Origin of the sequence: Actinoallomurus purpureus, from assembly GCF_024055795.1 — a bacterium.
GTDB lineage: Bacteria > Actinomycetota > Actinomycetes > Streptosporangiales > Streptosporangiaceae > Actinoallomurus > Actinoallomurus purpureus.
Map to the genome: position 1 here is coordinate 1 of NZ_JAMXMY010000023.1, position 56,949 is coordinate 56,949.

The following is a 56,949-nucleotide window of genomic DNA, read 5'->3' on the forward strand; positions in this document are numbered from 1 at the left end:
CCTACGGGTGACACGGCTCTGACCTCAGGCGTACGAAGCGATCATCCTCGGGGATGACGCTTCGTTAACCCATGGTTTGAGATGATCTGTTGCATGGGTGAGACGGGGGCTGATCAGCACGGAAGGCGCGCGATACTGCGCGCCGTGACGCTGGGCGGTGCCGGCGCCGCGGCGGGACTGGCCGCGGGGGCCGCCATCGATTCGGCCGAGGCGGCGCCGCCCTCGACGCCCCGCTCGGCGCTCGCCGCTCCGTCGGCGGGCCCATGGCGGCCGGTCGGCGGCCACGTCGACGTGACGTGGGCGGTCAACACCTCGCAAAAGCTGGTGGCGCTCACCTTCGACGACGGCCCGATGCCGAACTGGACGCCGATGGTCCACGACATCCTCGACGAGGAGAAGGTCAAGGCGACGTTCTTCCTCGTCGGCCAGCGTCTCGTGCGCAACGCCCGCCTCGTGCACGGCCGCATGGACCGGCACGAGGCCGGCAACCACACGTGGGCGCACCGGGACCTGTCCCACCTGGACCACCAGGAGGCCCTGGCGCAGGTCCAACGGGCCCATGCCGCCATCAAGACGATCACCGGCAAGGAGGCGCGCCACCTGCGCCCGCCGTTCGGGAACATCGGCGGCACGACGCTGAGCGCCGCCGGCAGCCTGGACTACAACCTCGTCCTCTGGTCGATCAAGATGCTGGAGAAGACGTTCGAGAAGGACCCGCCCAAGCTCATCGACTACGTCGTCACCAACACCGTGCCGGGCACGATCCTGCTGGCCCATGACACGGGCAACCCGGACCGCCTCGTCGCGCTGCGGAACCTCCCCACGATGATCCGCGGGTTGCGCTCCAAGGGCTTCGAGTTCGTCACCGTCTCCGAACTCATCGAGGCGGGAGCAGCCGTACCGGGAACGCGGTCGGCATCATGACGGCCGAGACGGACTCCGAAAGACCACCCCGCTCGATCCTCAAGGCCCTGATAACGGGAGTGACCACCCGGCAGCGGGGCCGAGGGGACGACGCTCCGGTGGACGACCAGGCTCAGCCGACGTCGCGGCGCTCTCTGCTCCGGGCGGGCGGCGCCGGAGTGGCGGTGGGCGTCGTCGGCGGCGTGGCCGGCATCGTGGCCGGTGACGGCCTCAGCGCGGCCGAGGCTCTTCCCGAGACCCCCGTCTCGGCGGCGGGGGTGCCCTCCCTGGGGCCCTGGCGTCCCCGTCCGGCGCACGTCGACGTTTCGTGGGCGGTCGACACGACGCAGAAGCTCGTCGCGCTGACGTTCGACGACGGCCCGATGCCGAACTGGACCCCCATGGTCCACGACATCCTCGACGACGCACGGATCCCGGCGACGTTCTTCCTCATCGGCCGGCGGGTGGTACGGCACGCCCGGCTGATCCACGGGCGGATGGACCGGCATGCGGTCGGCAACCACACGTGGGCACACGCCGACATGTCCCGGATGTCGCACGCCGAGGCGTACCGTGCACTGAGCCGTGCCCATGCCGCCATCACCGAGGTCACCGGCAAGGAGCCGGCGATCCTGCGGCCGCCGCTCGGCAACATCGGCGGCACGACGCTGAGCGCGGCGGGCAAGATGGGCTACCACGTCGTGCTGTGGTCGCTGAAGATGCGGGAGGCCGCCCTCAGGCATCCCGCCGGCCGGCTCGTCGACTACATCGTCGACTCCTGCGAGCCGGGCACCATCCTCCTCGCCCATGACACGGGCCACCGCGACCGTCTCGTGTCCATCCGCGGCCTGCCCGCAATGATCCGCGGGCTGCGCGCCAAAGGATTCGAGTTCGTCACCGTTCCAGAGCTGCTGGAGGCGACGGGCTCGGCGCCTCCGGACGCCTGAACCTACGACGGGCCGAGCAGTTCTCGATCGAGGTAAGGGGCGGCAGAGGGAGGATCACCCGGCGGTGGCAATGCCGCGTCGGACAGTGGTCGAGATCTCAAGTCGCAGGTAACCCGACGAATCGCGGTTGCGGAAACTGCCGTTTCGTTTCGGGCCCGATCGGCTCTGCACGCCGCTTTCTAGGGTTCTATTTAGCGGCCCGCGACCCAACCAAGAAAGTCTCTTAGCGCAACCAGTCATGCACTTATAGTAAGGAAGCTCAGGGTCCCGCCGGTGTTCGGAGGCCGGAATGGTGCTACCGGGTTGACAATTGCAGTCCGGAGATTCGATCATGGTGTCAACATCCGGCTGATGTCTTCTGCCGGGCGACGGGGAACTGAGGTAAATGTCAATGTGGCGAGCAGTTACGGTCGCACTAACCGCGACGGCGCTTGGGATCTCGCTCGGCGGCGCCGCGAATGCCGACGAGAAGGCGATGAGAAAGGCTCCCGGGTGCGCCGCCAACCGCTGGTGCATCTACACGAATGCGAATTGGGGCGGCGCATGGTACTTCGCCCGAGACTCGGACAGGAGTCTGAAGAACAACAACGCAAGCGACGGCCACTCGATCAATGACCGCGGAAGTTCGGTGTGGAACAATCGCGACAACCGAGTGGTCCGATTCTACACCGATAACTGGAACTGGAACGGACGTAAGGTCTGTGTACGACCGTACACCGGAATCCGGAATCTGGCCCGATACAAAAAGATGAACGACGCGATCAGCGCGGTTTTGGTCAATCAAACGCTATGTGGATAACACGCGCCTACCGTCGATCGGGACACATGGCCGGAAGGCTTCCAAAATAGGTCGACGCCGCGGTGGCCGCTACATGGCCACCGCGGCACCAGTCCACTCAGGAATGAAAACCGCGGTGCGCGCTTCCTCATCCTTCCTCCTGCGCGACAGGAATTTCGGATTTTATTCCCACCCAGCGATACGTATAGGCGATCTGGCACGATGTACGATCATCGCCGCGCTGGCATTGCTGATGACGGCATGTGGTCCATTCTCTGGATCTGCAGGTCATCCACGCGATGAAGCGATCGACTGGAAGGTTCCCTCCACGCCGGATCCTGGGGCTCGCCAGGAGTTCGTCGGCCTGTACCGCGGCCAGGATGTTACGGCGCGAGCGGAACAGGAGTTGATCAGTCGCTGCATGACGACGAGGGGATACCATTATATCCCATTCGTGAATGCCGCCCATACGGTCGAGTGGCCTGGGTTCAACCCAATCTCACCGTCCCGGGCGCGATCCGATGGCTATAATATCCGGCGACTGGTCGACACGGCCCCCGATTTGAACGAAAAACTCCTACAAACCATGTCGAGCGGCGAGCAGAAAAAATGGAATACCGCTCTAGGCGGCGACGAGAACGGACTCAAGATAGAGGTTCCGGTTCCGGAGGTAGGGGTCGCCATGATGGCCGCCGACGGCTGTGTGACAACAGGCAGAAAACAATTGTACGGCAATCTCCGGCGATGGCTCAAGAATTCCTATTTCGCCGACAATTTTCCCGACCTGGTTACACGACGAATGGCGAGTGACCCTCTCGTTCGAACGCTGGATGCGCCCTGGTCGAACTGCATGAAGTCACTGGGCTTCTCTAACGTCTCCAGTCCGATCCAAGCACGAGAGGCAGCAGAAGCCTTTTATGGGAAACTCGACAGCCGCAAGGCATTCGGAGAGGAGAAACGGCTCGCGAGCGCCGACGCCACATGTGAGGAGAGAGGAGGATACGCGACTCGGCGTCAGATACTGGAAGATAGATATCTGACTGCAGGGTTGCACGCCTATGCCACGCTGCTGGGCGATATCAGGAGAATGAACGATACGGCTCTCACATCAGCGAGGCGTGTGCTTTCCGGAGGCAGATAACACCTGCGCGCCGCGTCCACCTGCATCAGCGGCCGGGTCAGCGGGCGCTGGGGCGCTCGGCCGCGGGCAGCGCGCAGGCCGGGGTGCCGCCCGGCAGCCGGTGCCGGTTGTTGGCGATGAGGCGATACATCCCGTGCGCGATCCAGCGGAACGGCGGGACGCGCGTGATCAGGCCGAGCGGCCGCCAGAACCCGCCGGCGTGGATCAGCAGCCCGGCCACCGCCTGCGCCCCGCCGTGGACCCGGCCGTCCTCGATCCACAGCAGCTCGTACTCGGCGCGCTCGGCAGTCGTGCCCAGCGCCGCCAGGTCCGCGTGCTGGAAGGCGACGACGTCGGCGTCCGTCGGGACCCGCAGGCGCCGGCCCTCGGATCTCGCGGTGTCCCCGATGAGCCGCGCGGCCTTCGTGCAGATGCCGCAGTCCCCGTCGTACACGAGAGTCGGTCGCTCCATGATCCCCATCCTTTCCCATGGGGACAACCGCGACGGCGCCGGTGCCCTTCCCCGCCGGCCCTCCGCGGGCTCTGTGCCGGGAATCCGGGACGACGGTGGAGCGTCGTCCCGGCCGGACGCCGCGCGCCGGTCACCAGGCGAGATCGTAGGCCTCATCGTCCTCATCGGAAACGGGGATCGCGCGGAAACGGCCGTCGTCGATGCGGCCGTATCCGCCGAAACCCGGTGCCGTGTCGGCGATGCTCGGGTCGTAGTAGAGCAGGTGACGCCCTGACGCGTCACTACTCAGGGCGACGCCGGCCCCCACACCAGGCAGCGCGGAGACGGCCTCGCTCTCGGAACCCTCACGGTGCAGCATCCGGAGCACCCGCCCGTCGGCGATCGAGACCTGGCAGACCGACAGCGCGCCGTCCGACCGGGAGTACTCCGCGACCACGGTGACCCGCGTACCGTCACCGTTGATCACGGCCGCCCAGATGTTCCTGAGCTCCCGGGACTGGCGGAGCAGGACCGTGCCGGCACGCAGATCCGTGCTCTTCGACGCGGTGTCCAACATCCTGACGACACCGTTCCTGGACGGCAGGGCGAAGCCGTCGTCCCGCGCGTGGGTGGGCTCCCGCCGCAGGAACACGATCTGGCGGGCGTCGGACGTCCACGAGAGGCTGGAGACGACACTCTCCTGCGGGTCCGTCCACTCCCGCTGCGCACCGGTCCGCAGGTCGACGACACCGATCTTGTAGTAGAGGCGGTCCGACGGGACGCCGCAGGGAAGCACCGCGTAGGCGAGCCGCCTGCCGTCCGGCGAGGCGGCGAGGCCGCCCGGCATCGCCTCCCTGCGCATGGTCCCGCCCTGAACCCGCGCTCCGAGCGGCGTGAACGCGGTGATCTTCCCGGTGGCGGCCACCTTCATGCGGTAGAGGCGAATCACGTTGCACGCGGTCTGCCGGATCGGCACCTCCATGACGAAGAACGTCCGGTCGTCCGGCGCCGCGGCGACGTACTGGAACGTCAGGCCGTGCGACGCCGATCTCTGGTCGTACACCCGCCCCTGGGCGTCCCGGACCTCCACCCGCGACGTCCCCTTCGGGAGCTCGCCGAAGCCGACCGTCGCCACGAGGAACGCCGGGCCCCCTCCGGCCGTCACCGGGTCCGTCGGAGCCCGCCCGCCCACCAGCACGGACAGGACGACCGAGAGGGCCACCGCGGCCGCGCTGATCGCCGGCACCGGCCACGACAGGCGCCGCCGGCGCCTCGGGAGGGACAGCGACCGCACCGTCTCGGGCCGCACCGTGCGTGCCCCCTCGGCGAAGGCCTCGCGGAGGCGCTGTTCGGTCCTGGTCATGATGCCTCCCCGAGCTTGGCGGCGAGCGCGGCGAGCGCCCGCGAGGTGGTCGACTTGACGGTGCCACGGCTGACGCCCATGGCTTCGGCGATCTCGGCCTCAGACAGGTCGAGGTAGTACCGCAGCACCAGGGCCTCCCGTTGTCTGCGCGGCAGCGCGCGGAGGGCGAGGAAGACCTCACGGCGGTCCTCGCCGAGCAGCGCCGCCGACTCGGCGGACCAGATGGGCGGCTCGTAGTGGCCGCCGAAGCGCCGGGCGATCGCCCGTCTGCGCAGCACGCCACGGCAGCCGTTGATCACGGAGGCGCGGATGTACGGCAGGGCGTTGCGGGGATCGCGCAGCCGGTCGATCCTGCGGTGCACGGCCGCGAAGGCGTCCTGGACGACGTCCTCGGCGGTCGGCTGGTCGCCGACGATGAACAACGCCAGCCGGACGAGTCCGAGCTGGTGGTCGCGGAAGATCGTCGTCAGGATCACGGCTGCGCCGTGATCCAGGTCCGACGCGGCGCCCTCCGGTTCCGCCGTGGACGTGGCGTCCTCGGCTTCCGCCATGGGTGTGGCCTCCTCCGGCACTGCCATGCCGCCGGTACGGCCGGGCGGTCCGTGCAAGGCTAGAGGGGCGCCCCACTCCCCCGCGATCTTTGATCCCATACCTCTTACATGTCGGGGATGCCGGATCGGTTGCCCCCGCGCGGAAACTTCTGCCGCGCCGAGGACGCCGGCCCCGTAGGGTGGGCCACCGGCCGAGGCAACCGATCGGCCGCTCGCGCATTTAAAGAGCGTGGAAAACGACATCGTGAGCGTCCTGACCGGCCGGTCGGCCGACCCACCCGACCCCGCCGATCCGCCCGGGGATCTCACCGCGCTCTTCCGGGAACACCACGCCGGGCTCGTGCGCCTCGCCCTGCTGATGGTCGGCGACCAGGCCACCGCCGAGGACGTCGTCCAGGACGCCTTCACCGCCCTGCACCGCCGGCTGCCGCGGCTCGGCGCGGACGTCCGCCTCCTGGCCTACGTCCGCGCGTCCGTGCTGAACGGCTGCCGCATGGTGCTCCGCCGGCGAAGACTCGCGGGCCGGTTCCGCCCTGAGCCGGACCTCGCGGTCTGGTCCGCGGAGGCCTCCGTGCTGCTCAGCGAGGACCGGCGTGAGGTCTTCGACGCGTTGCGCACGCTGCCGCGACGCCAGCGGGAGGCGCTCGCGCTGCGCTACTACCTCGACCTGTCCGAGGCCGAGACCGCCGAGGTGATGCGCGTGAGCCGCGGCACCGTCAAGTCGACCACCTCCCGGGCGCTCGCCGCGCTCGCCAGGAAACTCGGAGGCACCCCATGACGGACATCGAGAACCGGCTGCGCGACGCGTACGGTGCCGCGACGAGCACCGTACGGCCCGAGGCCATGCGGCCATTGGCCGCTCGCCCGGCCCGGCGCGCGAGGTCGCCCTGGCTCACGCCCGTGGCCGTGGCCGCCACCGTGGCGCTCATCGTCACCGGGACGGTCCTCCTGACCACGCGTGAGGAACGCACCGGCCTATCGGCCCCCGCCCCCGCCTACGCGGTCGCCCTCATCGATGAGGGCAACGGGCACCCGTCCCACGCGGTGGTGCTGGACACTCGGAGCGGCCGCGAGGTCGCCGCAGTTCCCGGGACGTACGCGGATGGATCCGTGGCCGCAGCGGGCGACACGGGCACCTTCTTCCTGACCAGGCGTGAAGGCGACTGCGCGACAAGGGTCTACCGAATCCGGGTTCGCGGTGACGGCTCGGTGAGCCGGCCCGAGGCACTTCCCGGGGCGCCACTCACCGGAGCCGCGCCCAGTGGAGACCTTGGGGACTGGACCCAGCTCGCCGCAACCCCGGACGGGCGCCGTCTGGCGTTCGGAGGCGTCTGCGGGGCCAGCGGCCGTCTCGTCGTCATCGACGTCGACACGGGCCGGCAGCGCGTGTGGACCGTAGGGACCGGGGCCCCTGACGGCCGGGACCCTCGGCAGCCGGTGTGGGCGCCGGACGGCCGCACGATCGGTTTCCGGTACGAGCAGGCACCGAACCGCGACATCCGGTCGATCGACGCCGACCAGGCAGGCACCGGGCGGCTCCTGACGGACTCCCGCCTTCTGCGCCCGCAGAACATGAGTAAGGAGCTCAAGGACCGCCGGTTCAACCACGGCGCGATCGACGCGTTCGCCTTCAATCCCGACGGAACGCTGACCGCGCTCGTCCAGCGGTCGAGCGACAGATCCTTCGAAGGCCAGTCCGGGCTGCTCCGGCTCACGGCGGCCGGAGCGCCCATCGGTCGTGCGACGTGGTTGCCTGACCTGGCCATCAGTGGACTGCTGCGAATCGATCCGTCCGGCGAGCACTTCCTCACCATCGAGAACGGCCGAATCTCGCGGATGGAGCGCGGCCGGTTCTCCTGGCTGAGCGGAAAGAGGTCTTACTACGACGTCGCCTGGTGACGTGCGTTGCCTCGTGTGGGTCGGCGGTCCGCACGAGATCGATGGCTCAGTCGTGGGGCCAGGCGTCGGCGATGATCTGGCGGGTCTCGCGCAGGAGCTGGGGCAGCACCTTCGTCTGGCCGATGACCGGCATGAAGTTGGTGTCCCCGCCCCAGCGCGGGACGACGTGCTGGTGGAGGTGGGCGGCGATGCCCGCGCCGGCGACCGTACCGAGGTTCATGCCGACGTTGAACCCGTGGGCGCCGCTCGCCTTGCGCAGCGCGGTGATGGCGCACTTCGTGAGCCGGGTCAGTTCGGCGGTCTCGGCCTCGTCCAGCTCGGTGTAGTCCGCGACGTGCCGGTAGGGGCACACCATGAGATGACCGGAGTTGTACGGGTAGAGGTTGAGGACGGCGAAGGTGCTCTCCCCGCGCTGGACGATCAGCCCGTCCTCGTCGTTCATCTTCGGGATCTCGCAGAAGGGGCAGCCGTCGTCCGCTCCCTCGCCGGTGGGCTTGCTCTCACCCTTGATGTAGGCCATCCGGTGAGGCGTCCACAGGCGCTGGAACTGGTCGGGCTCCCCCACTCCGTACTGTTCCTCACGGTCGGACTCCGTCATGCCAGCAGCATAGGGCCGAGCCCTCGCGGGACCGCATGCGGGCTTCAAACGAGCGCTCGGTTGCCTGCGGTCGGCACTAGGCTGGCGTGGTGGATTTCGCCGAGGGAGAACGGCTCTGGGACCCAGAGCCGGGATGGCTGAACACCGCAAGCTACGGCATACCTCCGGGCCTGGCATTCGATGCGTTGCAGAGCGCACTCGCCGAATGGCGTCGCGGAGCCAACGGCTGGGACAAGTGGGACCGGTCCACTGATCGCGCGCGCGGCGCGTTCGCGCGTCTGGTCGGCGTCGCGCCCGACGACGTGGCCGTGGGTGCCTCCGCCTCGCAGGTGCTGGCCCCGGTGGCGGCCTCCCTGCCGCCCGGGTCGCGCGTCGTCGTCCCTGACATCTAGCACACGTCGAACCTGTTCCCCTGGCTCGTGCACGACCTCGACGTGCGCACCGTGCCGACCGCCGAGCTGCCCGGCGCGATCGACGAGCGTACGGACGCGGTCGCCTTCAGCGTCTCTAATCAGCTTAGGGATCCGTAGTCGTATTGGGTATTTGTGACTGGGGGATCTGCCCACCGGGGTGGGGTGGCGTGGGCGTGCAGGTGGAAGCCTGCGCCCAGTGCCGCTCCCCTGGGCCGGTGTGGTGGCCGGTCCGGTCGGGTGGTGGGGGTGGTTGAGCTGATCGTGTGCACGGGTGTGCGCACGCCCTGGTACCGGCAGGCCGCACGGGGCGGTCTGTGGTCCGTGTGAGCGTGTCCCTCCGGACGCTGACCCGCCGGCCTTTGGGGGCCGGGGGTGGAGGGTGCCCCGCGTCGCCTGGGCGCGGGGCGTGGGGATCTGGGCGGGGTGGGTCCGGTCTTGGACCGGTCACCCCCGCCGGCTGGGGCAGGTGCGGTCGGGGTGATGACCGCACTGGTTTCGAGGCTGTCGACGATGCGGCCGATGGCCATTTGGCCGGTGGCGCGGTCGAGGGTGGTGTTGGCCTGATGGGTCAGCCCGCGGGCGGCGATACGCCGCCACGCGCCGTGGTCGCGGTCACCCTGCCAGCCACACTGCGGGTCCGGGCAGTACGCCCATTTCCACCCGGAGGTGGTGGGCCGGTCGGGGGCCTTGCAGTGCCGCAACGGCAGTAGACACTGCGGGCAGTGCTTGGAGGTGTTGCGGGCCGGGACGGTGACCACGGCGATACCGACCTCGGCGGCCAGGTGCCGCATATTGCCGACAATCTGCCCGCGCACGGCCTGAGACAGGCGCGTGTTCATCGTGCGGCCCATGCCCTTGGCCTCCAGCGACCGCAGATCCTCCACATAGATCACGCTCGTACCCGCGGCGACCGCCTGATCCACCGCCCACCGCGCCGCCGACCAGGCCAGCGCGTCGTTCAGGCCCGACCGGCGATCGGCCACATACTGCCGTTCGGCCTTCACTACAGCGTGTTTCGCGGCCAGGGCGTGGTGCTCGTCGGCGCCGATGAGGCGGGTGTAGGTGTCGGTCTTGGCGTGCAGGTATTCGCCGTGGCGGCGCAGCCGGTGCTGGCGGGCCATCACCCCACCGGCCCTAAACATCGCCCCGGCCCCCAGCGCAGTGATGGCGCCGTCGCCGTGACGGTGCACCGCGCCCGCCGACAGCAGAGTGTTCAGGCCCCAATCGACCCCCAGCGCCGTCGTGTGGCCGGTCCGCTCGGTTTTGGGGACGGCGTGGGAGAACACCAGGTCCGCGTGCACTTTCCTGCCGTGTGGGCGCAGCGTGGGCAGGTGCAGCACCGCATCCGGCGGGACGGTGGACGGCAGCGTGAGCGGGCCGGCCACCCAGGTCCAGTCGGCATACGACGCCGGATCGGGCCGGGTGGGCAGTTGCACGCGCAGCAGCGCCCTGGCCGGGTCATCCTCGGCGCGTTCCAGGGTGGCCTGCTGCCGGTCCACCGCGGCCAGCACCAGCATCCGCGCCGCCCGCGGCGCAGCCTCCAGCTCAAACACATCGACCGGAAGCCGCCCACGCTCAGCACAGAACGCGGCGATCTGCCGTGTGCGCGCCTTGATCACACTGCCGGGCAGACACCGACCATCGGGCACCGCCTCACGAACCTCGTCCCACTCGACCGCCGTCCGCTCGGCCGGGTCGGCAGGCCAGGTCGCCAAGATCCCCGCGACCATCTCGGCACGGTACCGCACACCGCGCAGGGTCCGCCCGGCCTGCTCCTGAGCCATCCGCACGATCCGGTCATTGACCTTGATTGCCTCCGGAGTCACGTCCCAGCCCAGCCTGCGCAACGCCATCCACGCATTCGACGGCAACGCACGGCCCGCCTCATCCACCCCGGCGGCCAGCACAGCCACATCACCGGCGTTCCAACGCTCCGCCAGCAGGCCGGCGACCATCCCCGCGACCAAATCAGCGGCCCAGCCCACCCGCTCGGCCACCACCCGCGCCATCAGGGCCTCACCGGTCTTCTCATCCACCCCGCCACGCAAAAGCACGCGGGCGGACGCGGTCCGGGCGGCCTGACCAGCGGCCAGCGCAAGCTTACGGCTCATGCGACACGACCGGACGACACGCAACCAAGCATGTACGCACAGTAGCGACCCGTGTCCGCATCCCACCCGATGATTCGAAAACCCAAGCGAGCCCAGCCCGTCAGGGCACCGACCGCCTTCCGGCGAAACACCATCGAGCGCACCCCCGCTTTCGCCATCTTGAGCAACCACAGCAACTCGACACCCTCCAGCGACCGCTACATAACATCACGGATCCCTAAGGAAACCCGTGAGCCTGGTCCAGTCGGCGACGGGCGAGGTCGCACCCGCCGACGAGATCGTCGCGGCGGCGCGGGCGCACGGCGCGCTCGTCGTCGCTGACGCCACCCAGGCGGCGGGCCGGCTGCCGATCGGCGCCGGCCGATTCGACGTCCTCGCCGTCTCGGCCTACAAGTGGCTGATGTGCCCGCACGGCACCGCCTTCTGCGTAAGCCCGGCCGTACGCGACCGCATCCGGCCAATCGCCACCAACTGGTACGCCGGTGACGGCGACGCCTCGTACGGCCCGCCGCTGCGGCTGGCGAAGGACGCCCGGCGATTCGACATCGCCGCCCCCTGGTTCTCCTATGTCGCGGCCGCCCCGCGCTGGAGCTGCTCCTGGAAATCGGCATCGGCCCGATCCACGACCACGATGTACGGCTGGCCAACCGGTTCCGGACCGGCCTTGGCATGCCGCCCGGCGACAGCGCGATCGTCACCGTCGCCCTGCCGGGCGCCGCCGAGCGCCTAGCGGCGGCCGGGATCCGCATGTCGGTGCGCAACGGCGCAGCGCGCCTAGCCTTCCACCTCTACACCACCGAGGACGACGTCGACCGCGCACTGAATGTTCTCAGGTGATCCTCGGGCTGCCGCCGGCGCGGTTCGGTGTGCTGAAAGCTCGGCGAACGCCGCGGGGGTCATCCCGTTAAGGGGACGCGGCGGGGCAATTCGGCTCGCCGCAGGGGTGTTCTCCGAGAGTTCTGCACGGTGGCGACCGGAGCGAGGACGGGGCGACATCCGGAGGGGCCGGCGGGCTCGCGGCGGCGATCGGGCTCTGCCGGGTGGGTTGCCCGTCACCGTGCTGGAACGGGCGCGGCCGACGAACTGAGCCGAGGGCCGGCAGAACGCTCGGCGAAGGCCACGCGCGGCCCGCCCCACCAAGGGCAAAACCGGGCAAACCGGGCCGCTGCCGGTTTGTTCCCGAGCGTTCTGCGCGCCGCCCTCCGCCGGCTACACACGTCCGCGTCGGCCGACCGGTGCCTGCACCCGGTCGAGGACGCCTTCGCCGGTGTTTTCAAATCCCTCCCGGCGTGACAGCCCAGGGCACACTGGCCCGCCTGAGCGGTCTGGTTCGGAGTTAGGCGACAGCCTCTCTTCACACCGCGACCGCCAAGGATCAAGCCGCTACGACGGCCACCTCGACGCAGTTACCACCACCGTTGGAGCTAAACGTGCTGGTGCACACCTCGGTAGCGAGCTGCAGGAGGATCTCGCGCTGACGGGCCTCCTCTACGCCGTACAGGTCGATCAGGGCCATGAAGTCGCCGCGTCGGATCGGGTAGACGCCCGTCTCGAAGCGGCTGATCATCGATAGATCTCGCTGGAGGTACTCCGCGGCGTCCTTGAGCGTGAGACCGTTCGCCTCGCGCAGGTCACGCAGCAGGTTGGCGGGAAGGCGGTCACGTTCGGCGAGGGGAACGTCGGGGAGTGGTCGAGTCCGGCGGGCACCGCACGCCTGATGTTCGCCGACCTACGGTGGCTGTGATCGGCGAAAACGAGTGATCCTTGGCGCGTGCTGCGCACTCAGGCACAGCACACGCCAGGGATCGGACGGCCTCAGACCTGGATGCGGCTCTCGGCGGCCTTGACGATCTCCTCGACGGCCTCGTCGAGGGGGACGCCGTTCTTCTGCTCTCCGTTGCGGTAGCGGAACGACACGGCGTCCTTCGCCACGTCGTCGTCGCCGGCCAGGAGCATGTACGGCACCTTCTGCTTCTGCGCGTTGCGGATCTTCTTCTGCATCCGGTCGGACGAGGTGTCGACCTCGACACGGATCCCGCGCTCGCGCAGCTTCGCGGCGAGCTTCTGCAGGTGCGGGACGTGGTCGTCGGCGATCGGGATGCCGACCGCCTGCACCGGGGCCAGCCACGGCGGAAGCGCGCCCGCGTAGTGCTCCAGCAGCACGCCGAAGAACCGCTCGATCGACCCGAACAGCGCCCGGTGGATCATGACGGGCTGCTGCCGCGAGCCGTCGGCGGCCTGGTACTCGAGGCCGAACCGCTTGGGCTGGTTGAAGTCGACCTGGATGGTGGACAGCTGCCAGGTGCGGCCGATCGCGTCCTTGGCCTGGACGGAGATCTTCGGGCCGTAGAACGCGGCGCCGCCGGGGTCGGCGACGAGGTCGAGTCCGGACTCGTCGGCGGCCTGCCGCAGCGCGGCGGTGGCCTCCTCCCAGTCCTCTGCGGAGCCGATGAACTTCTCCGACTCGTCACGGGTGGACAGCTCGAGGTAGAACTCGCTCAGCCCGTAGTCACGGAGCAGGCCCAGCACGAAGTCGAGCAGGCCCTTGATCTCGTCGCCCATCTGCTCGCGGGTGCAGTAGATGTGGGCGTCGTCCTGGGTCATGCCGCGCACGCGGGTGAGGCCGTGCACCACGCCCGACTTCTCGAACCGGTAGACGCTGCCGAACTCGAACAGCCGCAGCGGGAGCTCGCGGTAGGACCGCCCGCGCGCCCTGAAGATCAGGTTGTGCATCGGGCAGTTCATCGGCTTGAGGTAGTAGTCGGCCCCGTCCAGCTCCATGGGCGGGAACATGTCGTCCTTGTACCAGCCGAGGTGGCCGGAGGTCTCGAACAGGTCGCCCTTGGTGATGTGCGGGGTGTTGACGAACTCGTAGCCCTCCTCCTCGTGCCGCCGCCGGGAGTAGTCCTCCATGATCTTGCGGACGACGCCGCCCTTGGGGTGGAAGACCGCGAGGCCGCTGCCGATCTCGTTCGGGAAGGAGAACAGGTCGAGCTCGGCGCCGAGCTTACGGTGATCGCGCCGCTCGGCCTCCTCGAGCATCTTGAGGTATTCGTCCTGGCGCTCGCGGGACTCCCACGCGGTGCCGTAGATGCGCTGGAGCTGAGGGTTCTTCTCGCTGCCGCGCCAGTAGGCGCCGCCGGAGCGCATCAGCTTGAACGCCGGGATGACCCGGGTGGTCGGCACGTGCGGGCCGCGGCACAGGTCCTTCCAGCGCAGGTCGCCGCTCTTGGCGTCGAGGTTGTCGTAGATGGTCAGCTCGCCGCCGCCGACCTCCACGCTCTCCTCATCCGCCGCCGCGCCCTTGAGGCCGATGAGCTCGATTTTGTACGGCTCGGCGGCGAGCTCCTCGCGGGCCTCGTCGTCGCCGACGACCCGGCGGGAGAACCGCTGCCCCTGCTTGACGATCTCCCGCATCCTCTTCTCGATGCGCTTGAGGTCGTCGGGCTGGAAGGGGTGCTCGACGTCGAAGTCGTAGTAGAAGCCGTTCTCGACGGGCGGGCCGATGCCGAGTTTCGCCTCGGGGAACAGCTCCTGCACCGCCTGGGCCATGACGTGCGCCGCGGAGTGGCGCATGATGGCGCGGCCCTCGGGCGAGTCGATCCGGACGGGCTCGACGACGTCGCCGTCGCGCAGGACGTACGCCAGGTCGCGGTCCTGGCCTCCGACGCGGGCGGCGATGACGGTGCGGCCATCGGCGTCGAGCGCTTCTCCGGCGGTGGTGCCGGCCGCCACCACACGCTCGCTTCCGTCGAGGGTGATGCGCAGCTCAGACACGGGAACTCCTCGATGGTCAGGGATGTCGGGATCGAATGCTACCGATTGTGCGGCTCCGGCGGACGCCATCGGGTCCATGGTCGCTCCTCTCGCGTGGCGGGAGCGAGCCGGGAAGCACCGAAGGCCCCGGGATCGCTCCCGGGGCCTTCGGTCGTGCAGGTCAGTGCAGGCGACCGTCGCGCCGGGGCTCGCCCGGCGTCGTCGTCTCGAGTACGGCAGCCATGGATCGAGTGTATCAGCGGCCGATCGCCCGCCAGGCGGCGTGCGCGCCGCCCGAGCGCGGCGCCACGTGCAGCCGCCCGTCCGCGCCCAGGGCGCACAGCTGCGTGCCGTCCGGCAGCGGCGCGGGGGCCCCGACCAGCTGCGATCGGGGAAGAGTGCCGGTGACGGGCGCCTCGCCGTCGAGGTCCGACGCGGCCCGTACGAGGGCGGGGCTGTCCCATACGCCGGTCGCGGCCGACCTGGAGATCATCAGAGTCCGGGCGGTCCACGGCTCGCGGAACATCACCCGGACCTGGCCGGCGGCCTGCTCGGCGGCGAGCGGCGCGATCGCACCGGCCACCGGCAGCGCCCCGGCGAAGGCGAGGGGCCTGCCCTGCTGGTGCTGGCGCCACCACAGGATCTGCGAGCGGGTCGCGGCGAACAGCTCGATCAGTCCACCGTCGGTGACGATCACCGCCAGGCCGTCCTGGACGTCGCCGTACCGGCGGTGCTTCTTCTTCGGCTGCGGCGAGACGACCTGCCGCAGGTCGACGCCCGGCAGGTCCGTCCACGCGTGGCTCCAGCCGCCGGTGCCGAGGAAACGCGCGCTGACGCCACCGCGACCGTTGCGCACGAACACCGCGAGCATCCCCGAGCCGTCGACCACGGCCACCGGGGCTCCGGCCTGGTTGTGGATCTTCGCCGGATCGGGCCGGCCGAGCGACTGCCAGCCCCGCTGGTCGTACGCGACGATCTCTCCGTTGTCGGCGCGCAGGCCGAGGACCATCGGTCCGGCCGCGACCACGGACGGCGCCAGCGGGCCTCCCGGATCGCCGAGCGCGCGAGGGGGCGACCAGCGGCCGCCCTTACGCCGCCAGACGACCAGGCGGCCCCCGCCGACCGCGTACACGGCGTCCGTGGCGGTGAAGCCGGTGCCGCGCGGCCACCGGTAGACCATGCGCGCCTCGTAGGCGTCCCAGTGGGGGTTCTCGGCGTTGATGCGGTAGTCGTGCGCGGAGTAGGCCGAGAACACGCGCTGCTTGAACCCGTTGGCGGTCTCGCTCAGGTTCACCGCCAGGTTGCGGATGTTGTAGTCCCGGTAGTTGACCTGCAGGAGGAGCTGCTCGGGGTGGCGTGCGACGTGGCGGCGCACGGCCTCCCCGGCGAAGCGGGCCGCCGCGATGTGGTCGGGGTGGTCCGCGCTGTACCGCTCGTCCGGCGCGATGTCCTGGGAGCGCACGACGGTCGGCCGGAAACCCTGGATCAGACCGGTGAGCGCGCCGAGGACGTCCTCCCGGCCGAGGCACCGCCGGTACGGCGACCCCACCGGCGCCTGCGTCCATCCGCACTGGTCCGGATGGTGGGCGACGTCCCACAGCTTGCCCAGCGTGTGCCAGCTCAGGCTGGCCCGCGGGTCACGCCCGTCCGGTACCAGCAGGAACACCAGCTGGATGTCCGGCCGGTCGACGAGGGTGTACGACAGCAGCCGCAGTGTCCCCGCCTTGAGGGTCTGTCGGCGCCACCGGTCAGGGACGCCGAGCATGAGGGCGTACGCCGTGCGCGCCCCGCTCTGCCGTTCGGCGACGTAGGCGTTCACGTCGTGGGTGTCGGGCGGGACGCCGGCCGTGCTCTCCCCCGCGCTGAGGTAGACCGTCATGTGCGGCGAGCCTGCGCGCAGCGACTCCGACAGGTCGGGGGTCATGAAGAGCAGGTCGTCGTCCTCGTGCGCGACGATCTGAAGGTAGCGCGAGCGGGCCGCCGGGGTTCCCGGCGCCGCCGCGCCGTGGCGGTCGGTCGGCCCGCCGCTGGCCCGGCTCTCCGACAGCAGGCCCATTCCCGTCCCCAGTCCGGCGGCGGCGACCGCGCCGATCAGAAAGAACCGCCGCCGGTCGACCCCCGACGGAGAAGGCTCCGAGGCGGACGGTTCGGTGGACATGCGGCACTGTCTCCAAGATCGGTCTAAGTGGTGGCGACCGAATGAGTATCGCGGAATGTCGGCACTCCTGTAGCGCGGAACGGGACGCCGAGGCGTCGAGTAGGCTGGGCGCGGCGAAGGGGAGTAGTCCCGCCGGCCGGTCGTCGACATGCTGGAGCGCCTCGCGCTCCCGGTGCCCGGGCCCCGTGACAGGGGTGGACGAGACCTTCGGCTGCCGGTGACCGCTGATCACCGTGAGCCGAGGTCTTCTTCTTGTCTCACGGTGCCCGATCCTTGAGGGAACTCATGCTGCACGTCGTGATCCTGCTGGCATGCGCCGTGGCGATCTACCTGTCCTGCGAGTGGTTCGTCAACGCCGTGGAGTGGCTGGGCGTCCGGCTGAAGGTGGGCCCGCTCGCGGTCGGCACTCTTCTCGCCGCGTTCGGCACCGCTCTTCCGGAGAGCGTCGTGACCTTCATCGCCGTGGTGTTCGGCTCCAGCCCGGATCAGAAGGACATCGGGGTCGGCGCGGCGATGGGCGGCCCCCTGGCCCTGGCCACCGTCGCGTACGGCGTGACGGGTTTCATGATGCTGACGAGCCGCCGGAGGGTCCGGGCCGCCGCCCGTACGGCCGCTCCCGTCGGCGGCGGAACCGCCGCGCCCCCCGACGCGCCGAGCGGCGCCGCGGCCGCGCCGGGTGACGACCTGGGCGACACGGACAAGCTCGCGCGCGACCAGCGCTGGTTCCTCGCCATCTTCGTGGTCAAGGTGGCGGTGGGCCTGGTGGCCTTCGCGTACAAGCCGTGGCTCGGCCTGCTGTTCTTCGCCGCGTACGCCGTCTACTTCTGGCGGGAGCTGCGCGACGGCGGAGAGCACGGCGACGGGGCCGACCTCGAGCCGCTGCTTCTGCAGCGCCGTCGCGAGGTGCCGGCGACGTGGGCCGTCGTCACGCAGAGCCTCGTCACGCTTGTGATCATCTTCTTCGCGTCGCAGCTGTTCGTGCACCAGCTCGACGCGATCGGCCCGATGATCGGCCTGCCCGCGGCGGTCACCGCGCTGCTGCTCTCCCCCATCGCCACCGAGCTGCCCGAGATCATGAACGCCATCATCTGGGTCCGCCAGGGCAAGACGCCTCTCGCCCTGGCCAACATCAGCGGCGCGATGATGATCCAGGCGACCGTGCCCTCCGGGCTGGGCATCCTGTTCACGCCGTGGCGGTTCGACGGCGCCCTGCTCCTGTCGGGGGTAGTGACGATGGCCGCCATGGTCTTCCTGCTGGCCATGCTCCGGACGGGTCGCCTCACCGCCCGGACCCTGACCATGGCGGCCGCGTTCTACGCGGTCTTCGGGCTCTGCCTGATCCCGGTGCTGTCCTGATCGCTGCGCCGCGGACCGGTCGGTGTCGCCCTGCGACCTCCGCGGACGGAGTCAGGACTTGCCGGCCAGGCGGCCGCGCACGTCGTCCATGTCGAGGGCGCGCACCTGCTCGATGAGGCTCTCCAGCGACTCGGCGGCAAGCGCGCCGGGCTGGGCGAACACGATCACGCCGTCGCGGATCGCCATGATCGTGGGGATGGACCTGATGTCGAAGCGCTCGGCCAGGTCCTGCTCGGCCTCGGTGTCGACCTTGCCGAACACGATGTCCTCGTGCTTGACCGACGACTCCTCGTAGATCGGCGCGAACATCCGGCACGGCCCGCACCAGCTCGCCCAGAAGTCGACCAGGACGATGCCCTCGCCGCTCGCCGTCTTCTCGAAAGTGTCGGTCGTCAGCGTCGTCGTCGCCATGTCACTGCTCCTCGATGTCGGGGAAGCGGGACCCCGCCGGGCCGCCCGCCCCCTGCACAACAGAGGAGTCACCTCGGTAATTCCGGCGACGCGCCCGCGCGTGCGGTCCGGCGATGATGGCCACGACCCCCGACGTCACAGCCCGGTTCCCGGTCATGGTCATGGTCATGCCGGAGGCACCCGGGATGCGAAACTCATCGAGAGTCATCACCGGACCGCTCCTGAGGCGCGCCCGTGCCGGGGACGCACCGCGGAGTCGTCAGGAGTGCTCAGCAGCACCTGCTGAACGACGAGTCCGACGAGGAGTCGACCGACACCGAGGCGGAGGCGGCCCCCGCGACCTGCAGGGCGACAAGTGAAGTGACTATAGCCAAAACGAACAGGGCGATGACCCTGCGAAGGTGTGACATTATTTTCTATCCTTTCGCGTGGTTCTGTCATTTTCTTGTAGAGGCGGGCGGGATGCCAGGTCAAGAATCGCTCGGGGAACGGGTTCGTAACTTCCGGCTGCGCAAGCAGCTTTCGCAGGCCCAGTTGGCCTGGCCGGAACTCTCCGACAGCTATGTGTCACTCATCGAAAGCGGCAAGCGCACCCCCGCGCCGAGCATGGTGGCACTGCTGGCGCGCAAACTCGGGTGCTCCGAGTCGTACCTCCTCACCGGCGTCACCGAGGAGACGATCAGCGGGCTCCGGGAGACGCTGGGCTACGCCCAGATCGCACTGCAGAACGGCGCCGCCTCCGAGGCCCGCATCCGCTTCGCGGAGGTCCTCGCCGACCCGGCCCTCACCGATCTCCCCGCGCTCGCGCACGAAGCCCGCTGGGGTCACGCGCTGGCGCTCGAGGCGACCGGCGCGCTCGAGGAGGCGATCAGCGACCTCGAACTCGCCACGCAGACCCTCTCGCCGCTGTCGGAACCCGAACGATGGGCCGAGGTGCACACCGCGCTCAGCCGGTGCCACCGCGAACGCGGGGATCTGGCACGCAGCATTCAGGTCGGCGAGGACGCCCTCGAACAGCTGACCGCGGCCGGAGGTCAGTGGACCGACACGATGGTGATGCTCGGCTCCACCATCCTCGCCGCCTATGAGCAGCGCGGCGACCTGGCCTACGCGCGGCAGCTCGCCACGATGCTCATCGAGCGCGCGGAGGCGATCGGCAGCCCCCGCGCGCTGATGGCCGCGTACTGGAACGCCGCTTGGGTGGCGGACCTGCGCAGCGACGCCCGGGAAGCGCTGAAGCTGTCCGAACGCGCGATCGCCCTGCTCGGTGAGGAGGACGATTCCCGTAACCTTCCGCGGCTGCGGATGGCGTACGCCCACTTCCTGCTACGTGCCCAGCCCGAGCAGGCCGAGCACGCCCGCGAGCTACTGGACCAGGCCGAGCGGGAGATGGACTCCAGCGCCGCGAGCACCGTCGACATCGCGTGGTGCCTCATGTACCAGGCGCAGGCCGAGATCACGCTGGGGCGGCCGGTCGAGGCCGCCTCGCTGGCACGGCGGGCGACCGAGATGCTCGCCGACACGGCGGGGATGGCCATCGCGGAGGCGTACACCGTGCTGGGCGACGCCCAGGTGCGTCTCGGCCTCCGCGAGGAGGCGGTCGCCGCCTTCTCCCAGGCGGTGGAGTACCTGGAGAAGATGGAGGCGCACCGGCCCGCTGCCCGCGCGTGGTTCGACCTCGCCGAGTTGCTGGGGGCCGCGGGTCAGGCCGACGGCCAGAAGGCGGCCTTCCAGCGCGCTCTCGCCTGCATGGGGCTCTGACCTGCGATTATCCAGCGGGCACTCGTCCGCACGGAGCCGGGGCGTTCCCGCCGCCCCGGCCCGTACGGAACTCCACCCGGGAGCCGGGAACCGATCGTCGGCCCGTCGCGTCTGTTTTGTCGTTGATGAGGGTTTGCTCCGGAGAAGCCGGAAAAACCCTGAGGATGCGATTCTCGGAGGAAGACGTGATGGTTCGGCGGATCCGGCTGGCGACGGTGGCGGTCGCGGCGCTCGCACCCGCGTTGCTCACGCTGTCGGCCTGCGGCCACTCCCACCACGTGGTGCACCACCATGTCGTGCACCACCACGTGGTGGTGCACCGCCACCACTGAGCGATACCGCACCGGCCGGGGAACCCCCGGCCGGTGGACGGATTCCCCGATACCTCTTGACGTACGGGCGGAATCGACTCATCCTCGGAGCTTGTTAGGAAACCTTCCTAACAAGAGTCGCCCGGGCACCGGCGTGCCGAACCGGCGACGCAGTCCCCCTCCGAGGAGCCCCGCCATGCTCGACAGAAAGGGCCGGTCGACCGCCCTCGCCACCGCGGTCGCCGCAATGTCGCTCCCCCTCATCGCCATGACCGGCCAGGCCGGCGCCGCTCCGGCGGCCGCTGCCCGGCCGGCCCGCGCGGCCGCCGCCCCCGCGCACCCCTTCCCGGCGCACGTCACCTACAAGACGGGTGTCATGCCGTCCGCGAGCCAGTCCACGCGGGACGCCGCCGTCACGAAGCAGTACGCCTCCTGGAAGAGCAAGTACCTGCGCTCGGCCTGCGGCGGCTACCTCGTCTACGCGACCGATGACGCGCCCAACAAGGGCACCGTCTCCGAGGCGCAGGGGTACGGCATGAACATCGTGCCGCTCATGGCCGGATACGACGCCGACGCGCAGGCGGAGTTCGACGGGCTGTGGCACGTGGTGTCGACCCACCGCGACTCTCAGGGCATGATGCAGTGGAAGATCGACGGCAGTTCCTGCAAGTACGCCGACTCCGGCACCCCGGACGCCGCCACCGACGGAGACCTCGACGTCGGATACGGCCTGGTCCTCGCCGACAAGCAGTGGGGCGGCTACACCAGCGCCGCGAAGGACTGGCTGGCCAAGCTCTACGCCGCCGACGTCGCCCCCGACGGGCATCTCAAGTGCGAGGACGACGGTCCGAACACCGACACCCGCCCGTCCGACCACATGCTCGACCACCTGCGCGCCTTCGCCGCCTACGACACCGCCCACGACTGGAACAAGGTCGTCACGCGCACCGAGGCCGTGATCCAGGAGTTCACCGCGAAGTACTCCTCCACCGCGAACCTGCTGTCGGACTTCGTGGTGAACGCCAACACCACGAGCCCGAAGCCGGCTCCCGCCGACTACCAGGAGAGCCAGCCGGACAACATCGTCGGCTACAACTCGGTGCGCGTCCCCTGGCACATGGGCACCGACGCCCTGGTGTACGGGTCGCCGGTGACCATCGGCGTCGCCACGAAGGAGTCCGCCGCCTACAAGAGTCACGCGGGCGGCGACCCCGCCAAGATCTACCCGCACACGAAGCTCGACGGCACCCCCACGCAGACCGATGACCAGTCCGAGGCGGCCAACGACCCGGTCGGCGTGGCCGCCATGGCCGCCGGGGACCAGGCATGGACCGACAAGCTCTGGAACTTCCTGGCCACCAACCCGTACGGCGACACGTACTACGGCGAGACGATCAAGATGCTCGTCTACATCGTCATGGCCGGTGACTACTGGTCGCCCGCGAGCTGAGACCCGCGAAGCCGCCCGGCCGGTGACCTCTGGTCACCGGCCGGGCGGCGTCCGTCGTGCTGGGTCAGCCCGCCTGCGCGACGCCCGTGCGCCTGAGCGCGCGGATCGCCTTGGCGGCTCCCTCGGCCTTCAGGTCGACGAACGCCGGGGTGACGTCCAGGGGTGTGCGGTAGCCGCGGAGCGTCTTCGGGCCCCGGATGACGGTGCCGTGGTTCACGTCGAACCACGTTCCGGACGGGAGGAACACGTCGCGGGTGACGCCGCCGGTCAGCTGCGGCGCCGCCAGCACCGCCGGGCCGAGCATCCACTCGTCGTTCACCGTGTAGGCCGTGGCGTCCTTCGGGAAGTCGAAGAACAGCGGGCGCATGATCGGGTCGCCGGTGGCGACGCTGTGCCTCACCTGGTCCCAGATGTAGGGCGCGAGCCGGCCGTGCGCCTTCACTGCCTCGCGGTAGCGGTCGATGGTCTCCTGGTCGTACGCGACGGGCTTACCGGTCTTCGGGTCGTTGGTGCCGGCGGGCGAGGTGGAGGAGTACATCAGCGGCATCAGCGACGCCGACTGCGCCCAGCGGATGAGGACGTCCTTCTTCGGCGCGGGCTGGCTGCTCGAGCCGCCGATCATGTCGGTCTCGACGAACGGGTAGCCGATCGTGGAGATCGCGAGGTTCTGGCTGACCGAGGCGGCGAGGGAGTTCCAGCCCGTCCCCTTGTCGATCTGGCGGATGACGAAGCCGGTCTTCTGGGACCCGCTCCAGTGCACCCGGATGCCCGCGCCCTGCAGGTCGAACTGGTCGGCCAGCTCCGCGCCGAGCCGCTGGTAGTCGGCGCGCTTGTAGCCGGGGTCGGGCGCGCACGTGTCGTCGAAGAAGCGGGTGTCGAACTTGAAACCGTCGACCCGGTAGGTGCTCATCAGCTTCTTGAGGTTCGCGACGTACCACGCCTTGGCGTCGGGGTTGGCCAGGTCGACGATGCCGGCGGTGCCGTTCCACCACGTCACGTTGCAGGGCTTCGTGCTGTCGTTCTTGTCCTTCAGCAGGTAGCCGTGGTCGGCGGCGTACTGGTGGTTCGTGGAGTCGAGGTTGATCCAGAGTGTGACCCAGATGCCGAAGTCGTAGCCCATCGCGTGGATCTTGTCCGACATCGCGCGGGCGTCGGGGAAGGTCTTCGGGTCGAAGGTCAGGTTGCCGTAGTTGGACTCCCACTTGTCGTCGAGCTGGATGGTGTGCCCGGGGATGCCGTTGGCGTGCAGCTTCTGGGCGTAGTCGAGGAGCTTGGTCTGGTCGACCTTCGTGTAGAACTGCGCCCAGGAGTTCCACAGCGGCTTCGCGTACTGCGTGTAGGTGGCGTCGCTCTTCGCGGGCTTGCCGACGACACCGGTGTGGTCGCGGTACACCTCGCGGGGGTCCGCCTCGACGAACACCGTCGCGTTGTACGTGCCGCCCGAGTCGATCGTGAAGCGCCCGAGACCGTCGTCGCCGTCGTTGATGGCGACGTCCATGACCTCTCCGGTGTCGACCAACAGGCCCGTGGCGCTGGAGGTGTACCAGAACGGGTCGACCATCTCGTACGCGGCGGGGCCGAACGCGCTGTCGTGCACGTGCCCGGTCTCCAGCGGCCAGGGCTGGTCGACGCCGGGACCGCCCTGCGGGGTGGCCGTCTCGCCGTGGCCGTACCAGTGCCCACCCGACTTCAGGTCGTACGCCAGTCCGAGCCGGTCGGGGCTGCCGCCCTTGACGCTCCAGGACAGGGCGTACCGGTCGGCCTTCGGTGTGAGCAGCGCCTCGGCCGTGACGCCGCCCTGCGTGGTCGCCGCGTGGAGGCGAAGGACACCGTTCTTCCACGTCCAGCCGGTGACCTTGGTCGCCCGCTGCCAGGCCCCGCCCGCGTGGAAGCGGAGGCCGCCGGTGGCGCCGCCCGCCGTGGCCAGCACCGTACGCCCGCGGCGCGCGGTCGTGATGTTCAGGGACCCGGTGGTGATGTCGACCGAGTAGCCGGGCGCCCCGGACGACGCGGGCACCGTCACGGTCACGGAGTCGGAGTCGTGGGTGACGCGCGGGCCGCCGGCCGGCCCGGTCGCGGCCTGCGCGGGCGATACGGCGACGAGCGCGCCGAGCGCCGGCGCCGCGAGGGAGAGGCCGACCCTGGCGAGTCGGTCATGCCATGACAGCACCCGATGCCTCCTTGTGAGGGTTCAGCAGGGCTGGCACCCCGAATCCCGGCCCGTGCAAGGTCATGATTTTTTCTGCTCATACTTCGATCCGAGCGAGCACATGTCAACAGAGCCTCGTGGGGAAACTCGAGCAGACCTGGTCACTCTCGCGAAGCGTCATCAGCCATCCAACCTGCGATCTGGGCGCGCGAGTTGAAGCCGAGCTTGTTCAGGATGTTGCGGACATGGCTCTCGACGGTTCGTTCGGATATGAACAGGCGCGAGCCGATCTCTTTGTTGGTCAGACCGTCGGCCAAGAGCCGTGCGACATCGGCTTCGCGCCGTCCGAGAACTCCGACGCTCTCATGATCTGAAGCCGCGACAGCGGAAGGAGCGGCCTCGCGGAGCGCGAGCCGCGCTGCGGCATCTCTGCCGAGCTGCTGCCCGGCCTTGAATTCCGCCTCGAATTTCGATGGGCCGAGTGTCGCCGTCACCGACATGGTGGCATGCGCGAATGCCGGAGCCATGCCCGCATTGATGGTGGCCCCCACTTCGGCGCGCAGGTTCTCCATCGCCCCGAAGAGCTGCGCTGCCAGCCGCGGCTCGCGCGACCCGGCCGCACAGCAGCCCAGCGCTCCGAGCAGGTAGCACTGTGCCAACCGGTCATCGAGTCGGCGGGCGATCCGCAGACCTTCAGCGAACAGTCGCTCGGACTCAGGAAGGTCCCGGGACATCAGCGCGGCGAAGCCCTGGTTCATCAGCATCATGTCGAGGCTGTACAGGTCGCCCACCTCGCGGCTCAGCCGCGCGCCCTGCGATGCCACCGATCTGACCGCGTCGAGATCGCCATCGAGGAAGCCGTTGAGCGCTCGTGCCTGGTGAATCATGAGCGTGGCTCCTGGGTCATCCAGACCATCAGCGACGCCCCGCGCCTCGTCGAGCAGCCGCCTCGATGACGTGCGATCACCGGCCATGTTCGCGGCGATCGACGCCATGGCAAGTGACTGCGACAGCGCATCGAGCTGTCCCGCTGCGCGAGCCGCCACCACGCCGCGTTCGAGCGCCGGCAGGGCAGCCGCTGGGTCGCTCTGCAGGACGCCGAGGAATCCACGGACGAAGTACGCCCACGGGTGAGCGGCAGGCTCAGCATCTCGTACGAGCAGCTCGTCGAGGCACCGCACGCCCTCAGCCGTAGCGCGCGTGACCCAGAACCAGACCAGGCAGGTTGCGAGATCGATACCGCGCCCGGAGTCATCCTGGTCCATGCATCCGCGGAGGACCGCTCGGACGTTGTCGATCTCCAGCTCCATCCAAGCGAGCCACTCGACCAGCCGGTATCGTCCCTCCGCCGCAAAGTCCAGACAACGCGACACGTAATAGTCGGCGCAGCGCCGTTCGACGGCGCCCTCCTCCCCCGCCTCGTGCAGCTTGAGGCGCGCGTATTCCCGCATCGTCTCGTGCAGTCGGTAGCAGACGGCGCCGTCGGCGTCCTCCTTGGTCACCAACGACTTGTCGAGCAGCGATGACAGTAGGTCCAGCGCACGCGCCGCCGGCAGGTCGCCGGAGCAGCACACCGCCTCGACGTCTGCCAGTGTGAAGCGGCCCGCGAACACGCACAACCGCGTGAGCAGCGTCCGCTCGGCAGGCGCCAGCAGGTCGTAGCTCCACCCGATCGTGGTGCGCAGCGTCTGGTGGCGCGGGAGCGCATCCCGGCTACCGCCGGTGAGAAGGACGAACCGGTCGGCCAGGCGGTCGCGGATCTGCTCGGGGCTCAGCGCCCGCGTCCTGACGGCCGCCAACTCGATCGCCAGGGGAAGGCCGTCGAGTCGGTGGCACAGGTCGACGACCGCCTCCTGGTTGGAGTCGGTCAGCTCGAAACTGCCCGATGCCGCGGCCGCCCGCTCGATGAACAGCCTGACGGCCTCGTTCTGGCGCAGCCGGGCGAGCGGCCCGGGGGCGCGAGGTGACGGCAACTGTAGCGGCGGAACTGGCAGCACATGCTCACCGGCCACCGACAATGGCTCGCGGCTGGTCGCGATCACGCGCACCCCCGGCCCCGCCCTCATCACGTCGCTGACGAGCTGAGCAGCGGCTTCGAGCAGGTGTTCGCAGTTGTCCAGGACCAGCAGCAGTTCCTTGTCCTTGAGATACGACCGGATCAGGGCCACTGGCTCGATCGCGGCCTGGTCGCGTAGGTCGAGGGCGGCCATGACAGCGTTGCTGACCAGCGCCGGATCGCGCAGCTCAGCGAGCTCGACCATCCAGATGCCGCCTGGGAAACCGCGTCCGAGGTCGGTCGCGATGCGGATCGCAAGGCGTGTCTTGCCCACACCGCCCGGGCCGACCAGGCTGACCAGACGCGCGACCGTCAGCCTCTTCCTGACTTCGGCCAACTCATGGCGGCGGCCGACGAAACTCGCCGCCTCGGCGGGCAGATTGCCCGACCGGCGGGCGGGCTTGGGCACGGACAGAACGTACTACGACCTCGAGCCACTCGACGCTGCGCGTTCAGTACCGGCTCAGGGATTCCACTGATGACGGCGCTGTGCGTGCTGCGTAGGTTCCCGAGCATGCCGCCGGTCGAACCGATGTCAACAACGCGAGCGGAAGGAGATCTTTGATGGACTCCATTGCGGGCGCTTCGCCGCGCAAGCTGGCAAGGACCGCCGGCGCCCTGTACCTGATCAACATCGTCGCGGGCTTCTTCGCCATCGGCTTCGTTCGCGCCCTGTTGTTCGTGCCCGATCCGGCGACCACGGCCCACAACATCCAGACCCACGAGTTCCTCTACCGGTCCAGCCTCGTGGCGCACATCGTCGTCACCGTGACCAACGTCCCGCTGGCGATGATCTTCTACGAACTGTTCAAGGTGGTGAACCGAAGGCTTGCCCTGCTGGATGTGTTCTTCACCCTGGTCGCGACCGCGATTGAGGCCGCCGGCATCCTCAGCCAGTTCGCACCGCTGGTCCTTCTGGGCAGCAGACACCATACGAGCGCCCTTCCGGCGGCACAGTTGCAGACGCTGGCACACTTGCCCGGCGACCTGTCGGCCATCGACTACGACATCTACACCGTGTTCTTTGGCTTTGACATCATCTGCGTGGGATACCTGTTGTTCACGTCAACGTTCCTGCCCAGAGCCATCGGCGTCCTGATGGCGATCGACGGCTTGGCCTACCTGGTCAATAGCTTCACGGACCTTCTGGCACCACGGTTCGCGGTCCACCTGGTCCCCTGGATCCAACTGCCCGCGCTCCTCGGCGAAGGATCGCTGTGTCTGTGGCTCCTCGTAGCGGGTCTGGACGTCGAGCGATGGAGGCTGCGGGCTGCCAACGGACCGGCCGCGAGCATCCACTCGTCAGCACAGTCGGGACGAGACATACCCGGAAAGATCAACTAGTGTCATGATCAACACGGGATCGCTGTTGCGATCCTGGCCGACGATCGGAGGTTGGCAGATGGTTCTCGTTCTCCCCACCGCGGCGGAACTCCGCGAGGAACTGGACGACGCAGGGTCCAGCATGCGCGCGAAGGGCAAGGACAGCGCCTAGTGCGTCAAGCTGAAGGCTGAGGAACTGGACGACGCAGGGCCCAGCATGCGCGCGAAGGGCAAGGACAGCCACTGGTGCATCAAGCTGAAGGCTGACGACAACGTTGAGCCCGCCGACGTGCATGGTGCATGACGGATCTGAGTGAGCCGCCTTATCACTGTTGATCACGCCGACAGCGGTATGGCGGAGAACATGTCGGTCGGGGGCGGAGTGCTCGGACGTCCCGTCCCCGCCCTCGACGACACCCGCAAGGCATGCCTGTCCGGCACCCACCGGGTGCTGACCGCCGCGGAGACGCTGCGCCGGATCGAGCCGCTCTTTCCAGTCGTCGGCATCACCCGGCTGGCCGACGTCACCTGGCTCGACGAGATCGGCATACCGGTCTATCAGGCGGTGCGACCGAACTCCTGGACGGTGTCGGTGAGCCAGGGCAAGGGGCTGACCGATGACCTCGCCAAGGTCTCAGCCGCGATGGAGTCGATCGAGTCGTGGCACGCCGAGCGCGTGGGTCCCGGCGCGATGGTCGCGACCGTGGCCGACATGGAGCGCGAGTGCGGGTACCGCGTCCACGAACTGTCGCTGGAACGCCGCCACCACCTCTGGCCGGGCCTGGAACTGGAATGGACAAGGGCAATCCGCCTGGATGGCGGCGCGGACACCTTCCTGCCGACCGAGGCGCTGCGGCTGGACGGCCGGGTGCGCGACGCCTGGATGCCGCCTCTGTTCGCTCTGAACAGCAACGGGCTGGCCAGCGGCAACACCTTCGTCGAAGCGGCGTTGCACGGGCTGTACGAGGTCATCGAACGGGATTGCCTCGTTCGCGCCGAGAAGGCCACGCCGCCGGTACTGGACCTCACCTCCGTGGACGGTCCAGCGCGTGACCTGCTGGATCGCATGGATGCGGCCGCAGTCGACGTCCGGGTCGAGGTAATGCCGTCGCCTACTGGGCTTGCCTGCTTCTTGGCGACCATATGGAGTGAGGAGGTCCCGGTGCTCTTCGCCGGGGTCGGCGTTCACCTCGACCGTGATGTCGCCCTGTGCCGGGCCCTGACCGAGGCGGCACAATCGAGGGTCACCCAGATCGCCGGAACCCGGGACGACCTCACCTCGGGCAGCTACCGGCGCGCCGCTTCGGACCGCTCCACGCGGCTGGCGCCACCTTCGAGGACCGACCGGCTGACGTACGACGAGATCGGTTCCGTCCGAAACGAGAGTCTCACGGACGACCTGCACACCACAGTGGCACGCGTCGTGGCACTGACCGGTCGCTCTCCGCTGGTCGTGGACCACACCAGGCCCGATGTGGGCATCCCGGTCGTGCGGGTGGTCTCCCCCGGCCTGGACTGCGAACCGGCGTTCATGTGAGGAAAGCCGATGACCCGTTACCTTTTCGTCGGCCCGAGCCTGCCGGACGCCGCCGACCTGCTGACCATGGACGACATCACCGTCCTTCCACCGGTGGAGGCGGGAGACCTGCTGAGGCTCGCACCGCGGCAGGGGGACGTGGTCGGCATCATTGACGGGTACTTCCATCACACTCGCGCCGTACGGCACAAGGAGATCCTCACCCTCCTCGACGCGGGCGTGCAGGTCCTCGGCGCCGCCGGCATGGGCGCACTGCGCGCAGCCGAACTCGACACCTTCGGTATGCGCGGCGTGGGGCGCATCTACCGTGACTACCGGCAGGGTCGGCTAACCGCCGACGACGAGGTGGCCCTGTCGCACGGGCCAACGGAAGAACGCTATCGGCCGATCTCGGAACCCCTGGTCAACATCCGGGCCACCCTGCACCTTTGCCTACAGGAGGGAGTCCTTGACGAGTCCACCGCCGGTCAGCTCGTCGCCGATCTGTCCCGGCGGCCGTACCGGATGCGCTCATACCCGGAACTGATCCGGCTCGCCCGCGAGGCGGGGATGCCGGAAGCGAGCGTTCAGGCGCTGCAGCACCTGAGCGCGACCCGGGCCGTCAACCTCCAACGCGACGACGCACTCCTACTGGTTCAGACGCTGCGCACGCTTGAAGACGGCCAAGCGAACGGCAGCGCGCCATACGCCGCGAACCAGCCCGGCTTCACCGTGGCGCCCACCGTCTACCTGCACCGCTGGCAGCTGGGAGCACGCGGCGTCGATACCGGCGACGGCTGGACCGCTGAGATGAGCATCCTGCGAATGTGCCAGCTCTTCGCCCGCGACTATCCGAGGTTCTACCGCGACCTGGTCTTCGGCCATCTGGCTCAGGAGTGCGCCAACACCTGCCAGGCTCAGCAAGCGGAGACGACCCTCGACACGGTGCTGGCACACGCGAGGCACCGCAGCGTCGTCCCGGACATCCGATCGGCCGGTCCCGAGGATCTGAGCTTCCTCGACCTGTGGCTGACCACGGCTGAACGGACCTCGCGATCCCTGGCGGACCAGCTTGGCACGTTCGTGGTTCGGAGCTTCCAGCTGACGCCTGGAGTGCCCGCGGACACCCTGGCGCTGGACGCGCTGCGCCGACGGCAGGTCATCCCCACAGTGGCGAAACTCGTCGCTGCCGCGCGATCGGTGAACGAACACGCACAGCAGATTCAATCCGGCTTCGACATCCACACGCTGTCGGCGGATCGCATCCTGTCCCACCTCAGCGAACTGTGGGGCGTCGAGCCCGGAACGTTGGAACTGCACGCGCTGAACCGGGGTATCGGCTCCCTGGACGTCCTGACCGCCGCGGCACGGCCGTACCACCTCCTGGCCAAATACAACCCGGACCTCGTGGACCTGAGGGTCACCCCAACCACCCGAACATGAACCAATCCGCTACGAGTGCGGTCTGTTCTGAGTGACTGAGCCGATCAAGCTGTGAGGCTGTATTCACCTGATCAGCCAGGAGGACACCGAGGAGCGTGAGCGGCGCTTGCACCGGTCTTCGGATTCCCGGCGAAACCCCCACCGGCCGAAGCGTGATGGGGGCCGTTGGCTTATCGCACTACGTCAGGCGTCGTCCTCGGTGACCTCTACGGTCGCCACTCCAACGCAGTTGCCGTTACCACCGCTTCGGCTACTTGTGCGCCAGCCTGCGCGGGACACCTCAGGGGTTGCCATCCCGCACTCCTCTCACTTATATCTCTCGGCCGCGACGGTTCAGACGGGTCAGGACGGTTCGGGGAGTGTGCTCAGGTGCCGGAGGATGACGCCCTCGCGCAGCGCCCACGGGCAGATGACGACCTCGGACAGGTTGAACAGGTCCATCGCGGCGTCGGCGACGATGGCGCCCGCCGGAAGCTGCGGCACCCGCCCCTCCGACACCCCCGGCAGCTGTGCGCGCTCCTCCACGGTCATCTCGGCGAGCCGCCTGGCCGACTCGGTCAGGTCCTGGTGGCTGAGCACCCGCCGGACCAGTGGACCCTGGCTGGTCGGGACGGCTCCGGTGATGCGCGCGAGCTGCTTGAACGTCTTGGACGTCGCGACGGCGTGATCCGGGGTTCCCCGGCGTGTCACTCCTGAGACCTCTCGGGCGATGGTGGCACGGACGTACTTGCGCAGCGCCCGTACCTCGTCGGGCGGCGGCGGGTCGGCGGTGAACCAGTCCCGCGTCAGCCTCCCCGCACCCAGCGGCACCGACGTGGAGAAGTCCGGGTCCTCGTCGGCGCCGGCGGCGATCTCGAGCGAGCCTCCGCCGATGTCCAGCACCAGCAGGCGGCCCGCCGACCAGCCGAACCAGCGGCGCGCCGCCAGGAAGGTCAGGCGCGCCTCCTCCGCCCCGGACAGCACCTGCAGGTCGACCCCGCTCTCGGCGCGTATCTTGGCGAGGACGTCCTCTCCGTTGGCCGCCTCGCGCACGGCGGAGGTGGCGAAGCCGATGAGCTTCTCCACGCCCTTGTCCTCGGCGATCCGCACGGCCTCTTCCACGAAACCGCGCAGCAGTTCCCCGCCCTCCTCGGACAGCCGGTCGCCGTCCTCCAGGTGGGCGGCCAGCCGCAGCTCCTCCTTGTGGGAGAAGGCGGGCAGCGGCGCGGCGCCGTGGTGCGCGTCGACCACCAGCAGATGCACCGTGTTCGATCCGACGTCCAGGACACCCAATCTCATGGCCGCACGCTATCCAACGCCGGAGCCGGCGCGTCGCCCGCCGTTCACGAACCGGCCATGGGCGGCCTCGGCCAGCACGTTCCGCGCCTGGCGGACGACGGCGATGTCGACGAAACCGCCGTCGGGGAGGGCGACGGCACCGGTCCCCGTGGCCTCGCCCTCCTCGTAGGCCGCGACGATCCGGTGGGCGGCGGCGATCTCCTCCGGAGTCGGGCGGTACACCTCGGCGATCACCGGCAGCTGGGCCGGGTGGATCGCCGCCCGGCCGCGGAAGCCGAGGGCGCGGCCGAGCCGGCAGGACGCGGCGAGCCCGTCGAGGTCGCGGACGTCGGGGTGGACGGACTGGACCGGGGCCGGCAGCCCGGCGGCCCGCGCCGCGACGACGATCCGTGATCGTGCCCAGGCCAGGCCCGCCTCGTCGGCGACGCGGAGGTCCGCCTTCAGGTCCGCCTCGCCGAGCCCCACGCTCGCCACCGCCGGGTGGGCGGTCGCCAGGTCGTGGGCGCGTTCGACGCCCAGCGCGGACTCCAGCAGCAGGTGCAGGGCGGCACCGGGGACGAGCGCCGCGATCTCCCGTACCTGCTCCACGGACTCGATCTTCGGCAGGCGGACGCCATCCGTCGCCGGGAGCAGCCCGGCCAGGGCCGCCAAGTCGGCACGGCCCCAGGCGGTCCGTACGTCGTTGACGCGGACCTGAACCGGGCGCGGCAGGTCGGCCGGCAGCCCGGCGACGTAGTCGCGCGCCTGGTCCTTGTGCGCGGGGGCGACGGCGTCCTCCAGGTCGAGGATCACGACGGCGGCGTCGGTGGCGAGCGCCTTGGCCACCCGGTCGGGCCGGTCCGCCGGGACGTACAGCAGCGTCGGCATGCTCAGACCACCCCGCGGGCGCGCAGCGCGTCGATCTCGGCGGCGGTCAGGCCGACCTCGGTGAGGACGCGGTCGGTGTCGGCGCCGTGCGCGCGCCCGGTCCAGCGCAGCGCGCCGGGCGTGGCCGACAGGCGGAACAGCACGTTCTGCATGCGCAGCGGCCCGAGGTCCGGGTCGTCCACGGTCGTGATCGCCTCCAGCGCGGCCAGCTGCGGGTCGGCCATGATGTCGCGCACGTCGTAGATCGGGGCGACCGCCGCCTCGGCCTTCTCGAACTCGGCGAGCACCTCCTCGCGGGTGCGCTCGCCCACCCACGCCGCGACGGCCGCGTCCAGCTCGTCCGCGTGCTCGGCCCGGCCGGCGCCCGTGCCGAACCAGGGCTCGTCGGCGAACTCGGGGCGTCCGACGAGTCGCACCACGCGCTCGGCGATGCTCTGGGCGGAGGTGGAGACGGCGACCCAGGCGCCGTCGGCGCACCGGTAGGTGTTGCGCGGGGCATTGTTGACCGACCGGTTCCCGGTGCGCGGCGGCACCAGCCCGAGCTGGTCGTACGCGGTGGGCTGGCCGCCGAGCACGGTCAGGATCGGCTCCAGGATCGACAGGTCGACGATCTGGCCGTCGCCGGTGAGGTCGCGGGCCCGCAGCGCGGTCATCACCGCGTACGCCGTGGCCAGCGCGGCGATCCCGTCGGCGAGCCCGAACGGCGGGAGCGTCGGCGGCCCGTCCGGCTCGCCGGTCATCGCGGCGAATCCGCTCATGGCCTCGGCGAGCGTGCCGAACCCGGGGCGGCGGGCGTACGGGCCGAACTGGCCGAAGCCGGTGACGCGGGCCAGCACGAGGCCGGGGTTGGCCTCCCGGAGCCGTTCGTACGGCAGGTTCCAGCGTTCGAGGGTGCCGGGGCGGAAGTTCTCGATGATGACGTCGGTCTCGCGGGCGAGCCGGAGCAGGACGTCCTGGCCCTCGGGCGCCGACAGGTCCAGGGTGATCGTCTGCTTGTTACGGCCGAGCATCTTCCACCACAGGCCGATGCCGTCCTTGGCCGCGCCGTGCCCGCGCGCGGGGTCGGGCCGGCGGGGGTGCTCGACCTTGACGACCTCGGCGCCGAAGTCACCGAGGAGCATCGCGGCCATCGGCCCGGCGAACAGCGTCGCCAGGTCCAGGACGCGGACTCCGTCCAGCGGGCGGGTCATCGCCGGTCCCTCCGTTGCGCGAGGACGTGCCTCGGGTGTCATCGGCTCTCCGCTCGTGAGGACCGCTTACACGTCATCGGCTCTCCGTTCCCGAACACCGTTCACGCGTCATCGGCTCTCCGCGAGCGCGGCCGTGCGGGCGGCGAGGTCGCTGAGGCGTACGCCGTCGAAGCCGGTCAGGCTGCTGGCGACGCGGTCGCGCAGCGGACGGGTCCACTGCTCGGGCAGGCGCCCGGCGCCGAGCAGCGCCCCGGCGACCGATCCGACGGTCGCGCCGTCGGAGTCGGTGTCCCAGCCGCCCGCCACCGCCGCGGCGATCGACCGGGTGAAGTCCCCGCCGCCGTGGATGAGGGCGGCGGCGACCAGCGCGGCGTTGTTGATCGAGTGAACCCAGTGCAGGTCGCCGTGGCGTTCGTGCAGTCCGTCGGCGACCCGCTCGAAGTCGGTCTCCGCGCGGGCGGACGCCACGGCCTCGCGTACGGCCCGGGCCAGGCGGGACTGCGGCGGCACGACCGCCAGGCCCGTCGCGACGACCTCCTCGACCGTGTCGGCGACCAGGGCCTCCGCGCACATCGCGGCGGCGAACATCGCGCCGTACACGCCGTTGGCGGTGTGGCTGAGGCGCGCGTCCCGGTGCGCCATCGACGCGGCCGCCGCCGGGTCGCCGGGGTTGACCCAGCCGTACACGTCCGCGCGGATCTGCGCGCCGATCCACTCCCGGAACGGGTTGCGGTACGTCGCCGTGCGCGGCGGCTCGACGCCGAGCAGGAGATTGCGGTAGGCGACGCGCTCGGCGGTGAACACCCGGCCGCCCGGCAGCTCGTCCAGCCAGGCCTGCGCGACGTCGTCGGTCGTGAAGCCGCGCCCGTGCCGCTCCACGAGGGCCAGGGCGAGCATGGGGAAGTTGAGGTCGTCGTCCTCGGGCGTGCCGTCGAGGTTCTCGGCGAGGCTGGTGGTCGCGCTGCGCCGGTTCCACGGCCAGCGTTCGGCGACCTCCGCGGGCAGGCCCTCGGCCGTGAACCAGCCGCGGATCGGCCAGTTCCCGGTCGCCTCGGCGATCTCCCGGATGCCCGCACGCGGGATCTTCTCCACGGGCTTGCCGAGCACGCATCCGGCGGCGCGGCCGAGCCACGCGCCGTGCACCCGGTCGTACGCGGCGGGGCGCGGCTCTCCCGACGGCCAGTCCGGGCACGCGGCGATGATCTCCTCTAGCTCGGTCGGCTCGTCGTACGGCGACGGCATCGCCGCGAGCTCGTCGAGCAGCCGCTCGGCGAGCGTCCGCAGCTGCGGCGACGCCGGCTCCGGCGAGGCACCGGCGCGGGGCGGGGCGTCGTGGCCGCCGGCGGCGTGCCAGCGCGCCGCGATGTCGGCGACGTCCCGGCCGTCCAGCGCGGCCTGGCGGAGCTCGTGCCCGATCAGGTCCTCGGGCTGGACCCAGGTCAGCCGCATCACAGCAGCTCCGCGAACGCCTGCTCGTGCGCGCGCCGCCGGGCCACATCGGCGGCGCGCACGCGCTCGGCGACCGCCGCGATCGCCAGACCGGGCGCCTCCAGGTCCATGCGGCTGGCGACGGCGACGTCCTCGCGCCAGTCGGCGGGCACGGCGGCCACGCCGCCCAGCGCGCCGGCGATGGCACCGCCCATGCTGGCGATCGAGTCGGCGTCGCGGCCGTAGTTCACCGCGCCGATCACGGTGTCGCGGTAGCCGCCCTTCGCGATGAGCAGGAAGGCCAGCGCGAGCGGCAGCTCCTCGATGCTGTGGGTACGGCTGGGCCGCCGCGCTCCCAGGCCCTGGTCGCGGTAGGTGTCGGCGACCGTGTCGAACGGCCGGACCGCGTCGCGCAGGCCCTCGAACGAGCCTTCCCAGTGCGCCGCGCCGCGGGCCCGTTCGCAGACGGCCTCGATCGCCGCCTTCGTGCCGTCCTTGGCGAGCCGTACGGCCGTCGCGACGACGGAGTCGGGCGTCGCACCCGGCCGCATCGCCTCGGCCACGGCCGCCGCGAACACGCCCGCCGCCTCCCGGCCGTAGCTCGACTGGTGCGCCCCGGCCAGGTCGATCGCCTCGGCGTACGCGCCATCGGGATCGGCCGCGTTGACGACGCCGACGGGCGCCACGTACATCGCCGCGCCGCAGTTGACGATGTTGCCCACGCCCGCCTCACGCGGGTCGACGTGCCCGTAGTGCAACCGCAGCACCAGCCACTTCTCGGCCAGGAACACCCGCTGCAGCGGCAGCGCCTCCGCCTCCAGTTCGGGGATCCAGCGCTTCTCCCCCATCATCTCCGGCACGAGGTGCTCGGCGGCGGCGTACGCGTCGAGGTGGCCGCCCGCCCGCTCATAGACCCGTACGAGCGCGTGCGTCATGAGGGTGTCGTCGGTGACGTGCCCGTCGCCCTTGTGGTACGGCGCGATCGGGCGCGCGTTGCGCCAGTCGGCGAAGTACGGCGGGACGATGCCGGTGACCCAGCCGTCGTAACGCTCCCGGATCTGCTCGGGGGTCCATCCCTCCGTCGCCCCGCCGAGCGCGTCCCCCACCGCCGCGCCGACGAGCGTGCCGACGGCCTTGTCCTGCAACGGAGTCATCCCAGTCCCTCCTGGTGAGCGGTTCCGGCCGGCCCGGACCCGCTGAGTCGATCGGCGATGGCGACGAGGTCGGCGCCCCGGAGGTCCGGCAGGCAGCACCCGTCCAGGTTCCGGACCCGCTCGCGCCAGGTCTCCGGCAGTCCCGTCCAGCCGGTGACGGCGCCGGTCAGCGCCCCGGTCAGCGCGGGCGCCGAGTCGGCCAGCGAGGCGAGGCAGGCCGCGGCCGGCACGGCGCGGGACAGGTCCCCGCCCGAGGCGCGGGTGAGGGCGAGCGCCACCGCCACGGTCTGCGCCGCCGCGACGCCGTAGCTGTACACGTGGTCCTGCAGGGTCGCGTCCAGGGCGGGCACCAGGGCGAACGCGTCGCCGGGCAGGGCGAGCGCGAGCGTCGCCGCTCGGCGGATCGCGGTGCCCTCCGGCAGTTCGGCCAGGGCGGCCGCGACGACGTCGCCTGCGGGGGCGCCCGCCACCGCGACGGCGATCGCGGCGGCCATCGCCCCGGCCCCGTGCACGCCGTCCTCCGCGTTGGTGATCTCCGCGTCGGCGCGGGCGGCGCGGGAGGCCGGGTCCGGCTCCCCCGGGTGCGCCGCGCCGAACGCGACCGCCCGCACGGCGGCGGCGTCGTCGAAGAAGTGTGGGTTGTCGTGGCCACTGGCGGGCGGGCCGACGCCCCGCGCCAGGTTGTCCAGCGCGGTGCGCACCGAGATCCGGGCCCGTACGTCCTCGCCCAGGGCCTCGAACGCCGCGCGGCGGTCGGTGCCCAGCGTGCGCGCGGTCCAGGCGAGCCACTCGGCGTCGTCGGACGGGCCGACCGCGAGGGCGGCCACCGGCTGGTTCAGCGCGAACGGCACCGGCAGCGTCGTGACCCGGTGCTCCTCGGCGAAGCCGTCGAGTTCCCGCCCGAGCCGGCGGGTCCACGGGGCCAGCAGGTTCCACCGGTGCCGCGCGGCCGGCCAGCCGGCCGCGTCACCGATGGCCAGCCCCGTGAACGCGCCACGGATCCGATCGCGTCGATCCCCCGATGACATCCGTCTCCTCCCTCTCCGTTAGCCGTTCCGTACCCGCGTGCGCGCACCCACCAGCGCGTCTGCGACCTCGCGGACGTCCCGGCCCGCCACTGACGGCAGGCAGGCGCCGCGGACCGGGCCGATCGCCCGCGCCCAGCGCTCCGGAACACCGCCCTCGCCGCGGCCCGCGCCCGCGAGCGCGCCGGCGATGGCGGCGGTGGTGTCGGCGTCGCGGCCCAGGCTCACCGCCGTCACCGCGGACTCCTCGACGTCTCCGCCGCCGGCCACGTACGCGGCGAAGGCCAGCGCGACCGCCTCCGGGGCCAGGTCGGTCCACGGGTAGTGGCGCGCGACGACGGCGTCGTGCAGTTCCCCGGCCAGGCCGTGCCCTTCCGGCCCCGCCTCCGAGGCACGTCGCCTGGGGCCTGCGGCGATCGCCGTGGCCGCGCGGACGCTGCGGGCGGTCCAGGAGTCGGCGGGGACGACCGCCAGCCCGGCGGCCACGACCTCGGCGGGAGTGGCACCGGTCATCGCGGCGGCGACCGCCCCCGCGACGGCCCGCCCGCCGTGAATCCCCTCGCCGCTGTGGCTGACCTCGCCGTCGACGGCCGCGAGACGGGCCGCCTCGTCCGGATCGCCCGCCGCGAAGATCCCGTACGGGGCGGCGCGCATCGCCAGGCCGTCGGACCAGCCGTGCGCGTGCCAGCGCCCGGTCAGCGGCGGGGCCAGTCCCCGCCGCAGGGCTTGGACCGTTCCCAGCTCGGAGAAGCCCGCGCCCTTCATCGGCCCGTCGATCGGCAGGATCTGCTCCCGGTAGGCGGCGACGACGTCCTCGCTCGTGAGCGCGGAGCCGTGCGCCCGCAGCAGCGACGCCGCGAAGATCGCGTACTCCGTGTCGTCGGTGCCCGCCGGGCCCCCGTCCAGTCCGGGTTCGAGCTCGGTGAGGCGGCCCCACCGGCGGGTGATCTCCTCGGGCGTGAGGTTCTCGGCGGGCCGCCCGAGGGCGTCGCCGGCCGCCAGGCCGAGCAGGCACCCCCGGGCGCGGTCGCGGAACTCGATCACTTGGCGTACCGGGACAGGACCTTGTCTCCGTCGTCGGTCAGCTTCTTCGCCAGCTCATCGAGGCTGATCTTGTTGGCGAAGTAGGACTGCAGCGCCGGCGTCGCGACCTTGCTCTTGAACTCGTCGAAGCCGTTGACCTTCAGGTACGGGGCCAGGACGAGGCTCTTGGCGGAGGCGGTCGCGACGTTCCAGCCGTACTTGTCGCTGGTCAGCGTCGGGTCCTGCGCGGCCGTCTTACTCGTGGGGATCAGCCAGTCGCCCTTGGCGAGGTCCGCCTGGTGCTGCCCGTTCAGGAACCAGGAGATGAACTTCATCGACTCCTCGGGGTGTTTGCTGTCGGCGGCGACCGAGAGCGTCTGCGAGACGGCGCCCTGCTGGGTCGTCTGGCCCTTCAGCGGCGGGATCGTCACCCACTGGAAGCCGCTGGGCGCCTGCTCGACGAGCTGCTGGCGCAGGTAGATCCCGGCGGGCACCATCGCGTACTTGCCCGCGTAGAAGCCGGGCAGCGGGTCGGTCGTGCCCATTCCGAGCGTCGAGGGATCGGCCGTCTTGTCCTTGTAGAGCTGGTCGTGGATCCGCTGCAGGACCTCCCTCTCCTGCGGGCCCACCTTGACCGTCGTCTTGCCGCCGGAGGTCTGGAAGAAGGTGCCGCCGAAGTTCAGCGAGAGGTTGAGCACCTTGTTCACCGGTGACTTCAGCGGCCACGCGATGCCGTAGCGCTTGCCGACGGTCAGCTTCTTGGTGATCTGCTGGAACTCGTCCCAGGTCCACGGGGCGTCGACGGTGGGGATGCGCACCTTCGCCTCGTCCAGCATCTTCTTGTTGGCGAGAAGGACCTGCGACTCCTGCAGGAACGGCACCCCGTAGATCCCCTGCCCGCCCTTGCCGTCGAAGGTCGCGGTGCCCCAGGCGGCGTCCGGGATGTCGTTCTTCAGCTCGGTGGGGATGAGCTTGGTCAGGTCGGTGAGGTACCCCTGCCCGGCGAAGCCGGCCAGGGCCGAGGAGTCGTCGTGGATGACGTCCGGCGGGTCGCCGCCCTCGAAGGAGGTCACCAGCTGGTCGTTGACGTTGTCCCAGCTGCCCTGGACGTACTGCACCTGGATCTTCGGATTGGCCTTGTTCCATTCCGCGACGAGCCGCTTGTTCGCGGCCAGAGAGTCCTTCTGCCAGGCGAGGCTCAGGAACTTCAGTGTGACCGGCTTGCCGGAGTCGTTGCCGCCCCCGGAACACCCGGCGGTCAGGCCGATGACGGTGGCAGCGGCGACCGCGAACGCGGAGCGAAGACCGCGACGCATGGGTACCTCCTGTCTGACTGTCTAACCCTTGACGGCACCGGCGGTGAGGCCCGCGCGGAGCCGGCGTTGGATGATGGCGAAGAAGATGAGGCTGGGGATGGTGGCCAGCAGGGACGCGGCGGCCAGCGGGCCGAGCCGGGCGGCCTGCTCCGCGCCGGTGAACTTCACCAGCGTCAGCGGCAGGGTCGCCTTGTCCGGATCCTTGAGGATCACCAGGGCGAAGAAGAACTCGTTCCACGAGGAGATGAAGGCGAACAGCAGGGCGGCCACGACCCCCGGCGCCAGCAGCGGCGCGACGACGCTGACCAGCGTCTTCACTCGCCCGGCGCCGTCGACGGCGGCGGCCTCCTCCAGCTCGCGGGGGACGCCCCGGACGTAGCCCTGGAGCATCCACAGCGCGAACGGCAGCACGAACGTGATGTGCACGAGGATCAGGCCGGGCAGGGTGTTCACCAGCTCCAGCCGGCGCAGGATGATGAACAGCGGGATGACGATCAGCACGACCGGGAAGACCTGGCTGACCAGCACCCACCCGATCGCGATCCGGTTCAGCACCGACCGGCGGCGCGCCAGCGCGTACGCCGCCGGGAGCGCGATCACCACGGTGAGTACCGCGACCGAGACGGCCACGATCAGGCTGCGGGCGGCGCTGCCGGTCAGGTCCTGCGCGGCGAAGGCGTCACTGAAGTTCCGCAGCGTCGGGTGGTGCGGGATCCAGCGCGGATGCAGGTTCGCCATCTCGCGCGGCGTCTTGAACGCCGTCGACAGCAGCCACAGCAGCGGGAACGCCAGGAAGACGAGATAGCCGAGCAGCGCGAGGTACTTCAGGGACCTTCTCACCGGGCGCTCTCCCTCATCCGGCCCCAGAGATAGAAGCCGAGGACCACGAGCACGACGAGAGTGATGGCGACCCCGAGCGCCGCCGCGTACCCGAAGAACCCGTAACGGAACGCCTCTTCGTACGCGAACAGCATCGGCAGGCGTGTACGTCCGCCCGGGCCGCCCTGTGTCAGCGCGTAGACCATCGCGAACTGGTTGATGTTCCAGACGAAGTCCAGCGAGGTGATCGTGACGATGACCGGCCGCAGCTGCGGCAGCGTCACGTTCCAGAAGCGCCGCCACACGCTCGCGCCGTCGACGGCGGCCGCCTCGTGCAGCTCCTTCGGCACGCCCTGCAGCCCGGCCAGCAGGACCACGGTGGTCTGCGGCATGCCGGTCCAGACGCCGACGACGATGATCGCCGGCAGGGCGGTGCCGAAGTCGTTGAGCCAGTCCACGTTGTGGTCCAGCAGGTGAAGGTTCTGCAGTGTCGCGTTCAGGATGCCGGCGTTGGGGTGGTACACCAGCCGCCACATCAACCCGATCACGATCGGCGGCATCGCCCACGGGGCCATCGCCAGCACTCGGGCGAGCCCGCGGAGCCGGAGGTTCTGGTTCAACAGCAGCGCCAGGCCGAGCGCGGCCAGGAACTGCAGCACGGTGACGCCGACCGCCCAGATCAGCCCGATCTTGAACGAGGACCAGAAGTCGCCGTCGGCCAGAACGTCGCCGAAGTTCTTCAGTCCGACGAAGGAGATGACGGCGTTCCGGCCCCCGCGCGCGTCGGTGAGCGACAGGTAGATGCCGTAGAGCAGCGGCCCAACGCTGAACAGCAGCACTGGCACGAGGGCCGGGAGCAGCAGGAGCAGCGTCCCCCGGTCGCCTCCGCCGCGCGGGTTCGGCCGGGCATGCGGGCGCCCGGTTCGAGGCGGACGGGTCGCGGTCTGCGTGGCGGTCACGGAGCTCCCTCCGTCGAGGCGCGTACGGCGAGCGTGGGCTCGACCGTGACGATCCGGGGTTCGGCGACACCGTTGTCGAGCCGGTCGAGGAGCAGTTCGGCGGCCCGCCGGCCGCGCTCGGCCGACCCGAGCCCGACGCTCGTGAGCGTCGGCCAGGCGGCGGTCGCGAGCTCGGTGTCGTCCATCCCGACGAGCGCGATGTCCTCGGGCACCCGCAGCCGCTCCTCCCGCAGCACGTCGAGCGCCCCGAGCGCGATCAGGTCGTTGGCGCACAGGAGGGCGTCCGGCCGGGATCGTTCGAGGAGGCGGCGCGCCGCCTGCGCTCCCTCGGCCCGGTAGAAGTCGCCGACCTCCACCAGGCTCGGGTCGTAGGGCAGGGCGAGCGCGTCCAGCGCGTCGGTGTACGCCGCGGCCCGCGCGGCGCCCGGGACGGTGTCCAGGGGACCGTTGAGGAAGCCGATGCTCCGCCGCCCGAGGTCATGCAGATGCTTCAGTGCCAGCCGCACGCCGGCCCGTGAGTCGGTCCGCACGTTGTCGACCGGGGCGCCTTCGGGCACCGAGCCGATGACGACGACGGGCGCCGGCGCGGCGGTCAGCAGGTCGAGGTGCTTGCGCGTGATGCCGCGCAGCGGGCTGATGATGAGCCCATCGGCGTAGCGCTCCCCCAGCCGCCGGAGCACGTCCAGCTCGTCGTCGAGGTCACCGCCGGTCGAGTGCAGGACCAGGCGGTACCCGGCGGCCTTGAGCACGGGCTGGATCTCCCGCACCATCGCGACGTAGGTCGGGTTGCCGATGTCCGCCATCGCGAACGCCACCTGGTACGTGCGGTTCGACTTGAGGGAGCGGGCCACGGCGTTCGGCACGTAGCCGAGCTCGTCGGCGGCTGCCATCACCTTCCGCACGGTGTCCTCACGCGTCGGCAGTCCGTTCAGCACGCGCGACACCGACGCGATCGAGACCCCCGCGTGCGCGGCGATCGTCGTGATCGTCGGTCCCTGAGCCACGACATCCCTCCCGCCTCGCCCGCGAGCCCACACGAGGCTCACCCGGATCGTTCTGATTGCCGTAAACGTTTACAGTTCGCCGAATCGACGTCCGTAAACGTTTACGGGAGTGAGGAGTATGAAACCCCGCCGAAACCCGCCGCGTCAAGAGGGTGTTCAGCGCACGGCGCGGAGGGACGGCGAACGCCGCCCCGGACGATCCAGCGGCCGGCCGTTCACCGGCCGACGCCGTCGAGGACGGCGGCGACCAGGGCGTCGACCTCATCCGGCGCGACGGGCACGGCGTCCGGTGTCACGGCGCCGTGGAACAACAGGGACAGGACCGCCTCGTGACAGACGCCGACGATCATCCTCGCCGCGGCGTCCACCGGGGCCTCCGGGGCCAGTCGCCCCAGCTCCCGCTCCGCGCGCAGGTACCCGATCAGCTGGTCACGCCAGTTCTCTCCCGGACCGCCCAGATCCGCGAACCTGGCGAGGACCTGCGGCTGGGCGAGCAGCCCGGCGAAGGCCGGCAGGACCGCCCGGTGCAGGTCCAGGCCGTGGGTGATGTAGGCGCGTAGATTCCCCTCGACCGTGCCGCCGCCCGGCTCGGGCAGGCCGCTCAGGCCACGTTCGACGGCCCGCACCCGCGCGCGCAGCGCGTGGGCCAGCAACTCCTCCTTGTCGGCGAAGTGGTTGTACAGCACGCCGTCGGCGACCCCGGCCTCGCGGGCGATCCCGCGTACCGTGAGCCCGATCGTCCCGTGTTCGGAGATCATGCGTTCGGCGGTGGCGATCAGATGCGCGCGCAGGCTCTGCTCGCCACCCCCGTCGCGGAGCACCGCCGCTCGTCTGGGTGACATCAGCAGTCATCGTAGTGAGCCGCGGTGCGGGCCGGGATGGGCTCCGGCCACCCGCGACCTCCTGCGCGGGCCCGCCTTCCAGGCGCGGCACGCCCGGTCATCAGGACTGGGAGCGGCGGGCGGTCACCAGCCATGCGGTGCCGCGCAGCCGGACACCGTCGGGCCGGGCGAAGGCCCCCAGTGCGGCCGTGAGGGCGTCACGGGCCCGGGCCGCCGCCTCCGGCGCCGCCTGCTCCAGGTGGAACCTGACGGGCCCCCAGGCGCAGATGAACGCGGTCGCGTCGGCGACGTCCCGGCCCCAGACCTGCTCCGCCTCGACGTGAGCGCAGGTGACCTCGCAGAATCCCGCGTCGGTCAGCACCTCCCGTACGCGCGCCGGATCCGCGAACGACGTGGGGCCGGTGCCGTCCGGTCCGGTGGGTCGCGGAAGATGGGCGGCCATCGCCCCGAAGGCGGTGCCCAGGTCGGTGCCTTCCAGCCGGGTCATGCACACGAAGGCGAGCCGTCCGCCCGGCCGAAGGGCGCGGCCGATGTTGGCGAACGCGCCGACCGGATCGGCGAAGAACATGACCCCGAACCGGCTGACCGCGACGTCGAAGCCGCCCGCCGGGAACGGCACGACCTGGGCGTCCGCCTGCTCAAAGGTCACGTTGGCCACGCCCTCCCCGGCCGCCCGGGCACGTGCCGTGGCGAGCATGGGAGCGGACAGGTCGATGCCGTGGGCTCGTCCGGCTCGCGCCGCGCGGGCCGCCAGCCGGGTCAGCTGCCCGTTGCCGCAGCCGATGTCCAGGGCCCGATCGCGGTCACCGATCGCGGCCGCGTCCAGAACGAACCGGTTGAACCCGCTGTTCACGGCGTCGTACCGGTCGGCGTGGCCCGCCCAGTGCTCACCCTCGTACCCGTTCCACGCCTCGGCCTGGGCGGTGTTGACGATCTGCGGCATCGAAGCTCCCTCGATATGAACGTATGTTCATGAACTACCGTTCATACTGAGGCCGCAGACGGCTGCGGGTCAAGTCCACTGCCGATCGAGCCCGCCGACGGCGCCCCCGGCGGGATACACACCACATCTACGGCGCCGCTCTTGCAGGATCCGCGCGATCGTGAGCACTCGCGGGCTGGCTACCTGCGACGTTGTTGGAAGTGAGCAACGATGCGGCGCCAGGTTTCCGGATGATCACGAGCAAATTCGCCTCGACGTCCTATGGATCTTGGTCGTTCAGGGCAGAGCCAGCACCCGCGACAGAAGAGTGCGTTGGAGATGCTGCCGATAGCGATCGTCCGCGCCGTGATCAGTCTTCGTGGTCGCGGGGCGGAAGGAAGACGTCACCGCGAAGACAGTCACTCCTGGGTTCGGGCGACAATGGAGCCGGTTCGTCGACGACGATCTGCGCGCGCCACACACCGACCGCGAGCCCGTCGGCGGCGTGACCGGACAGCCGGTCGTCGGCTGCGTCACCGAGCAGGCCAGCGTGCTCAAGGATGACGAACAACGCGTCTGCGGGGCAGGTCACCGTCCCGGCGGCTTCGTCGGCGCTCGTGTCCGGATTGAGTTCGTGGTAGATGCGGCGCGCGGCCATAAGGAGATGGTCGGCGTCGGTCACCGTGAAATCGCTGGAAACTACTCTCGGTGATCATTTCCACGCCTACCGTGATACCCCCGTCATAAGCTCGCGCGCCGGAGGCATGGCTGGATTTACGCACCTACGACCGTGACGTGTGCTGGGCCTCTCTTTGAGAGCCCCGCAACCGCGGAGCCCGGGTGACCGGTCCCGAAGCGGGACCGGTCACCCGGGCTCCGCGCGAGTGGGCGCCTAAGCGCGCGCCGCCGGAGAGGCGGTCACCTGACCGGGGTGTCCTTGCTGCAGATGCTGGTGTCGTCCGCCTTGAACAGGCACTTCTGCACAGAGATCTTCACCTTGGCCGCCTGGGCGGCGGTCTTCGCGGTGTACGACGGCGCGAACGTCCGGCCCTTCTTGGTGTCGGTGAAGTACTGCCTGAGCAGCACGAGCTTGCCGGACAGGCGGACGCTCACGACCACGCTCGCCGACGCGGCGTCGCCGGGGCTGTAATCCTGGACCCTGCCACTGATCGTGAACTTCTTGCCGTGGCGGCTCCACTGCCCGGCGGTCCGGGCGTCCGCGGGCTTGACCTTTTTGTCCAGGTTCCACGAGTGCGGCGGCTTGGGGGCAGTGGCGGCGGACGCTGCCGAGGCGCCCGCCCCGACGACGGTGCAGGCAAGAGCGGCGACGATCAGGGCCGACTTCCGCATTGGCGGTTCCTTCGCTCATGAAAGGCCACGGGCCGGTCCGCCGCAGGTGGAGGGCGGCATGGGTCGGCCCGTGAACGTCGAGTGGGATGCCCGTCGACCATCGCATCGGCAGGCCGCCCGACGGTAGAGGCCACAGGCCCAACTTCCGGCTGGGCCCCCAGTCCCTACGGTCCGCCCGGGCGCGGACGCGGTCCGCGAGCGCCGTGAACGCCGTGAACGCCTTGCCTCGAAGCCCCCCCAGCCCCGTCGAAGGAAACCGCTGCTGCCGCCGTAGATGTGATGGGTGCCCCCGGCGGGGCGCTCGAAGAACTCGGTGAAGCCAGCCACCTCCGGGCGACGGTTCACCCTTTGACGCGACGAATCCCCGCTGACCAGGCGCCTTTGCCGAACATTTCGTACGGCCACTGTGAGCCGTGAATACGGCGAACGCGGAGGAACCGGAAGGATAGGCGCCCGGCCCATCGGACGGCACTGAGGAAGGTCCCGTGAACGACAGCTCCCCCGGCCGCGAACCGGTGCCGACGCCGGAGATCGACACCGGCGTTCCGCACTCGGCGCGGGTCTGGAATTACTGGCTGGGCGGAAAGGACAATTACCCGGTCGACCGGGCGGCCGGTGACCGGTACCGCGAGATCTTTCCCGGAATCGTCGACACCGCCCGCGCGGCCCGCCACTTCCTCGCCCGGGCCGTCCGGCATCTGGCCGGAGAAGAGGGCATCCGGCAGTTTCTCGACGTCGGTACCGGACTGCCGACGGTCGACAACACCCACGAGGTGGCGCAGCGCGTCGCGCCCGACTCCCGGATCGTCTACGTCGACAACGACCCGCTGGTCCTCGCGCACGCCCGCGCACTCCTCACGAGCGCACCGGAGGGCCGGACCGACTACGTCGACGCCGACATGCGCGACCCCGAGAAGATCGTCCAAGCGGCCGCCGCGACCCTCGACCTGACCCGGCCCGTCGCCCTCATGTTCATGGGCGTGCTGGGCCACATCGAGGACTACGACGAGGCCCGGTCGATCGTACGGAGGCTGGTGAACGCCCTGCCCCCGGGTAGCCTCCTGGCGCTGGCCGACAGCATCGACGTCGGAGCGGCGCACCGGGAGGCGGCCCGCAACTACAAGGACAGCGGGGCGATCCCCTACCTCCTGCGAACGCCGGAGCAGGTCACCGGCTTCTTCGCCGGCCTGGAGCCGATCGAGCCGGGCATCGTGCCGATCCGGCAATGGCGTCCCGAGTCGGATCCGTTCGGCCCTCCGAAGGAGGTGGCGACCCTCGGCGGCGTCGCCCGCAAGCCCTGACCCGGCGGTGCCGCGCGTGGCTTCAGGGGCGCACGGTCAGCGGTCACGCGACGGGGATCGCCGCATAACGGCCCGCCACCCAGAAGTCACTCTCGATGCGCGCGGCCGCCGCCCGCAGGGCGGGGAGTACGGTGTCGAGCGTCTGCTCCATCGTTCTCCGGCGCACGTGCATGGACACGTTGACCGCGCTGACCACCGTCCCGGTGCGATCACGCACCGGGACGGAGATGGACCGGAGCCCTTCCTCGAGCTCGTCCTCCACTAGAGCGAATCCGTCACGGTCGGCGCGATCGAGGACTTCGCCGAGCCGTGCGGGGGACGTGATGGTGTGCGGAGCCAGCGGCTTGAGGGTCACGCGTTCCAGATAGGCGGCCCGTTCGGCGTCGGGCAGGCCGGCCAGCAGCACTCGTCCCATCGACGTCGCATACGCCGGGAACCTCGTGCCCAGGGTGATGTTGACGCTCATGATCCGCACTGTGGGCACCCGTGCCACGTACTGGATGTCATCTCCCGCGAGGATCGCCATCGACGCCGAGTCGTGCACCTGCTCGGCGAGCGAGGCGAGGTGAGGCTGGGTGATCTCGGGGAGCGTCAGTCCTGACAGGTGGGCGAACCCGAGGTCCAGCACTCGTGGGGTCAGCCGGAAGAGCCTCCCCTCGGATGTCACGTAGCCGAGGTGCGTCAAAGTGATCAGCGAGCGCCGGGCGGTGGCGCGGGCCAGGCCGGTGGCCTCGGCCACGGCCGCGAGTGACATTTCGGCACCGCCCCGTTCGAACGCCGTGATCACCGTTAGACCGCGGGCGAGGGACTCCACGAACTCCGGGCCTGGCTCCCGCTTCGCTTGGTCCGTTCGCGGCATGGACGGCTCCCGCTTCGCTTGGTCCGTTCGCGGCATGGACGGCTCCCGCTCCGCTTCATCCGCGCGCGCCGAGGTCGCCGCTCCGGCAGGCTCGGCGTGGAGCAGCTTCTCCATGGCCGCCGCGGTCCTGCGCAGCCGGGGCGGCATCGCCTCCCGCAGGAACGCGGCGCTGTGCCGGCCGGTGTGGCTGACCACACCGACCGCGCATACGCACCGCCGGGCCATGTCGTATACCGGCACCGCGACGGCGACCAGACCCGGCTCGATCAGCTGGTCGTCGAGCGACCAGCCGTCGCGACGCGCCGCCGCGGTCCGCTGTTCGAACGACGCCGCGCTGCCCGAGCCTCCGCCGGGCGCCGCGCGGAGGGCGACGTCACCGGGGTCTGCTTCGCGGCGCGACCGCCAGCCGGCCCAGTCCTCGTCTCCCCAGTCGATCGCGAAGAGAGGCCCCGGAGCGCCCATCTCGGCGGGCACGAGATCGCCGATCCGAAAGGCCAGCGGCATCGCGCGCCGTCGTGTGGCCTGGTAGACGAAGCGCACGCCGTCCCGGTCGGGAACGGCGAGGGAGACGGACTCGTCGAGGTCGTCGGCGAGGTCGTCCGCGAGCGGGCCGAGCAGGTCCGGTATCCGGCTGGAGGCGAGGTAGCCGTTGCCGAGTTCCATGAGCCGAGGGGTGAGGATCGCGTCCCCGCCCTGCAGACGCACGTAGCCGAGGAACGCGAGGGTGCCGAGGAGCCGGTCGACGGTGGCCCGCGCCAGCCCGGTGCCGCGGACCAGGTCGGCCACGCGCTGCCGCCCGTCCGCTTCGCTCAGCGCACGGAGCACGGCCAGGCCCCGCACGAGCGGGGTCACCGCCTCTGGCGGTGCCGGGGAACCGGAGATCGGGTACGTCATGTGCTCTCCATGGGGCGGATTCTCGTCGAAACCGTACCCACGCCCTTTGTTTGACAGCGACGGCACGCGGGACGCAGACTCGATCCAGCTTACGAACGAAAGTTCGCTACGCGAACACGGCGCGCGAGCCCGGCTCCATCGGACGCGCGGAAGGTGAGGGACATGTCCGAGATCCGATTGCTACGCGATGCGGTGGCGCAGCTGATCCACGACGGCGACATCGTGGCCTTCGAGGGCTTCACCCACCTCATCCCCTTCGCCGCCGCCCACGAGGTCATCCGTCAGGGCATCACGGACCTGACCCTCGTCCGGATGACGCCGGACGTCATCTATGACCAGCTGATCGGTGCCGGGCTCGTGAAGAAGCTGGTCTTCTCCTGGGGCGGCAATCCCGGGGTCGGCTCGTTGCACCGTTTCCGCGACGCGGTCGAGAACGGCTGGCCCAGGCCGTTGGAGATCGACGAGCACAGCCACGCCGGTATGGCCAACCGCTACGTCGCCGGCGCTTCCGGACTTCCCTTCGCCGTCCTGCGCGGCTACCGCGGCACGGATCTCGTGGAGCGCACCAACACCGTCTCCACGATCGCCTGCCCCTTCACGGGTGAGGAGCTGGCGGCCGTCGCGGCCCTCAACCCCGACGTCACCGTCATCCATGCCCAGCAGGCCGATCGCGACGGCAACGTGCAACTGTGGGGCCTGACCGGTGTTCAGAAGGAGGCCGCGCTCGCCGCCAAGCGGGTGTTGGTCACCGTCGAGGAGATCGTCGACCGCCTGACGCTCCGACCCGGTGGTGTCGTCCTTCCGTCCTGGGTCGTCACAGCCGTCGCCGAGGTGCCCGGTGGCGCCCATCCCTCCTACGCGACCGGGTACTCGATCCGCGACAACGACTTCTACCAGGCGTGGGACCGGATCTCCCGGGATCGCCAGACCTTCACCGGCTGGGTCGACGACCACATTCTGCGGACCGAGGAAGCGAGCGCCCGATGAGCGACTGGACCAATGACGAGCTGATGACCGTCAGCGCGGCCCGCGCCCTGTCGGCCGCCCGCACCTGCTTCGTCGGCATCGGCCTGCCGAGCACCGCTGCCAACCTCGCCCGGCGCACCTCCCGCCCCGACCTCGTGTTGATCTACGAGTCCGGCGCCCTCGGTTCCAAGCCGACTCGCCTGCCGCTGTCCATTGGCGACGGCGAACTCGCTGAGACCGCCGACGCGGTGGTGTCCGTGCCGGAGATGTTCAACTACTGGCTGCAGGGTGGCCGGATCGACGTGGGATTCCTCGGCGCGGCCCAGCTCGACCGGCACGCCAACATCAACACCACGGTCGTCGACCGTGGCCCCGGCAGGCCCGAAGGCCGTCTGCCCGGCGCCGGAGGCGCACCGGAGATCGCGGCGAACTGCGGCGAGGTCCTCATCGTGCTGCGCCACTCCACCCGTAACTTCGTGGACAGGCTCGACTTCACCACCTCGGTCGGGCATGGCGCCGGGAACGGTGACCGGCGGCGGCTCGGCCTACGCGGCAGAGGACCGGTCGCCGTCATCACGGACCTCGGCATCCTCCGTCCCGCTCCGGACACCGCCGAGCTCGTTCTGACCGACCTGCACCCGGGTGTCACCGTCGAGCAGGCCCGGGCCGCCACCGGCTGGCCGCTCAAGACCGCCGACGCGGTCGGTGTCACCGCGCCCCCCACCGATGCTGAACTCGCCGCGCTACGTGGCCTCAAGGCCGCCTGAAGGGAGCTCCCCGAGATGACCGACGTCTACATCGTCGACGCCGTCCGCACGCCGTTCGGCAAGTACGGTGGCGCGCTGTCCGGCGTTCGCCCCGACGACCTCGCCGCCCACGTGGTCCGCAGCATCGTCGCCCGTACACCGCGGCTCGACCCGGCCCGGATCGACGACGTCTTCTTCGGCAACGCCAACGGAGCCGGCGAGGAGAACCGCGACGTCGCGCGGATGGCGGTGCTGCTGGCGGGGCTCCCCGTCACCGTCCCGGGCACCACGGTGAACCGGCTGTGCGGCTCGGGCATGGAAGCCGTCATCCAGGCGGCGCGGGCCATCGCGCTCGGCGACGCCTCGATCGCGCTGGCCGGGGGCGTCGAGTCGATGTCCCGTGCGCCATGGGTACTGCCCAAGCCCGAACGCGCCTTCCCACCCGGCAACCAGGAACTGCACTCCACCACGCTGGGATGGCGTATGGTCAACCCCGCCATGCCACCGGAGTGGACCGTCTCGCTCGGTGAGGGCGCCGAACTCATCGCCGACAAGCACGGCATCACGCGCGAGGCGCAGGACGCCTTCGCCCTGGCCTGCCACGACAAGGCGGCCCGCGCATGGAAGGACGGCGCCTACGCGCACGAGGTCGTGCCGTACGAGGGCGTCGACCTGCCCCGTGACGAGTCCATCCGCGACGGCGGGAACCTCGCCACCATGGCCAGGATCAAGCCGTCCTTCCGACGCGACGGCACCGTCACGGCGGGCAACGCCTCCCCCCTGACCGACGGCGCGGCCGCGCTGTTGCTCTGCGACGAAGCGGGCCTGCGCGCCACCGGACGGGAACCGCTGGCGCGGATCGGTGCCCGCGCCGTCACCGGCATCGAACCGCAGTACTACGGCCTGGGGCCGGTCGAGGCCGTCAGGAAGGCGCTCGCCAAGGCCGGCCGCGGCTTCGGCGACCTGCGCACGGCCGAGCTCAACGAGGCGTTCGCCGCCCAGGCACTGGGCTGTCTGGCCGAGCTCCCCGAACTCGACCCGGCCCTGGTCAACCCGCTCGGCGGTGCCCTCGCCATCGGCCACCCGCTGGGCGCCTCCGGCGCCCGCCTGACCGGTGCCGTCGCTCACCGGCTGTACGCCGCGGGCTCTGGCGTCGGGGTGGCCACGATGTGCGTCGGCGTCGGTCAGGGCCTTGCCCTCGTCCTCGAACGGTGAGGAGGCCGCCCCGTCACGCCGGAAACAGGCCGCACGGCGACTGGCCGGATCATGTGGACGGAGCGGGCCGCCCTCCCTCGTCGGCCAGGGACGAGTCCGGCGGGAGTACGTGCGTCGCGGCGATGCGCGTCACCTCGACCCTTGTGCTGACGCCCAGTTTCGCGAAGACGTGCCGAAGGTGCGAGTTGACCGTGTGCGGGGAGAGAAAGAGGCGGTCGGCGACGGCCCGGTTCGACAGCCCCTCGGTCACGAGACGCACGACACGTAGCTCGGACTCGGTCAGGCTCTCCCATCCTCGCTTCGGCGCCACCACGCGGTCGGGCGGTCCGGATCGGCGGTCGACCTTTTCCAGGCGTCGCTGCAGGCGTTCCGCGTCCCCCACGGCTCCGCAGGACAGGGCCAGGCTCATCGCCTGCCGCAGCCACCGGGCCGCGTCGTGCGGCCGGTCCGCGGCGCCGGTCAGCCGAGCCAAGTCCTCCTCCGCGGCTGCGGCCGCGAGCGGCCGCAGCGCCTGCCGGTGCCCGTCGGCGGCCTGCTCCAGGGCGGCCTCGTCTGCGTGGAGCAACCCGCGGACGTGCGTGGCCGACGCGAAGACGGCCCGGTCGAACAGATCCCGCTCGGGGAGCCGTCCCAGTGTCGCCGCGAGGGCTTCAGCCTGCGGACGGGCGTTCGCGCGCAGCGCGACGGCGGCCAGCAGCGGCCACAGACCAGGCGGCAGCGCGAGCAGGTCCGCCGTGGCGCCGGCCTCGTACAGGTGGCCGCCCGCGGCGACGCCGGCGCCGGGATCACCCTGTGCGTCGAGAAGGAGGACCTGTGCGCACGCCGTCCACGAACCGGGCGGCGGATGTCCTGCTTGACGATCCTGGTCCGCGGAGGCCAGGTGACGGGCGGCCGCGGACAGGTCGCCCCGCCGGATCGCCACGAGCGCCAGCACCGCGAGCGCGGCGTCATCGGGGGTCCCGATGTCGAGTTCCTCGCCCACCGCGAGCGCCGACTCGGCCTCGGCTTCGGCGTCTCCGAGCTCACCGCGCTCCAGGAGCAGACAGGCGCCTCGCGTGTGCCAGGCAGGGAGCGACCACACGTCACCCGACGCCTCCGCCTGCGTGCGTCCCTCACGCAACAAGCGATCCGCCTCCTCCAGGCGTTCCGTCGAGGTCAGCACGGTCGCGAGCCACAGCTCAGGCGGGCGTAGCGGTCGCAGCCGGATGCCCGCGGGGGTCTCCTCCGCACGGCGCACGGCCGCCCCGGCCAGTTCGGCGGCCCTGGCCAGCCGGCCGCGCAGGAACGCGATGTGGGACTGGAAGAGCATGGCGCTGGCGACGACCGCCGGATCCGGATCATGGTAGGCGGCGTCGACGAGGTCGAGGCCGATCGCTTCGGCGATCTCGACCTCCCCGAGGTTGGCGTGGGTGGTCCCCTTAGCCTTGAGCAGGGTGAGCCGGAGCGCGGGCGGCAGGTCGGGAAGGGTGAGGGCGGTGTCCAACTGTTCCAGAGCCTCCGGGTACCGCCCCCCTGCCATGCGCATCTCGGCAGTGGTCAGCCGCAGTGACGCCTCGGCCGCGGGCGTCATCGGCAGGCTCAACGCCTCGGTGGCCAAGGCCAGTGTTTCACCGAGTCGGCGGGTCGCACCGAGCAGCCGCACGGTGTCTGTGAGCGCCTCGACCCGTTCGGGATCCTCCGGAGGCGTCAGCTCGAGGGCGGACAGTGCCAGATCGGCCGCCGTGTCCGGCAAGAAGTCGGCGATCTCTCGCGCTGCCGCACGCAGGGTGGCCGCGGCCTTGATGTCTCCGGGCAGGGCTCCCGTCAGCAGGTGCCGTACCACCTCGGCGGGCCGCCTGCCGAGTGCCAGGAGGGTGTCGGCGGCCTCCCGGTGCAGCGCCCGGGCGAGCGGAGTCGGCAGGTCGGCCCGCACGGCCTGGCGGAAGAGGTCGTGACGGAACGCGAGCCAGGGCCCCGACTCGACGAGCAGCTCCTCACGCAGCAGCCGTCTCATGGGCCGCACCAACTGACCAACGCTGTGACCGAGCAGGCGGGCGACATGGAGGAGATCGAACTCCCTGCCAAGGACCGAGGCGACCCGCAGCAGGTCCGCCATGTCCTCGGGCATCGCCTCCAGCCGCTGGGCGATCCTGGCGGAGAAATCCGCGGCGAGGCCGGACCGGGACAGCCGCGCACGGCCGTCCGTCACCGTCCAGGAGCCTTCCCCGATGGCCTCTCGAAGCAATTCGGTAATGAGGAAGGGATTTCCTCCGGCGGCGGCCAGAAATTCCGAAAAATTGGAATCCGGTGGCGCGCCCAGCAGGTCGGCCGCCAATTCCGCCGCCGCCTCCGCGGGCAGCGGGGCCAGCCGGAGCACCCCCGGCTCCGACTGTTCCACCAGTCGCATGACGGCCGAGTCCGGGACCGGCTCGCCGGCCATCAGCCAGACGATCGGGGAGCCGGCCAGGCGGTTCGGCAGGACGCGCAGGGTGAGCAGTGTCGCCGGATCGGCCCAGTGGACATCGTCGACCAGCACGGCCACCGGGGCACGCTCCGCCCGCCTCTCGAGCACTTCGGCAAGCCGGTCCAGTAGCTGATGGCGCCGGACCGCCCCTCGCGTACGCCCGTGGGCCTCCGCTTCCCGTCCCTCCAGGGACTCGGCCTCGGGGAGGGCGGAGAGCAGCGGCGCCAGCGGCGGATAGCGGTTCGACTCGTCGACGCGCACGGCGACCACGTCGAAACCCGAGCCCTTGGCGAGAGTCGCGGCCTCGGCCAACAGCCGCGTCTTTCCCAGCCCGGCGGCGCCCTCGATGTACAGGACAGCCGAGTGGCCGCCGGCGGCGCCGTCCAGCAGCTCTCGCATCCGGCGAAGCTCCGCGTCTCTGCCCCGTAGTGGCTGGTCGGGCACCGGGCGCCTCCGTTCGGGTACGCTCCCTCACTCCACGTCTACAGCGCGCCCCGCGCCGGGAACAACGCACAGATGAGTGATGTGGACCGAGACCTTGCTCCACGGCTCCGCACCGCCATCACTCGATCGTGCGACACGTTCCTGAGACAGGAGTCGCGCCCCATACCCGATGGCCGCCGAGTCACCTGAATGCGCTAATTCCGGCCCTCTCCGTCTAATTTTACCCCATTTCCCTTGACCTCACTTCGAGGGCTGCGCACACTCGAATTCATGCAACCCGATATCTCTTCTAATCGGGAAACTCCGGTGGACACATTCGTCCATCCGGGTTTTCCGGCGAGAGTGGTCTTCGGCAGCGGTACCCGCGAGCGCATTCCTGAGGAGATGGCAGCCCTCGGATGCGGCCGGGTGCTGGTCCTGAGCACTCCCGGGAAGACAGCGCGGGCATCCGAGCTGAGCGATCTGCTCGGTGACCTCGCCGTCGGCGCCTTCACCGAGGCGGTCCCGCACACCCCGGTCGCGACCACGGAGCGTGCGGTGGCATTCGCCCGCGCACTGGAGGCGGACTGCGTTCTCGCTGTCGGCGGAGGCTCCACCATCGGTCTCGGCAAGGCCGTCGCGCTGCGTACCGGCCTCCCCCAGCTGGTGCTGCCCATGACGTACGCCGGCTCGGAGATGACCCCGATCCTGGGGGAGACGAGCGAGGGCCGCAAGACGACCCGGCGCCTGCCGGAGGTGCGGCCGCGCGTCGTGATCTACGACGTCGACCTCACCCTCACGCTGCCTCCGGCCATATCGGCGGTCAGCGGCCTCAACGCCCTGGCACACGCCGTCGAGGCGCTCTACGCGCAGGACCGTGACCCGGTCACGTCCCTGCTGGCCGAGACGGCGATCTCCGCGCTCGGCTCGGCCCTCCCCGAGGTCGCGCTCCGGCCGCGGGACACCCGTGTCAGAGCCGAGGCGCTGTACGGAGCGTGGCTGGCCGGCATGTGCCTCGGAACGGTCGGCATGGCGCTGCACCACAAGATCTGCCACGTCTTGGGCGGCGCCTTCGACCTCCCGCACGCGGAGACCCACGCGGTGCTGCTGCCCCACGTCGTCGCCTACAACGCGCCGGCCGCCGAGCAGGCGACCGCGGCGATCACCCGGGTGCTGGGCGGGCCGGACGCCGCGACGGCCCTGCGCGAATTCGCCGACCGGCTCGGCGCCCCCCGTGCCCTGCGCGATCTCGGCATGCCGGAGGAGGGGATCGACCAAGCGGCCGACCTCGTCGTGCGGCAGGCCTACTGGAATCCGCGTCCCGTGGACCGCGAAGCGGCCCGGCGACTCCTCTCCCGCGCGTGGGCCGGAGAGGCCCCCCGTTCCGACATCGAACCGTAAGGAGCCACGATGCGTGACTTGAACGCGGAAACGATCACCCAGGCCGTCGTCTCCACCCTTGGCGACTCCGTCGACCCCCGGCTGGCGGAGGTCATCGAGGCGCTCGTCCGGCACGCCCACGCCTTCGTCCGGGAGGTCGGCCTCACCGAGCGTGAATGGGCCGAGGGGATACAGTTCCTGACCCGTACGGGCGCGCTGTGCACGCCGACGCGGCAGGAGTTCATCCTGCTCTCCGATGTGCTGGGCGTGACCATGCTGGTCGATGCCGTGAACAACCAGCGTGGGGCCACGGCCACCGAGAACAGCGTCCTCGGGCCCTTCTTCCGTGAGGATCGCCCGCAGCACGCGGACGGCGCGGACATCTCCGATGAGCTGCCCGGTATCCCGCTGATCTTCGAGGGCCGGGTCGTGGACCACGAGGGCGAGCCGGTGGCCGGCACGCTGGTGGACGTATGGCACAGCGACGCTGAGGGACACTACGACGTCGACGTCCCCGGACAGGCGGATCCGGCGATGCGGGGCTCTTTTCGCACCGATGAGCAGGGGTCGTTCAGCTTCCGTTCCATCCGGCCCGCCAGCTATCCGATCCCGGGCGACGGCACGGTCGGGGAGCTGATGCGTGCGACGGCACGGTCGCTGATGCGCCCCGCCCACGTCCACTTCCTCATCGACGCGCCCGGATTCGAGCGGGTCACGACCA

At 70.5% G+C, this 56,949-nt stretch carries 51 protein-coding genes (1 of these 51 only partly in view); 21 read left to right on the forward strand and 30 right to left on the reverse strand.

The genetic code is table 11. From position 1 onward, the window contains the following. Positions 1 to 93 precede the first annotated feature (93 nt). The 4 genes from NE236_RS33595 (at position 94) to NE236_RS33605 (ending at position 3,769) form a co-directional block, all read left to right on the forward strand. Entirely contained in the window at positions 94 to 924 is an 831-nt protein-coding gene (locus NE236_RS33595) for a polysaccharide deacetylase family protein (RefSeq protein ID WP_252846260.1), read from the forward strand. Further along, a complete protein-coding gene (locus NE236_RS33600) occupies positions 921 to 1,850 on the forward strand; it encodes a polysaccharide deacetylase family protein (RefSeq protein ID WP_252846261.1) in 930 nt (309 codons plus the stop codon). Before NE236_RS33595 ends, NE236_RS33600 begins: the two co-directional genes overlap by 4 nt. A 475-nt stretch (positions 1,851 to 2,325) precedes the next feature. Next, positions 2,326 to 2,649, forward strand: coding sequence for a peptidase inhibitor family I36 protein (locus NE236_RS45315; RefSeq protein WP_372494478.1), 324 nt, complete (start codon positions 2,326 to 2,328; stop codon positions 2,647 to 2,649). A gap of 73 nt (positions 2,650 to 2,722) precedes the next feature. Beyond that, entirely contained in the window at positions 2,723 to 3,769 is a 1,047-nt protein-coding gene (locus NE236_RS33605; protein WP_252846262.1) for a hypothetical protein, read from the forward strand. Positions 3,770 to 3,806: 37 nt separating this feature from the next. Here the strand turns inward: NE236_RS33605 and NE236_RS33610 are convergent, their stop codons facing one another. The 3 genes from NE236_RS33610 to NE236_RS33620 all read right to left on the reverse strand — a co-directional run bounded on the left by NE236_RS33610 (position 3,807) and on the right by NE236_RS33620 (position 6,113). After that, positions 3,807 to 4,220: a thiol-disulfide oxidoreductase DCC family protein gene (locus NE236_RS33610; protein ID WP_252846263.1), complete on the reverse strand. Its 414-nt coding sequence runs from the start codon at positions 4,218 to 4,220 to the stop codon at positions 3,807 to 3,809. Between the two features lie 130 nt (positions 4,221 to 4,350). Then, positions 4,351 to 5,562, reverse strand: coding sequence for a hypothetical protein (locus tag NE236_RS33615; protein ID WP_252846264.1), 1,212 nt, complete (start codon positions 5,560 to 5,562; stop codon positions 4,351 to 4,353). Continuing rightward, positions 5,559 to 6,113, reverse strand: a complete 555-nt coding sequence (locus tag NE236_RS33620) for a SigE family RNA polymerase sigma factor (protein WP_252846265.1) — start codon at positions 6,111 to 6,113, stop codon at positions 5,559 to 5,561. The genes NE236_RS33615 and NE236_RS33620 overlap by 4 nt, the downstream gene beginning before the upstream one ends. Positions 6,114 to 6,342: 229 nt before the next feature. On the opposite strand from NE236_RS33620, the gene NE236_RS33625 reads away from it, so the two are divergent. Next, positions 6,343 to 6,891: an RNA polymerase sigma factor gene (locus NE236_RS33625; protein ID WP_252846266.1), complete on the forward strand. Its 549-nt coding sequence runs from the start codon at positions 6,343 to 6,345 to the stop codon at positions 6,889 to 6,891. After that, positions 6,888 to 8,012, forward strand: a complete 1,125-nt coding sequence (locus NE236_RS33630) for a TolB family protein (RefSeq protein ID WP_252846267.1) — start codon at positions 6,888 to 6,890, stop codon at positions 8,010 to 8,012. Before NE236_RS33625 ends, NE236_RS33630 begins: the two co-directional genes overlap by 4 nt. A 46-nt stretch (positions 8,013 to 8,058) precedes the next feature. Here NE236_RS33630 and NE236_RS33635 read toward each other — a convergent pair whose 3' ends face one another. Then, complete coding sequence (locus tag NE236_RS33635; RefSeq protein ID WP_252846268.1) at positions 8,059 to 8,610, reverse strand: HIT family protein; 552 nt, start codon at positions 8,608 to 8,610, stop codon at positions 8,059 to 8,061. An 89-nt stretch (positions 8,611 to 8,699) separates the two neighbouring features. On the opposite strand from NE236_RS33635, the gene NE236_RS33640 reads away from it, so the two are divergent. Beyond that, complete coding sequence (locus tag NE236_RS33640) at positions 8,700 to 9,002, forward strand: hypothetical protein (protein ID WP_252846269.1); 303 nt, start codon at positions 8,700 to 8,702, stop codon at positions 9,000 to 9,002. 119 nt (positions 9,003 to 9,121) lie between these two features. On the opposite strand, the gene NE236_RS33645 is transcribed toward NE236_RS33640, so the two are convergent. Continuing rightward, positions 9,122 to 11,134, reverse strand: a complete 2,013-nt coding sequence (locus NE236_RS33645) for a zinc ribbon domain-containing protein (protein ID WP_252846270.1) — start codon at positions 11,132 to 11,134, stop codon at positions 9,122 to 9,124. Between the two features lie 229 nt (positions 11,135 to 11,363). On the opposite strand from NE236_RS33645, the gene NE236_RS33650 reads away from it, so the two are divergent. Next, positions 11,364 to 11,864, forward strand: coding sequence for an aminotransferase class V-fold PLP-dependent enzyme (locus NE236_RS33650; RefSeq protein ID WP_252846271.1), 501 nt, complete (start codon positions 11,364 to 11,366; stop codon positions 11,862 to 11,864). A gap of 645 nt (positions 11,865 to 12,509) precedes the next feature. Here the strand turns inward: NE236_RS33650 and NE236_RS33655 are convergent. The 3 genes from NE236_RS33655 to NE236_RS33665 all read right to left on the reverse strand — a co-directional run bounded on the left by NE236_RS33655 (position 12,510) and on the right by NE236_RS33665 (position 17,048). Further along, entirely contained in the window at positions 12,510 to 12,776 is a 267-nt protein-coding gene (locus NE236_RS33655; protein ID WP_308209189.1) for a helix-turn-helix domain-containing protein, read from the reverse strand. Positions 12,777 to 12,949: 173 nt separating this feature from the next. Further along, complete coding sequence (thrS, locus tag NE236_RS33660; RefSeq protein ID WP_372494479.1) at positions 12,950 to 14,980, reverse strand: threonine--tRNA ligase; 2,031 nt, start codon at positions 14,978 to 14,980, stop codon at positions 12,950 to 12,952. A gap of 166 nt (positions 14,981 to 15,146) precedes the next feature. After that, positions 15,147 to 17,048, reverse strand: a complete 1,902-nt coding sequence (locus NE236_RS33665; RefSeq protein WP_252846273.1) for a PIG-L family deacetylase — start codon at positions 17,046 to 17,048, stop codon at positions 15,147 to 15,149. A gap of 273 nt (positions 17,049 to 17,321) precedes the next feature. On the opposite strand from NE236_RS33665, the gene NE236_RS33670 reads away from it, so the two are divergent. After that, positions 17,322 to 18,404 (forward strand): sodium:calcium antiporter, encoded by a 1,083-nt coding sequence (locus NE236_RS33670; RefSeq protein WP_252846274.1) that lies wholly within the window; start codon positions 17,322 to 17,324, stop codon positions 18,402 to 18,404. Positions 18,405 to 18,455: 51 nt separating this feature from the next. Here the strand turns inward: NE236_RS33670 and trxA are convergent, their stop codons facing one another. After that, entirely contained in the window at positions 18,456 to 18,815 is a 360-nt protein-coding gene (gene trxA, locus NE236_RS33675; protein WP_252846275.1) for a thioredoxin, read from the reverse strand. Between the two features lies 1 nt (position 18,816). Next, positions 18,817 to 19,023 (reverse strand): hypothetical protein, encoded by a 207-nt coding sequence (locus NE236_RS33680; protein ID WP_252846276.1) that lies wholly within the window; start codon positions 19,021 to 19,023, stop codon positions 18,817 to 18,819. A gap of 254 nt (positions 19,024 to 19,277) precedes the next feature. Here NE236_RS33680 and NE236_RS33685 point away from each other — a divergent pair, with 254 nt between their 5' ends. The 3 genes from NE236_RS33685 to NE236_RS33695 all read left to right on the forward strand — a co-directional run bounded on the left by NE236_RS33685 (position 19,278) and on the right by NE236_RS33695 (position 22,337). Beyond that, positions 19,278 to 20,576, forward strand: a complete 1,299-nt coding sequence (locus NE236_RS33685) for a helix-turn-helix domain-containing protein (protein ID WP_252846277.1) — start codon at positions 19,278 to 19,280, stop codon at positions 20,574 to 20,576. 188 nt (positions 20,577 to 20,764) lie between these two features. Next, on the forward strand, positions 20,765 to 20,908 hold the full coding sequence (locus NE236_RS33690; protein WP_252846278.1) for a hypothetical protein: 144 nt from the start codon (positions 20,765 to 20,767) through the stop codon (positions 20,906 to 20,908). A 175-nt stretch (positions 20,909 to 21,083) separates the two neighbouring features. Then, positions 21,084 to 22,337: a glycosyl hydrolase family 8 gene (locus tag NE236_RS33695; protein ID WP_252846279.1), complete on the forward strand. Its 1,254-nt coding sequence runs from the start codon at positions 21,084 to 21,086 to the stop codon at positions 22,335 to 22,337. A 64-nt stretch (positions 22,338 to 22,401) separates the two neighbouring features. Here the strand turns inward: NE236_RS33695 and NE236_RS33700 are convergent, their stop codons facing one another. Together NE236_RS33700 and NE236_RS33705 are read right to left on the reverse strand one after the other, a co-directional pair. After that, a complete protein-coding gene (locus tag NE236_RS33700) occupies positions 22,402 to 24,507 on the reverse strand; it encodes a glycoside hydrolase family 31 protein (RefSeq protein ID WP_252846280.1) in 2,106 nt (701 codons plus the stop codon). 140 nt (positions 24,508 to 24,647) lie between these two features. Then, a complete protein-coding gene (locus NE236_RS33705) occupies positions 24,648 to 26,951 on the reverse strand; it encodes a LuxR C-terminal-related transcriptional regulator (protein ID WP_252846281.1) in 2,304 nt (767 codons plus the stop codon). A 155-nt stretch (positions 26,952 to 27,106) separates the two neighbouring features. Here NE236_RS33705 and NE236_RS33710 point away from each other — a divergent pair, with 155 nt between their 5' ends. The 3 genes from NE236_RS33710 to NE236_RS33720 all read left to right on the forward strand — a co-directional run bounded on the left by NE236_RS33710 (position 27,107) and on the right by NE236_RS33720 (position 30,824). Further along, positions 27,107 to 27,886: a DUF4386 domain-containing protein gene (locus NE236_RS33710; protein ID WP_252846282.1), complete on the forward strand. Its 780-nt coding sequence runs from the start codon at positions 27,107 to 27,109 to the stop codon at positions 27,884 to 27,886. Between the two features lie 343 nt (positions 27,887 to 28,229). Then, the gene (locus NE236_RS33715; RefSeq protein ID WP_252846283.1) at positions 28,230 to 29,402 is read left to right on the forward strand and encodes a YcaO-like family protein; all 1,173 of its coding nucleotides are present in this window, start codon (positions 28,230 to 28,232) and stop codon (positions 29,400 to 29,402) included. Positions 29,403 to 29,411: 9 nt separating this feature from the next. Then, positions 29,412 to 30,824: a TfuA-like protein gene (locus NE236_RS33720; protein WP_252846284.1), complete on the forward strand. Its 1,413-nt coding sequence runs from the start codon at positions 29,412 to 29,414 to the stop codon at positions 30,822 to 30,824. A gap of 183 nt (positions 30,825 to 31,007) precedes the next feature. Here NE236_RS33720 and NE236_RS45320 read toward each other — a convergent pair whose 3' ends face one another. The 16 genes from NE236_RS45320 to NE236_RS33795 all read right to left on the reverse strand — a co-directional run bounded on the left by NE236_RS45320 (position 31,008) and on the right by NE236_RS33795 (position 46,001). Beyond that, a complete protein-coding gene (locus tag NE236_RS45320) occupies positions 31,008 to 31,118 on the reverse strand; it encodes a DUF397 domain-containing protein (protein ID WP_372494475.1) in 111 nt (36 codons plus the stop codon). A gap of 48 nt (positions 31,119 to 31,166) precedes the next feature. Then, complete coding sequence (locus tag NE236_RS33725) at positions 31,167 to 32,102, reverse strand: Ppx/GppA family phosphatase (protein WP_252846285.1); 936 nt, start codon at positions 32,100 to 32,102, stop codon at positions 31,167 to 31,169. 9 nt (positions 32,103 to 32,111) lie between these two features. After that, positions 32,112 to 32,969 (reverse strand): HpcH/HpaI aldolase/citrate lyase family protein, encoded by an 858-nt coding sequence (locus NE236_RS33730; RefSeq protein ID WP_252846286.1) that lies wholly within the window; start codon positions 32,967 to 32,969, stop codon positions 32,112 to 32,114. Positions 32,970 to 32,971: 2 nt separating this feature from the next. Next, entirely contained in the window at positions 32,972 to 34,159 is a 1,188-nt protein-coding gene (locus tag NE236_RS33735; protein ID WP_252846287.1) for a CaiB/BaiF CoA transferase family protein, read from the reverse strand. 108 nt (positions 34,160 to 34,267) lie between these two features. Continuing rightward, complete coding sequence (locus tag NE236_RS33740; protein WP_252846288.1) at positions 34,268 to 35,608, reverse strand: ADP-ribosylglycohydrolase family protein; 1,341 nt, start codon at positions 35,606 to 35,608, stop codon at positions 34,268 to 34,270. Beyond that, on the reverse strand, positions 35,608 to 36,741 hold the full coding sequence (locus NE236_RS33745; protein WP_252846289.1) for an ADP-ribosylglycohydrolase family protein: 1,134 nt from the start codon (positions 36,739 to 36,741) through the stop codon (positions 35,608 to 35,610). The genes NE236_RS33740 and NE236_RS33745 overlap by 1 nt, the downstream gene beginning before the upstream one ends. After that, entirely contained in the window at positions 36,738 to 37,769 is a 1,032-nt protein-coding gene (locus NE236_RS33750; protein ID WP_252846290.1) for an ADP-ribosylglycohydrolase family protein, read from the reverse strand. Before NE236_RS33750 ends, NE236_RS33745 begins: the two co-directional genes overlap by 4 nt. 18 nt (positions 37,770 to 37,787) lie before the next feature. After that, entirely contained in the window at positions 37,788 to 38,810 is a 1,023-nt protein-coding gene (locus tag NE236_RS33755; protein WP_252846291.1) for an ADP-ribosylglycohydrolase family protein, read from the reverse strand. Beyond that, positions 38,807 to 40,105, reverse strand: coding sequence for an ABC transporter substrate-binding protein (locus NE236_RS33760; protein WP_252846292.1), 1,299 nt, complete (start codon positions 40,103 to 40,105; stop codon positions 38,807 to 38,809). The genes NE236_RS33755 and NE236_RS33760 overlap by 4 nt, the downstream gene beginning before the upstream one ends. A gap of 21 nt (positions 40,106 to 40,126) precedes the next feature. Next, positions 40,127 to 40,945: a carbohydrate ABC transporter permease gene (locus tag NE236_RS33765; RefSeq protein WP_252846293.1), complete on the reverse strand. Its 819-nt coding sequence runs from the start codon at positions 40,943 to 40,945 to the stop codon at positions 40,127 to 40,129. Then, complete coding sequence (locus NE236_RS33770; protein WP_252846294.1) at positions 40,942 to 41,883, reverse strand: carbohydrate ABC transporter permease; 942 nt, start codon at positions 41,881 to 41,883, stop codon at positions 40,942 to 40,944. Before NE236_RS33770 ends, NE236_RS33765 begins: the two co-directional genes overlap by 4 nt. After that, positions 41,880 to 42,887 (reverse strand): LacI family DNA-binding transcriptional regulator, encoded by a 1,008-nt coding sequence (locus NE236_RS33775; protein WP_252846295.1) that lies wholly within the window; start codon positions 42,885 to 42,887, stop codon positions 41,880 to 41,882. The genes NE236_RS33770 and NE236_RS33775 overlap by 4 nt, the downstream gene beginning before the upstream one ends. 215 nt (positions 42,888 to 43,102) lie before the next feature. Continuing rightward, the gene (locus tag NE236_RS33780; RefSeq protein ID WP_252846296.1) at positions 43,103 to 43,729 is read right to left on the reverse strand and encodes a TetR/AcrR family transcriptional regulator; all 627 of its coding nucleotides are present in this window, start codon (positions 43,727 to 43,729) and stop codon (positions 43,103 to 43,105) included. Between the two features lie 100 nt (positions 43,730 to 43,829). Continuing rightward, the gene (locus NE236_RS33785) at positions 43,830 to 44,672 is read right to left on the reverse strand and encodes a class I SAM-dependent methyltransferase (protein ID WP_252846297.1); all 843 of its coding nucleotides are present in this window, start codon (positions 44,670 to 44,672) and stop codon (positions 43,830 to 43,832) included. A gap of 349 nt (positions 44,673 to 45,021) precedes the next feature. Further along, positions 45,022 to 45,333 carry a hypothetical protein gene (locus NE236_RS33790; RefSeq protein WP_252846298.1) on the reverse strand — a complete coding sequence of 104 codons (312 nt, stop codon included), beginning with the start codon at positions 45,331 to 45,333 and terminating at the stop codon, positions 45,022 to 45,024. A 236-nt stretch (positions 45,334 to 45,569) separates the two neighbouring features. Next, complete coding sequence (locus NE236_RS33795; protein WP_252846299.1) at positions 45,570 to 46,001, reverse strand: hypothetical protein; 432 nt, start codon at positions 45,999 to 46,001, stop codon at positions 45,570 to 45,572. Positions 46,002 to 46,486: 485 nt separating this feature from the next. On the opposite strand from NE236_RS33795, the gene NE236_RS33800 reads away from it, so the two are divergent. Next, a complete protein-coding gene (locus NE236_RS33800) occupies positions 46,487 to 47,302 on the forward strand; it encodes an SAM-dependent methyltransferase (RefSeq protein WP_252846300.1) in 816 nt (271 codons plus the stop codon). Between the two features lie 43 nt (positions 47,303 to 47,345). Here NE236_RS33800 and NE236_RS44780 read toward each other — a convergent pair whose 3' ends face one another. Beyond that, a complete protein-coding gene (locus NE236_RS44780; protein ID WP_308209186.1) occupies positions 47,346 to 49,055 on the reverse strand; it encodes an IclR family transcriptional regulator domain-containing protein in 1,710 nt (569 codons plus the stop codon). A gap of 162 nt (positions 49,056 to 49,217) precedes the next feature. Between NE236_RS44780 and NE236_RS33815 the strand changes: the two genes are divergently transcribed. The 3 genes from NE236_RS33815 to NE236_RS33825 are packed head-to-tail and all read left to right on the forward strand — an operon-like array spanning position 49,218 to position 51,982. Further along, positions 49,218 to 50,042 (forward strand): CoA transferase subunit A, encoded by an 825-nt coding sequence (locus tag NE236_RS33815; RefSeq protein WP_252846301.1) that lies wholly within the window; start codon positions 49,218 to 49,220, stop codon positions 50,040 to 50,042. Beyond that, complete coding sequence (locus tag NE236_RS33820; protein ID WP_252846302.1) at positions 50,039 to 50,788, forward strand: CoA-transferase subunit beta; 750 nt, start codon at positions 50,039 to 50,041, stop codon at positions 50,786 to 50,788. The genes NE236_RS33815 and NE236_RS33820 overlap by 4 nt, the downstream gene beginning before the upstream one ends. 15 nt (positions 50,789 to 50,803) lie before the next feature. Next, complete coding sequence (locus NE236_RS33825) at positions 50,804 to 51,982, forward strand: thiolase family protein (RefSeq protein WP_252846303.1); 1,179 nt, start codon at positions 50,804 to 50,806, stop codon at positions 51,980 to 51,982. A 49-nt stretch (positions 51,983 to 52,031) separates the two neighbouring features. On the opposite strand, the gene NE236_RS44785 is transcribed toward NE236_RS33825, so the two are convergent. Further along, entirely contained in the window at positions 52,032 to 54,869 is a 2,838-nt protein-coding gene (locus tag NE236_RS44785) for an AAA family ATPase (protein WP_308209187.1), read from the reverse strand. 270 nt (positions 54,870 to 55,139) lie between these two features. Here NE236_RS44785 and NE236_RS33835 point away from each other — a divergent pair, with 270 nt between their 5' ends. After that, positions 55,140 to 56,249 carry a maleylacetate reductase gene (locus NE236_RS33835; protein ID WP_289851214.1) on the forward strand — a complete coding sequence of 370 codons (1,110 nt, stop codon included), beginning with the start codon at positions 55,140 to 55,142 and terminating at the stop codon, positions 56,247 to 56,249. A 9-nt stretch (positions 56,250 to 56,258) separates the two neighbouring features. After that, positions 56,259 to 56,949, forward strand: the 5' portion of a protein-coding gene (locus NE236_RS33840) for a dioxygenase family protein (RefSeq protein WP_252846306.1). Its footprint extends 179 nt past the window's final position; the window shows 691 of its 870 coding nt (coding positions 1–691); its start codon is at positions 56,259 to 56,261; its stop codon lies off the right edge, out of view.

Excerpts from the sequence above, each read along its gene's own strand:
- NE236_RS33595 (WP_252846260.1), top strand. The coding sequence starts at position 94 with ATGGGTGAGACGGGGGCTGATCAGCACGGAAGGCGCGCGATACTGCGC.
- NE236_RS33600 (WP_252846261.1), top strand. The coding sequence starts at position 921 with ATGACGGCCGAGACGGACTCCGAAAGACCACCCCGCTCGATCCTCAAG.
- NE236_RS45315 (WP_372494478.1), top strand. The coding sequence starts at position 2,326 with ATGAGAAAGGCTCCCGGGTGCGCCGCCAACCGCTGGTGCATCTACACG.
- NE236_RS33605 (WP_252846262.1), top strand. The coding sequence starts at position 2,723 with ATGGCCACCGCGGCACCAGTCCACTCAGGAATGAAAACCGCGGTGCGC.
- NE236_RS33610 (WP_252846263.1), bottom strand. The coding sequence starts at position 4,220 with ATGGAGCGACCGACTCTCGTGTACGACGGGGACTGCGGCATCTGCACG.
- NE236_RS33615 (WP_252846264.1), bottom strand. The coding sequence starts at position 5,562 with ATGACCAGGACCGAACAGCGCCTCCGCGAGGCCTTCGCCGAGGGGGCA.
- NE236_RS33620 (WP_252846265.1), bottom strand. The coding sequence starts at position 6,113 with ATGGCGGAAGCCGAGGACGCCACGTCCACGGCGGAACCGGAGGGCGCC.
- NE236_RS33630 (WP_252846267.1), top strand. The coding sequence starts at position 6,888 with ATGACGGACATCGAGAACCGGCTGCGCGACGCGTACGGTGCCGCGACG.
- NE236_RS33635 (WP_252846268.1), bottom strand. The coding sequence starts at position 8,610 with ATGACGGAGTCCGACCGTGAGGAACAGTACGGAGTGGGGGAGCCCGAC.
- NE236_RS33645 (WP_252846270.1), bottom strand. The coding sequence starts at position 11,134 with ATGAGCCGTAAGCTTGCGCTGGCCGCTGGTCAGGCCGCCCGGACCGCG.
- thrS (WP_372494479.1), bottom strand. The coding sequence starts at position 14,980 with ATGGCGTCCGCCGGAGCCGCACAATCGGTAGCATTCGATCCCGACATC.
- NE236_RS33665 (WP_252846273.1), bottom strand. The coding sequence starts at position 17,048 with ATGTCCACCGAACCGTCCGCCTCGGAGCCTTCTCCGTCGGGGGTCGAC.
- trxA (WP_252846275.1), bottom strand. The coding sequence starts at position 18,815 with ATGGCGACGACGACGCTGACGACCGACACTTTCGAGAAGACGGCGAGC.
- NE236_RS33680 (WP_252846276.1), bottom strand. The coding sequence starts at position 19,023 with ATGACTCTCGATGAGTTTCGCATCCCGGGTGCCTCCGGCATGACCATG.
- NE236_RS33685 (WP_252846277.1), top strand. The coding sequence starts at position 19,278 with ATGCCAGGTCAAGAATCGCTCGGGGAACGGGTTCGTAACTTCCGGCTG.
- NE236_RS33690 (WP_252846278.1), top strand. The coding sequence starts at position 20,765 with ATGGTTCGGCGGATCCGGCTGGCGACGGTGGCGGTCGCGGCGCTCGCA.
- NE236_RS33695 (WP_252846279.1), top strand. The coding sequence starts at position 21,084 with ATGCTCGACAGAAAGGGCCGGTCGACCGCCCTCGCCACCGCGGTCGCC.
- NE236_RS33710 (WP_252846282.1), top strand. The coding sequence starts at position 27,107 with ATGGACTCCATTGCGGGCGCTTCGCCGCGCAAGCTGGCAAGGACCGCC.
- NE236_RS33715 (WP_252846283.1), top strand. The coding sequence starts at position 28,230 with ATGTCGGTCGGGGGCGGAGTGCTCGGACGTCCCGTCCCCGCCCTCGAC.
- NE236_RS33720 (WP_252846284.1), top strand. The coding sequence starts at position 29,412 with ATGACCCGTTACCTTTTCGTCGGCCCGAGCCTGCCGGACGCCGCCGAC.
- NE236_RS45320 (WP_372494475.1), bottom strand. The coding sequence starts at position 31,118 with ATGGCAACCCCTGAGGTGTCCCGCGCAGGCTGGCGCACAAGTAGCCGA.
- NE236_RS33725 (WP_252846285.1), bottom strand. The coding sequence starts at position 32,102 with ATGAGATTGGGTGTCCTGGACGTCGGATCGAACACGGTGCATCTGCTG.
- NE236_RS33730 (WP_252846286.1), bottom strand. The coding sequence starts at position 32,969 with ATGCCGACGCTGCTGTACGTCCCGGCGGACCGGCCCGACCGGGTGGCC.
- NE236_RS33735 (WP_252846287.1), bottom strand. The coding sequence starts at position 34,159 with ATGACCCGCCCGCTGGACGGAGTCCGCGTCCTGGACCTGGCGACGCTG.
- NE236_RS33740 (WP_252846288.1), bottom strand. The coding sequence starts at position 35,608 with ATGCGGCTGACCTGGGTCCAGCCCGAGGACCTGATCGGGCACGAGCTC.
- NE236_RS33745 (WP_252846289.1), bottom strand. The coding sequence starts at position 36,741 with ATGACTCCGTTGCAGGACAAGGCCGTCGGCACGCTCGTCGGCGCGGCG.
- NE236_RS33750 (WP_252846290.1), bottom strand. The coding sequence starts at position 37,769 with ATGTCATCGGGGGATCGACGCGATCGGATCCGTGGCGCGTTCACGGGG.
- NE236_RS33760 (WP_252846292.1), bottom strand. The coding sequence starts at position 40,105 with ATGCGTCGCGGTCTTCGCTCCGCGTTCGCGGTCGCCGCTGCCACCGTC.
- NE236_RS33780 (WP_252846296.1), bottom strand. The coding sequence starts at position 43,729 with ATGTCACCCAGACGAGCGGCGGTGCTCCGCGACGGGGGTGGCGAGCAG.
- NE236_RS33785 (WP_252846297.1), bottom strand. The coding sequence starts at position 44,672 with ATGCCGCAGATCGTCAACACCGCCCAGGCCGAGGCGTGGAACGGGTAC.
- NE236_RS33795 (WP_252846299.1), bottom strand. The coding sequence starts at position 46,001 with ATGCGGAAGTCGGCCCTGATCGTCGCCGCTCTTGCCTGCACCGTCGTC.
- NE236_RS44780 (WP_308209186.1), bottom strand. The coding sequence starts at position 49,055 with ATGACGTACCCGATCTCCGGTTCCCCGGCACCGCCAGAGGCGGTGACC.
- NE236_RS33815 (WP_252846301.1), top strand. The coding sequence starts at position 49,218 with ATGTCCGAGATCCGATTGCTACGCGATGCGGTGGCGCAGCTGATCCAC.
- NE236_RS33820 (WP_252846302.1), top strand. The coding sequence starts at position 50,039 with ATGAGCGACTGGACCAATGACGAGCTGATGACCGTCAGCGCGGCCCGC.
- NE236_RS33825 (WP_252846303.1), top strand. The coding sequence starts at position 50,804 with ATGACCGACGTCTACATCGTCGACGCCGTCCGCACGCCGTTCGGCAAG.
- NE236_RS33835 (WP_289851214.1), top strand. The coding sequence starts at position 55,140 with ATGCAACCCGATATCTCTTCTAATCGGGAAACTCCGGTGGACACATTC.